This window comes from Achromobacter deleyi, assembly GCF_016127315.1.
GTDB lineage: Bacteria > Pseudomonadota > Gammaproteobacteria > Burkholderiales > Burkholderiaceae_B > Achromobacter > Achromobacter insuavis_A.
Window position 1 is genome coordinate 57,672 of the sequence record NZ_CP065997.1, and the last position, 56,379, is coordinate 114,050.

At 68.3% G+C, this 56,379-nt stretch carries 47 protein-coding genes (2 of these 47 running past the window's edge); 16 read left to right on the plus strand and 31 right to left on the minus strand.

The annotated features are described in order from the left end of the window. The 9 genes from nuoH to I6I07_RS00270 all read right to left on the minus strand — a co-directional run. Positions 1-467, minus strand: partial view of an NADH-quinone oxidoreductase subunit NuoH gene (nuoH, locus tag I6I07_RS00230; RefSeq protein WP_198485247.1) — the beginning only. The gene continues 607 nt to the left of window position 1, outside the view; only the first 467 of its 1,074 coding nucleotides appear in the window; the start codon lies at positions 465-467; its stop codon lies beyond the left edge, outside the window. Next, the gene (gene nuoG, locus I6I07_RS00235; RefSeq protein WP_198485249.1) at positions 467-2,794 is read right to left on the minus strand and encodes an NADH-quinone oxidoreductase subunit NuoG; all 2,328 of its coding nucleotides are present in this window, start codon (positions 2,792-2,794) and stop codon (positions 467-469) included. Before nuoG ends, nuoH begins: the two co-directional genes overlap by 1 nt. A gap of 15 nt (positions 2,795-2,809) precedes the next feature. Continuing rightward, positions 2,810-4,177 (minus strand): NADH-quinone oxidoreductase subunit NuoF, encoded by a 1,368-nt coding sequence (gene nuoF, locus I6I07_RS00240; RefSeq protein ID WP_054429652.1) that lies wholly within the window; start codon positions 4,175-4,177, stop codon positions 2,810-2,812. Beyond that, positions 4,174-4,668 carry an NADH-quinone oxidoreductase subunit NuoE gene (nuoE, locus tag I6I07_RS00245; RefSeq protein WP_006393404.1) on the minus strand — a complete coding sequence of 165 codons (495 nt, stop codon included), beginning with the start codon at positions 4,666-4,668 and terminating at the stop codon, positions 4,174-4,176. The genes nuoF and nuoE overlap by 4 nt, the downstream gene beginning before the upstream one ends. Positions 4,669-4,717: 49 nt before the next feature. Further along, the gene (locus I6I07_RS00250) at positions 4,718-5,974 is read right to left on the minus strand and encodes an NADH-quinone oxidoreductase subunit D (protein WP_006393403.1); all 1,257 of its coding nucleotides are present in this window, start codon (positions 5,972-5,974) and stop codon (positions 4,718-4,720) included. A gap of 3 nt (positions 5,975-5,977) precedes the next feature. Continuing rightward, on the minus strand, positions 5,978-6,604 hold the full coding sequence (locus tag I6I07_RS00255; RefSeq protein ID WP_198485251.1) for an NADH-quinone oxidoreductase subunit C: 627 nt from the start codon (positions 6,602-6,604) through the stop codon (positions 5,978-5,980). An 82-nt stretch (positions 6,605-6,686) separates the two neighbouring features. Continuing rightward, positions 6,687-7,163, minus strand: a complete 477-nt coding sequence (locus I6I07_RS00260) for a NuoB/complex I 20 kDa subunit family protein (RefSeq protein ID WP_006217960.1) — start codon at positions 7,161-7,163, stop codon at positions 6,687-6,689. Between the two features lie 42 nt (positions 7,164-7,205). After that, positions 7,206-7,565 carry an NADH-quinone oxidoreductase subunit A gene (locus tag I6I07_RS00265; RefSeq protein WP_006217959.1) on the minus strand — a complete coding sequence of 120 codons (360 nt, stop codon included), beginning with the start codon at positions 7,563-7,565 and terminating at the stop codon, positions 7,206-7,208. Positions 7,566-7,962: 397 nt separating this feature from the next. Then, positions 7,963-9,111, minus strand: coding sequence for a porin (locus I6I07_RS00270; protein ID WP_198485253.1), 1,149 nt, complete (start codon positions 9,109-9,111; stop codon positions 7,963-7,965). Positions 9,112-9,556: 445 nt separating this feature from the next. Between I6I07_RS00270 and I6I07_RS00275 the strand changes: the two genes are divergently transcribed. The 3 genes from I6I07_RS00275 to I6I07_RS00285 are packed head-to-tail and all read left to right on the plus strand — an operon-like array spanning position 9,557 to position 11,045. Beyond that, positions 9,557-10,171 carry a TetR/AcrR family transcriptional regulator gene (locus I6I07_RS00275; RefSeq protein WP_198485255.1) on the plus strand — a complete coding sequence of 205 codons (615 nt, stop codon included), beginning with the start codon at positions 9,557-9,559 and terminating at the stop codon, positions 10,169-10,171. Continuing rightward, on the plus strand, positions 10,168-10,614 hold the full coding sequence (locus tag I6I07_RS00280) for a PaaI family thioesterase (protein ID WP_006393399.1): 447 nt from the start codon (positions 10,168-10,170) through the stop codon (positions 10,612-10,614). Before I6I07_RS00275 ends, I6I07_RS00280 begins: the two co-directional genes overlap by 4 nt. Further along, positions 10,611-11,045, plus strand: coding sequence for an NAD(P)-binding domain-containing protein (locus I6I07_RS00285; RefSeq protein WP_006393398.1), 435 nt, complete (start codon positions 10,611-10,613; stop codon positions 11,043-11,045). Before I6I07_RS00280 ends, I6I07_RS00285 begins: the two co-directional genes overlap by 4 nt. On the opposite strand, the gene I6I07_RS00290 is transcribed toward I6I07_RS00285, so the two are convergent. The 7 genes from I6I07_RS00290 to axyZ all read right to left on the minus strand — a co-directional run bounded on the left by I6I07_RS00290 (position 11,016) and on the right by axyZ (position 18,874). After that, positions 11,016-11,783, minus strand: coding sequence for a phosphatase PAP2 family protein (locus I6I07_RS00290; protein WP_198485257.1), 768 nt, complete (start codon positions 11,781-11,783; stop codon positions 11,016-11,018). The two genes, I6I07_RS00285 and I6I07_RS00290, sit on opposite strands and share 30 nt — an antisense overlap. 31 nt (positions 11,784-11,814) lie before the next feature. Then, a complete protein-coding gene (locus I6I07_RS00295) occupies positions 11,815-12,609 on the minus strand; it encodes a metallophosphoesterase family protein (RefSeq protein WP_198485259.1) in 795 nt (264 codons plus the stop codon). Beyond that, entirely contained in the window at positions 12,606-13,580 is a 975-nt protein-coding gene (locus I6I07_RS00300; protein WP_232625842.1) for a diacylglycerol/lipid kinase family protein, read from the minus strand. Before I6I07_RS00300 ends, I6I07_RS00295 begins: the two co-directional genes overlap by 4 nt. Positions 13,581-13,656: 76 nt before the next feature. After that, positions 13,657-15,456 carry a gamma-glutamyltransferase family protein gene (locus tag I6I07_RS00305; protein ID WP_006393393.1) on the minus strand — a complete coding sequence of 600 codons (1,800 nt, stop codon included), beginning with the start codon at positions 15,454-15,456 and terminating at the stop codon, positions 13,657-13,659. A 91-nt stretch (positions 15,457-15,547) separates the two neighbouring features. Further along, entirely contained in the window at positions 15,548-17,050 is a 1,503-nt protein-coding gene (locus tag I6I07_RS00310; protein ID WP_198485263.1) for an ABC transporter substrate-binding protein, read from the minus strand. A 258-nt stretch (positions 17,051-17,308) separates the two neighbouring features. Next, on the minus strand, positions 17,309-18,205 hold the full coding sequence (locus I6I07_RS00315; protein ID WP_198485265.1) for a LysR family transcriptional regulator: 897 nt from the start codon (positions 18,203-18,205) through the stop codon (positions 17,309-17,311). A 15-nt stretch (positions 18,206-18,220) separates the two neighbouring features. Continuing rightward, positions 18,221-18,874 carry a multidrug efflux transcriptional repressor AxyZ gene (axyZ, locus tag I6I07_RS00320; protein WP_198485267.1) on the minus strand — a complete coding sequence of 218 codons (654 nt, stop codon included), beginning with the start codon at positions 18,872-18,874 and terminating at the stop codon, positions 18,221-18,223. A gap of 241 nt (positions 18,875-19,115) precedes the next feature. Here axyZ and axyX point away from each other — a divergent pair, with 241 nt between their 5' ends. From axyX to oprZ, 3 genes are read left to right on the plus strand one after another with little or no spacing between them, the layout of a single operon-like run. Beyond that, positions 19,116-20,291 (plus strand): multidrug efflux RND transporter periplasmic adaptor subunit AxyX, encoded by a 1,176-nt coding sequence (gene axyX, locus I6I07_RS00325; RefSeq protein ID WP_198485269.1) that lies wholly within the window; start codon positions 19,116-19,118, stop codon positions 20,289-20,291. A 6-nt stretch (positions 20,292-20,297) separates the two neighbouring features. Further along, on the plus strand, positions 20,298-23,435 hold the full coding sequence (gene axyY / locus I6I07_RS00330; protein ID WP_198485271.1) for a multidrug efflux RND transporter permease subunit AxyY: 3,138 nt from the start codon (positions 20,298-20,300) through the stop codon (positions 23,433-23,435). Beyond that, positions 23,432-24,823: a multidrug efflux RND transporter outer membrane subunit OprZ gene (oprZ, locus tag I6I07_RS00335; RefSeq protein ID WP_198485273.1), complete on the plus strand. Its 1,392-nt coding sequence runs from the start codon at positions 23,432-23,434 to the stop codon at positions 24,821-24,823. The genes axyY and oprZ overlap by 4 nt, the downstream gene beginning before the upstream one ends. A gap of 45 nt (positions 24,824-24,868) precedes the next feature. Here oprZ and I6I07_RS00340 read toward each other — a convergent pair whose 3' ends face one another. The 6 genes from I6I07_RS00340 to I6I07_RS00365 all read right to left on the minus strand — a co-directional run bounded on the left by I6I07_RS00340 (position 24,869) and on the right by I6I07_RS00365 (position 34,352). After that, positions 24,869-25,531: a helix-turn-helix transcriptional regulator gene (locus I6I07_RS00340; RefSeq protein WP_198485275.1), complete on the minus strand. Its 663-nt coding sequence runs from the start codon at positions 25,529-25,531 to the stop codon at positions 24,869-24,871. A 53-nt stretch (positions 25,532-25,584) separates the two neighbouring features. Further along, positions 25,585-27,054, minus strand: a complete 1,470-nt coding sequence (locus I6I07_RS00345) for an efflux transporter outer membrane subunit (RefSeq protein WP_198485277.1) — start codon at positions 27,052-27,054, stop codon at positions 25,585-25,587. A gap of 10 nt (positions 27,055-27,064) precedes the next feature. Next, positions 27,065-30,184 (minus strand): MexW/MexI family multidrug efflux RND transporter permease subunit, encoded by a 3,120-nt coding sequence (locus tag I6I07_RS00350; protein ID WP_198485279.1) that lies wholly within the window; start codon positions 30,182-30,184, stop codon positions 27,065-27,067. Positions 30,185-30,200: 16 nt separating this feature from the next. Further along, a complete protein-coding gene (locus I6I07_RS00355) occupies positions 30,201-31,331 on the minus strand; it encodes an efflux RND transporter periplasmic adaptor subunit (RefSeq protein ID WP_198485281.1) in 1,131 nt (376 codons plus the stop codon). Positions 31,332-31,579: 248 nt separating this feature from the next. Beyond that, complete coding sequence (locus I6I07_RS00360; protein WP_198485282.1) at positions 31,580-33,550, minus strand: BCCT family transporter; 1,971 nt, start codon at positions 33,548-33,550, stop codon at positions 31,580-31,582. A gap of 178 nt (positions 33,551-33,728) precedes the next feature. Beyond that, a complete protein-coding gene (locus tag I6I07_RS00365; RefSeq protein WP_006393381.1) occupies positions 33,729-34,352 on the minus strand; it encodes a TetR/AcrR family transcriptional regulator in 624 nt (207 codons plus the stop codon). A 166-nt stretch (positions 34,353-34,518) separates the two neighbouring features. Between I6I07_RS00365 and I6I07_RS00370 the strand changes: the two genes are divergently transcribed. Genes I6I07_RS00370 through I6I07_RS00380 form a run of 3 tightly spaced genes read left to right on the plus strand, consistent with a single transcriptional unit; the run spans position 34,519 to position 40,387 of the window. Then, positions 34,519-35,694, plus strand: coding sequence for an efflux RND transporter periplasmic adaptor subunit (locus tag I6I07_RS00370; protein ID WP_420094536.1), 1,176 nt, complete (start codon positions 34,519-34,521; stop codon positions 35,692-35,694). After that, a complete protein-coding gene (locus I6I07_RS00375) occupies positions 35,691-38,864 on the plus strand; it encodes an efflux RND transporter permease subunit (RefSeq protein ID WP_198485284.1) in 3,174 nt (1,057 codons plus the stop codon). Before I6I07_RS00370 ends, I6I07_RS00375 begins: the two co-directional genes overlap by 4 nt. A 2-nt stretch (positions 38,865-38,866) precedes the next feature. Beyond that, positions 38,867-40,387 (plus strand): efflux transporter outer membrane subunit, encoded by a 1,521-nt coding sequence (locus I6I07_RS00380; protein WP_198485286.1) that lies wholly within the window; start codon positions 38,867-38,869, stop codon positions 40,385-40,387. Positions 40,388-40,428: 41 nt separating this feature from the next. On the opposite strand, the gene I6I07_RS00385 is transcribed toward I6I07_RS00380, so the two are convergent. Continuing rightward, positions 40,429-41,199, minus strand: a complete 771-nt coding sequence (locus I6I07_RS00385; protein ID WP_006393377.1) for an IclR family transcriptional regulator — start codon at positions 41,197-41,199, stop codon at positions 40,429-40,431. A 14-nt stretch (positions 41,200-41,213) separates the two neighbouring features. Between I6I07_RS00385 and I6I07_RS00390 the strand changes: the two genes are divergently transcribed. The 6 genes from I6I07_RS00390 to I6I07_RS00415 all read left to right on the plus strand — a co-directional run bounded on the left by I6I07_RS00390 (position 41,214) and on the right by I6I07_RS00415 (position 47,124). After that, on the plus strand, positions 41,214-41,468 hold the full coding sequence (locus tag I6I07_RS00390) for a hypothetical protein (protein WP_198485288.1): 255 nt from the start codon (positions 41,214-41,216) through the stop codon (positions 41,466-41,468). Further along, positions 41,465-42,478, plus strand: coding sequence for a Bug family tripartite tricarboxylate transporter substrate binding protein (locus tag I6I07_RS00395; protein WP_198485289.1), 1,014 nt, complete (start codon positions 41,465-41,467; stop codon positions 42,476-42,478). Before I6I07_RS00390 ends, I6I07_RS00395 begins: the two co-directional genes overlap by 4 nt. After that, positions 42,478-43,368 (plus strand): polysaccharide deacetylase family protein, encoded by an 891-nt coding sequence (locus I6I07_RS00400; protein WP_198485291.1) that lies wholly within the window; start codon positions 42,478-42,480, stop codon positions 43,366-43,368. The genes I6I07_RS00395 and I6I07_RS00400 overlap by 1 nt, the downstream gene beginning before the upstream one ends. Continuing rightward, the gene (locus tag I6I07_RS00405; protein ID WP_198485293.1) at positions 43,365-44,135 is read left to right on the plus strand and encodes a polysaccharide deacetylase family protein; all 771 of its coding nucleotides are present in this window, start codon (positions 43,365-43,367) and stop codon (positions 44,133-44,135) included. The genes I6I07_RS00400 and I6I07_RS00405 overlap by 4 nt, the downstream gene beginning before the upstream one ends. A gap of 216 nt (positions 44,136-44,351) precedes the next feature. Continuing rightward, entirely contained in the window at positions 44,352-45,488 is a 1,137-nt protein-coding gene (locus I6I07_RS00410) for a C45 family autoproteolytic acyltransferase/hydolase (RefSeq protein ID WP_198485295.1), read from the plus strand. 73 nt (positions 45,489-45,561) lie between these two features. Continuing rightward, complete coding sequence (locus tag I6I07_RS00415) at positions 45,562-47,124, plus strand: ABC transporter substrate-binding protein (protein WP_198485297.1); 1,563 nt, start codon at positions 45,562-45,564, stop codon at positions 47,122-47,124. A gap of 311 nt (positions 47,125-47,435) precedes the next feature. Here the strand turns inward: I6I07_RS00415 and I6I07_RS00420 are convergent, their stop codons facing one another. The 7 genes from I6I07_RS00420 to I6I07_RS00450 form a co-directional block, all read right to left on the minus strand. Further along, positions 47,436-48,995, minus strand: a complete 1,560-nt coding sequence (locus tag I6I07_RS00420) for an ABC transporter substrate-binding protein (protein ID WP_198485299.1) — start codon at positions 48,993-48,995, stop codon at positions 47,436-47,438. Between the two features lie 191 nt (positions 48,996-49,186). Next, positions 49,187-49,807: a GntR family transcriptional regulator gene (locus tag I6I07_RS00425; protein WP_006393370.1), complete on the minus strand. Its 621-nt coding sequence runs from the start codon at positions 49,805-49,807 to the stop codon at positions 49,187-49,189. A 90-nt stretch (positions 49,808-49,897) separates the two neighbouring features. After that, entirely contained in the window at positions 49,898-51,553 is a 1,656-nt protein-coding gene (locus I6I07_RS00430; protein WP_198485301.1) for an ABC transporter ATP-binding protein, read from the minus strand. Continuing rightward, the gene (locus I6I07_RS00435) at positions 51,550-52,371 is read right to left on the minus strand and encodes an ABC transporter permease (protein WP_035360057.1); all 822 of its coding nucleotides are present in this window, start codon (positions 52,369-52,371) and stop codon (positions 51,550-51,552) included. The genes I6I07_RS00430 and I6I07_RS00435 overlap by 4 nt, the downstream gene beginning before the upstream one ends. Next, positions 52,368-53,312 (minus strand): ABC transporter permease, encoded by a 945-nt coding sequence (locus I6I07_RS00440; protein WP_198485303.1) that lies wholly within the window; start codon positions 53,310-53,312, stop codon positions 52,368-52,370. The genes I6I07_RS00435 and I6I07_RS00440 overlap by 4 nt, the downstream gene beginning before the upstream one ends. A gap of 61 nt (positions 53,313-53,373) precedes the next feature. Further along, the gene (locus tag I6I07_RS00445) at positions 53,374-54,237 is read right to left on the minus strand and encodes an alpha/beta hydrolase (RefSeq protein WP_198485305.1); all 864 of its coding nucleotides are present in this window, start codon (positions 54,235-54,237) and stop codon (positions 53,374-53,376) included. 650 nt (positions 54,238-54,887) lie between these two features. Beyond that, on the minus strand, positions 54,888-55,313 hold the full coding sequence (locus tag I6I07_RS00450; protein ID WP_198485307.1) for an Lrp/AsnC family transcriptional regulator: 426 nt from the start codon (positions 55,311-55,313) through the stop codon (positions 54,888-54,890). Between the two features lie 297 nt (positions 55,314-55,610). On the opposite strand from I6I07_RS00450, the gene I6I07_RS00455 reads away from it, so the two are divergent. After that, positions 55,611-55,919, plus strand: a complete 309-nt coding sequence (locus I6I07_RS00455; protein ID WP_006393363.1) for a DUF1272 domain-containing protein — start codon at positions 55,611-55,613, stop codon at positions 55,917-55,919. Here the strand turns inward: I6I07_RS00455 and ytfE are convergent. Continuing rightward, positions 55,916-56,379, minus strand: the 3' portion of a protein-coding gene (gene ytfE, locus I6I07_RS00460; RefSeq protein WP_198485309.1) for an iron-sulfur cluster repair protein YtfE. The gene runs 217 nt beyond the window's last position; the window shows 464 of its 681 coding nt (coding positions 218-681); its start codon lies off the right edge, out of view; the stop codon is at positions 55,916-55,918. The genes I6I07_RS00455 and ytfE overlap by 4 nt on opposite strands.

Sequence of the window (56,379 nt, forward strand, 5' to 3'; positions counted from 1 at the left end):
CCCAGGAACGCGTACTTCGAGTTCGAGGCCCAGCCGGCGACGATCACGCCGTACACGCCGACCGACGTGATGGCCATGATGTACAGCAGGCCGGCGTTGACGTTGGCCAGGACCACGTCCGGGCCGAACGGCACCACCGCCCAGGCGGCCAGGGCCGGCATCAGCGTGACCACGGGGGCCACGATGAACAGCACCTTGTTGGCCTGGCTGGGAACCACGACTTCCTTGGTCAGCAGCTTGAACACGTCGGCGAACGGCTGCAACAGCCCCTTGAAACCGACGCGGTTCGGGCCCATGCGCACGTGCATGGCGCCGATCATCTTGCGCTCCCAGTACGTCAGGTAGGCGACGCACAGGATGATGGGCACGGCGATGACCACGATCTTGATGAGGGTCCACAGGACCATCCAGACCGTCGGGCCCAGCAATGCCGTGCCGTGGCTTTCAAGAACATTGAGCCATTCCATCAGGCACGCTCCACGCTGAGTTGACCAAATGCGCCACCCAGGGCTGCGGTATTTTCAAAGGCTGCGGCGATGCGCACGGCGCGATCGGCCACGGCGTCGTCCTGCACGGTTTCAAGCTCGACAGCGCCCTGCCCGCCCGTCACGCGCACCTTGACGCCGGCGGTCAGGCCGAGGCTGGTCAGCGTGTTGCCGTTCATGCGCGCGGCGGGCTGCTTCGAAGCCGGCGCGGCCTGCAGCGGCTCCGAGCGGCGCACCATGGCGTCGGTACGGTAGATCGGCACGTCGGCGACGCGTTCCAGGCCGGTCAGGGCCTGGCCCAGGCCCAGCGGCGCCTTGATGTCGTTGGACAGGCGGCCTTCGATGCCACCGGCCAGCGCGGTGTCGCGCACGGACTCGGAGGTTTCGTCATCGAAGCCGGCCAGGTGCAGGACGTTGCCCAGCACGCGCAGGACCTTCCAGGCCGGACGGGTCTGGCCGAACGGCGCGACCGTGCCCTTGAAGCTCTGGGCCAGGCCCTGGGCGTTGACGAACGTGCCCGAGGTTTCGGTGAACGGCGCGACCGGCAGCATGACGTCGGCCCATTCGGCCGCGGCCGAACGGTAAGGCGTCAGGGCCACGGCGAATTGCGCGCCGCGCAGCGCGGCGATCGCCTGCTGGCCGTTGTCGGCATCCAGCAGCGGCTCGGCGTGCAGCACCACGTAGGCCTTGAGCGGCTCGGCCAGCATGGCGGCGGCGTTCTTGCCGCCCTTGCCCGGGGTGGCGCCGGCCAGGTAACCGCCGACGGTGTTGCCGCCGGAGGTCAGGAAGCCGAACTTGCCACCGGCCAGGTCGGCCACGGCGCGACCGTTGGCGGCCAGGGTCGAGGCCTGGGCACTGGCCACGGCCAGGTTGCCCATCAGCACGGCGGTGTTGGAACCCGACGCCAGGCTGGCGGCGATGATCTTGGCGTTCTCGCCCGGGGTAACCGAGGCGAATTCGGCCGGCACCGCGGCGTCCTTGGCTTGCGCCAGGGCCACGGCCACTTCGGCCAGGGCGCGCGGCAGCTCGGACGGGGCCACGGTCAGGCGGCCGGCGACCGGCATCAGGGGATCATCGGCGGCGCTGTCGACCATCAGGATCTGCGTGCCGCGCTTGGCGGCCTGGCGCAGGCGCTGGGCCATCAGCGGGTGATCCTTGCGCAGGAACGAGCCGACCACCAGGACGCGGTCCAGGTTGTCGAGTTCGGCGATGGGCATGCCCAGCCACGGCGCGCCGGTCAGCGCGGCGTCGAACGCCGGGTCGGTCTGGCGCAGGCGGAAGTCGATGTTCTCGGAACCCAGCGAACGGACCAGGCGGCCCAGCAGCGCGTATTCCTCGGTGGTGGCGTATTCGGACGCCAGGGCGCCGATCTGGCCGGCGCCGAAGCTGTCACGCACGCGCGACAGGCCTTGGGCCACGGCGGCCAGGGCGTCGGCCCAGGAGGCTTCCTGCCACTTGCCGTCGGCGCCCTTGATCATCGGGGCGGACAGGCGGTCTTCGCTGTTCAGGCCTTCGTACGAGAAGCGGTCGCGGTCGCTGATCCAGCATTCGTTGACGGCTTCGTCTTCGAACGGAACCACGCGCATGACGCGGTCGCCCTTGACCTGGACGACCAGGTTGGCGCCCAGGCTGTCGTGCGGGCTGACCGAACGGCGACGGGCCAGTTCCCAGGTGCGGGCGCTGTAGCGGAAGGGCTTGGAGGTCAGCGCGCCCACCGGACAGATGTCGATCATGTTGCCCGAGAGCTCGGACTCGATCGAGCGGCCCACGAACGACGTGATTTCGGAGTGCTCGCCACGGCCCAGCATGCCCAGTTCCATGACGCCGGCGATTTCCTGGCCGAAGCGCACGCAGCGGGTGCAGTGGATGCAGCGGCTCATTTCCTCGGCGGAAACCAGCGGGCCCAGGTCCTTGTGGAACACCACGCGCTTTTCTTCCTGGTAACGCGAGGAAGAACCGCCGTAGCCCACGGCCAGGTCCTGCAGCTGGCATTCGCCGCCCTGATCGCAGATCGGGCAGTCGAGCGGGTGATTGATGAGCAAGAATTCCATCACCGACTTCTGAGCGGCGCGAGCCTTCTCGGAGCAGGTGTGCACGACCATGCCGTTCGTCACGGGGGTGGCGCAGGCGGGCAGCGCCTTGGGCGCCTTTTCCACTTCGACCAGGCACATGCGGCAGTTGGCCGCGATGGACAGTTTCTTGTGGTAGCAGAAATGCGGCACGTAAAGCCCGACTTTCTGGGCCGCATGCATCACCATGCTGCCCTCGGGCACTTCTACCGTATTGCCGTCGACGGTTAGTTCAACCATTGCTGTTCCTGAGACCTACAGATATTGCGGAACCACACACGACTTGTGCTCGATGTGGTGCGCGAATTCGTCGCGAAAATGCTTGAGGAAGCCACGCACGGGCATGGCGGCGGCGTCACCCAGGGCGCAGATGGTGCGGCCCATGATGTTGCCGGCCACGTTGTCCAGCATGTCCAGATCTTCCGGACGGCCGTGGCCGTTTTCGATGCGGTGCACCATGCGGTACAGCCAGCCGGTGCCTTCGCGGCACGGCGTGCACTGACCGCAGCTTTCCTCGAAATAGAAATACGACAGGCGCAGCAGCGACTTGACCATGCAGCGCGTCTCGTCCATCACGATCACGGCGCCCGAACCCAGCATGGAACCCGCCTTGGCGATGGCGTCGTAGTCCATCGTGGTTTCCATCATGATGTCGGCCGGCAGCACCGGGGCGCTCGAGCCGCCGGGGATCACGGCCTTGAGCTTCTTGCCGCCGCGCATGCCGCCCGCCAGTTCCAGCAGGGTCGAGAACGGGGTGCCCAGCGGGATCTCGTAGTTGCCGGGACGCTCGACGTCGCCGGTGATCGAGAACAGCTTGGTGCCGCCGTTGTTGGGCTTGCCGACTTCGAGGTAGGCCTGGCCGCTGTTGCGGATGATCCAGGGCACCGCCGCGAAGGTTTCGGTGTTGTTGATGGTGGTGGGCTTGCCGTACAGGCCGAAGCTGGCCGGGAACGGCGGCTTGAAGCGCGGCTGGCCCTTCTTGCCTTCCAGCGATTCCAGCAGCGCGGTTTCCTCGCCACAGATGTAGGCGCCGTAGCCGTGGAACGCGTGCAACTGGAAGTTGTATTCCGAACCCAGGATCTTGTCGCCCAGGAAGCCGGCGGCGCGCGCCTCTTCCAGGGCTTCTTCGAAGCGCTCGTAGACTTCGAAGATTTCACCGTGGATGTAGTTGTAGCCGACGCTGATGCCCATCGCGTAGGCGGCGATGGCCATGCCTTCGATCACGATGTGCGGATTGAAGCGCAGGATGTCGCGATCCTTGAACGTACCCGGTTCGCCTTCGTCCGAGTTGCAGACGAGGTACTTCTGGCCGGGGAAGGCGCGCGGCATGAAGCTCCACTTCAGGCCGGTCGGGAAGCCCGCGCCGCCACGGCCGCGCAGGCCCGACGCCTTGACTTCGGCGATCACGTCTTCCGGCTTCATGCCGGTGGTCAGAATCTTGCGCAGGGCTTCGTAGCCGCCGCGCTTGACGTAGTCGGCCAGGCGCCAGTTGGCGCCGTCGACGTCGGCCATGATCTGCGGCTTGATGTGGCGGCCGTGCAGGCACATCGAATTGGACAGGTCGTTCAGCGGGTTGGGCTCCAGGCCCTGCGCGAACTGCTTGTAGATGTCCGGCGCGTTCATGCCGACTCTCCTTGCGCCTTGAGGGTCGCGACCAGCGCGTCCAGCTTCTCTTCGGTCATGCGCACGCACATATGCTTGTTGTTCACGATCAGCACGGGGGAATCGCCGCAGGCGCCCATGCACTCGCCCTCGACCAGGGTGAACTGGCCGTCAGCGGTGGTCTCGCGATAGTCCACGCCCAGCTTGCGCTTGAGGTAGTCGCCGGCACGTTCGCCGTCGCGCAAGGCACAGGGCAGGTTGGTGCAGACCGCGATCTTGGTCTTGCCGACGGGCTTGACGTCGAACATGTTGTAGAAGGTGGCGACTTCCTGCACCGCGATGGGCGGGACGCCGATGTAGTTGGCCACATCTTCGATGATGTCGGTAGCCAACCAGCCCTTCTCTTCTTGCGCGATCGCAAGAGAGGCCATGATGGCGGACTGCCGCTGGTCGGCCGGGAACTTGGCGAGTTCTCGGTCGATTTTCTGGTAGGCCTGTTCGGAAAGCAGCATAGTTTGAATCCGGGTTAAGCGGGCGTGCTCGTGACTGTCTCTGGGCGGATCAGCGATCGATCTCGCCGAAAACGATGTCCTGCGTACCAATGATGGTGACGGCGTCGGCGATCATGTGACCGCGCGACATTTCGTCCAGCGATTGCAGGTGGACGAAGCCGGGCGCCCGAATCTTCAGGCGGTACGGCTTGTTGGCGCCGTCCGACACCAGATAGATGCCGAACTCGCCCTTCGGGTGTTCCACCGAGGCGAACGCTTCGCCCGGAGGCACGTGGAAACCTTCGGTGAAGAGCTTGAAGTGGTGGATCAGCTCTTCCATGTTGGTCTTCATGGCGGTGCGCTTGGGCGGGGCGATCTTGTGGTTCTCGATCATGACCGGGCCCGGGTTGTTGCGCAGCCATTCCACGCACTGGCGGATGATGCGGTTGCTCTCGCGCATCTCGGCGATACGGACCAGATAGCGGTCGTAGCAGTCGCCGTTGACGCCGACGGGGATGTCGAAATCGAGCAGGTCGTAGACTTCGTAGGGCTGCATCTTGCGCAGGTCCCAGGCCACGCCCGAGCCACGCAGCATCGGGCCGGTGAAGCCCAGCGCCTTGGCACGGTCGGGATCGACCACGCCGATGCCGACCAGACGCTGCTTCCAGATGCGGTTGTCGGTGAGCAGGGTTTCGTACTCGTCGACGCAGGCGGGGAAGCGGTTGGTGAAGTCTTCGATGAAGTCCAGCAGCGAGCCCGAACGCGCGTCGTTCATGACGCGCATTTCCTTCTCGCCGCGGTATTTGCTGGTGTCGCCGTACTGCGGCATGGTGTCCGGCAGGTCGCGGTAGACGCCGCCCGGACGGTAGTAGGCCGCGTGCATGCGCGCGCCCGAGACCGCTTCGTAGCAGTCCATCAGGTCTTCGCGTTCACGGAAGGCGTACAGGAACACCGCCATGGCGCCCACGTCCAGCGCGTGCGAACCCAGCGACATCAGGTGGTTCAAGAGGCGCGTGATTTCATCGAACATCACGCGGATGTACTGCGCGCGCAGCGGGGCTTCGACGCCCAGCAGCTTCTCGATGGCCATGACGTAGGCGTGCTCGTTGCACATCATGGACACGTAGTCCAGGCGATCCATGTAGGGCAGCGCCTGGATGTAGGTCTTGTGCTCGGCCAGCTTTTCAGTGGCGCGGTGCAGCAGGCCGATGTGCGGGTCGGCGCGCTGGATGACTTCGCCGTCCAGCTCGAGCACCAGGCGCAGCACGCCGTGGGCGGCCGGGTGCTGCGGGCCGAAGTTGAGCGTGTAGTTCTTGATTTCTGCCATGATTCAACGTCCCAAGCCGTAGGTGTCTTCGCGCACCACGCGCGGCGTGATCTCGCGCGGGTCGATCGTGACGGGCTGGTAAATGACGCGCTTCTGTTCCGGGTCGTAGCGCATTTCGACGGTGCCCGACAGCGGGAAATCCTTGCGGAACGGGTGGCCGATGAAGCCGTAGTCGGTCAGGATGCGGCGCAGGTCGGGGTGGCCTTCGAAGACGATGCCGTACAGGTCGAAGGCCTCGCGCTCGAACCAGCCCACCGTGGGCCAGCACTCCATCAGCGACGCGACGATCGGGAACTCGTCGTCGGCGGCCCAGGTACGCACGCGCAGGCGGCAGTTGTTCTCGACCGACAGCAGGTGCGCGACCACGGCGAAGCGCGCGCGGTGCACCTTGGCGCTGGTTTCCTCGGGCAGCTGGCGCGTGCCGTTGCCCCAGGTCAGGTAATCGACGCCACAGAGGTCGATACAGATTTCAAAGCGCAGGCCGGCTTCGGTGCGCAGCTTGTTGCAGACGGAGAACCACTGCTCCGGGGGCACTTCGAGCGTCAGCTCGCCCAGCGCCTCGGTCAGCGCGATTTCCGCGCCGAGGGTGGTCTGCAAATTGTTTTTCAGGGTTTCGAGCCTGGTCATCATCTTGTACGCTTAGGTGAACCGATACGCTGTTTCGCGGGGTCCTGCGGCGGCATTTGCGGCGGCCGCGGACCGGAGCGCAAACTCAGCGCGCAATCGTGTTGGTCAGGCGGATCTTGTTCTGCATCTGCAGCAAGCCGTAGACCAGCGCCTCGGCCGTGGGCGGGCAGCCCGGCACGTAGACGTCTACCGGTACGATGCGATCGCAGCCGCGCACCACGGAATACGAGTAGTGGTAGTAACCGCCACCATTGGCACAGGAGCCCATGGAGACCACCCAACGCGGCTCGGGCATCTGGTCATAGACCTTGCGCAGCGCCGGCGCCATCTTGTTGCACAGCGTGCCGGCCACGATCATCAGATCGGACTGACGCGGGCTGGGGCGGAAGATGATGCCGAACTGGTCCAGGTCGTAGCGGGCCGCGCCCGCGTGCATCATCTCGACCGCGCAACAGGCCAGGCCGAAGGTCATGGGCCACATGGAGCCGGTTTTCGCCCAGTTAAGGAACTTGTCGGCGCTGGTTGTGATGAACCCTTGCTTGAGAATGCCGTCTATAGCCATATTCGTCTCTGATAGCGTGCGGTGATGAAATAACCCGGCGGGTTATTCCCAGTCCAGCGCGCCCTTTTTCCATTCGTAGATGAAGCCGACGGTCAACACGGCGAGGAAAACCATGACCGTCCAGAAGCCGACGAGCCCGACCGTACCTTGGGCGATCGCCCACGGGAACAGGAACGCGATTTCCAGGTCGAAAAGAATGAACAGGATCGCCACCAGGTAGTAGCGCACGTCAAACTTCATGCGCGCGTCTTCGAACGCTTCGAAGCCGCACTCATAGGGGGATAGCTTCTCGGCGTAGGGACGCCGCGGGCCAAGGAGGGAGCCGGCCGTCAGAAGCGCGAACCCGATAAGGGTGGCCACTACGATAAACAGCAGGACGGGGAAATACTGTTGCAGGTTCATTCAGGCGTCCGTCAAATGCGCAAACCTTAGGATTGTAGCATTCGCGCGGTTACTTCCGGCTGAACTCTGTAGCGTGAACAGCGGGTGAAAGACTGCATTTCTCCAGTGGAACAATCGCAGTTTTCAAGAGGGCGGCGCAAGCTTACCGCCACATGCGCCGATATGCCGCGCCGGCACGGCAAAACGCCCGCACAGCGGTCGCGGATACGTCAAAAAACGCGCGCCATCACATGCCACCGCGCGACCCATCACGACACAGGAAAACGCGACCCACTCAAATCAAAAAGCAGACACTTCCGAAATAAAAAAAAGCCACCCCGAAAGGTGGCTTCATATGAGCGGGCCGAAGCCCGCTCATGCACTGCGAATCCAGGCAGGACTTGCGCCCTGCTTTGGATTAGAAGCGGTGACGCAGGCCGACGCCGACGGCGGTCGACTTGACACCGTCCAGGAACGCGTAGTTCTTGGCGTACGAACCGTAGGCGTACAGGTTGGTACGCTTGGACAGGTCGTAGGTGTAGCCCAGGTTGAACACGTTCATCGTGGCGTCGTCGCCGGTCAGCTGCGTGCCGCTGGCCGAAACGCGCTGCCACGAACCGAACAGGCTCGAAGCGCCGCCGATCGGGGCCGACAGACCCAGCAGGTACGAGTTGGCCTTGAAGCCATCAGCGAAGGCGTTGGTGCCGAAGCCGATCGTGCTGGCAGCGGTCTTGACGTCTTGGCTACCGAACCAGCCGTCGGTCGTGCGAGCATAGGCCAGAGCCAGCTTCACGACTTCGAAGTCGTACGAACCGCCGATGGTGTACTGACGCGGGGTGGCGTCGATGGTGGCTTGCGACAGCTTGTTCGAGGCGTTCAGTTGGTCGAACGACAGCGCGACGTTCAGCGGGCCGTTGACGTAACGCAGGCCGGTCGTGATGGCGCGGGTGTTGTCAGCGGTGCGGAAGCCGGTTTGGCTGGTGGTCGGCACGCCGGTCGTTTGGTTGATACGACCATCCTTGGTGTCATCAGCGCTGAACGAGTAGCCGATGCCGAACTGGAAGCCGCTGAACGACGGGGTTTGGTACAGGACCATGTTGTCGTAGCGGACGGTGTTCGTGGCGCTCAGGCCAACACCGATGTTAGCTTGGCCGAAACCAGCGCCGAACGGATCGATCGAACCGAAGTACTTCGAAGCGATGTTGGTTTGGCGACCGAAGTCCAGTTGACCCCAGCTGTCGCTGGCCAGACCGACGGTGGCTTGACGACCGAACAGACGGCCACCTTGAGCCGACGAACCGTTGCCCGAATCAAAGCCCGATTCCAGTTGGAAAACAGCGCGCAGACCGTCACCCAGATCTTCCGAACCACGCAGACCCCAGCGCGAACCGTTCTGGACGCCGTTGATCATGCCGATCTTGCTACCGTTCTGAGCATCGGTACCACCGCTGATCTTGTTGTAGCCGAGGCCCGTGTCGATGATGCCGTACAGGGTGACAGACGTTTCTGCCTGGGCGACACCGGCAAAACCGGCGAGCAGGGCGGCAGCGAGCAGAGTCTTTTTCATTTAAGAAATCTCCGTTGATTTGAGTGACAAGAGCAGCAATCCAGCAAACCAGCCTGCCGCCCCCCTAACTCCGCGAAGGGAAGTTGACGCTATTGCATCAAAAATCGGGGGGACTGGCTATGGTCGACACCAGAAAAGTGCAGGTTTGCGACAGCCTTGTTGGGATATTGCAACATCAGACCAATCTCACTAGGGCTAACCCTGCATTTTTCAAATGACCACGTATTCATGCGACTTGCAGCCCTGGCCCCAATAAACAACGAAACGCTCCGGCCTTTCTTTCAGACTCCTTCCGCATTCCCGGCGGGCCGATTGCGGGCAATTCCACGGTCATTCCAGGGGAGCTTCGCAAGCCGCTGTCCGTCAGCTTCAATAACGTTGTTATTTAAATAAACCGTCGATATTATTTCGGAACAACGCAACATTCCTGCCCCCCCCCTCGCCCATGCCCACCCCTACCCAGCGCGCCGACCGCAACGAACGCCTGAGCGCCCTGCGCCGCCAGTTGATCCTGGACGCGGCCCAGCGGGTGTTCGAGCGCGATGGCCTGGAAAAAACCACGCTGCGCGCCATCGCCAAGGAAGCAGGCTGCACCACCGGCGCGATCTACCCCTGGTTCGCGGGCAAGGAAGTCCTGTACGGCGCCCTGCTGGACGAATCGCTGCAGCGCCTGCATGCCCACCTGTTGAGCGCCACCTCGGGCGGCAACCCCGAGGCGGCGGCCCGCCAGGCGATCCAGGCGTTCTTTGGCTATTACGCCGAGCGCCCGACCGATTTCTCGCTGGGGCTATATCTGTTCCAGGGGCTGGGGCCGCGCGGCCTGGGCCGCGACATGGACGAGCAACTGAACCAGCGCCTGCGGCGGTGCGTCGACGTGCTGGGCCAGGCCCTGGCCCGCACCAAGGCCTGGAACCCCGACACGGTGCGGGTCGAGCAGATGAACGTCTTCACCTACCTGATCGGGCTGTTGCTGCTGCTGCACACCCGCCGCCTGAAATCCCTGGGCCAGCAGGCCGATGTCCTGCTGGATCACTATTGCCTCGCGCTGGAACAACGATGACGCCCTCCCCCCTGCCCCGCGACGACGCCGATGCGTCGCTGATCAGCCTGGCCGACTTCCGGCTGCTGCTGGCCGAACAGCATCCGTTTTCCCTGTTGCTGGGAATCGAAGTGGAACGGATCGGCCGCGGCACCGCCCTGGCCGTCCTGCCCGCGCGCGACAGCCACCAGCGGCTCGGCGGCATCGTCGCCGGGCCGATGCTGATGGGGCTGGCCGACCTGGCGATGTACGCCGCGGTGGTCGGCGCGACCGGCCAGGCCCACGCGGTGACCGCCAGCCTGACCATCAATTTCCTGCGCAAGAGCCCGGCCGGCGCGATCCACGCCGACGCCCGGCTGCTGAAGGTGGGCCGCCTGTCCGCCGGCGAGGTCATCCTGACCGCCGCCGGCGCCGCTGAACCGCTGGCGCACATCGTCAGCACCTGGTCGGTGCCCAGATCATGAGCCTGCGCATCAGCATCGTCGGGATGGGCCACACCGGCACCCAGGCGGCCCGGCGGCTGCTGGCGGCCGAACCCGACATCGCCCTGACCGTCTACGACATCGATCCGGACCGCTGCGAGGATTTCCGCGGCAGCGCCACGCTGGCGACCTCGGCGCGCGAGGCGCTGGCGGAGTCCGACACCATCGTGCTGGCCCTGCCGCGCGAGCGCGAGATCGACCGCACGCTGGAACGGTTCAGCGACGGCGAGGTCAGCGCTCCGGTGGCCGGCAAGCTGATCGTGGACCTGGAACCGCCGCCGCCGGAGCGCGCGCGGCGCCTGGACCAGGCCATCGCCAGCGCCGGCGGCCGCTATGCCTGCGCGCCACTGCGGCTGGCGAGCGCCGGCGAGCCGGGCGCGCGGCTATTGAACGCCTTGATCGCGCCGCGCTGAAGCCGCCAGCCCTTCCGTGGCCGCCACGCACAGCGCCAGCCAGACGAAGGTGATGGCGAAGCCGGCCGCGACATCGCTGGCGAAGTGCACCTGCAGCAGCACGCGGCTCAGGCCGATCGCCATCACCAGCCCCGCCGCCAGCGCCACGCCGGGCAGCCGCCAGGCAACCGGCGCCAGGCGCCAGGCCAGATAGCAGGCGCCGCCGTACACCGCCATGGCGGCCGAGGCATGGCCGCTCGGGAAACTCCAGCCCAGCGCGGTGGCGAAACCATGGTCATGCTCGGGCCGCACGCGCTCGAAGCCCAGCTTGAGCAGCCGGTTGAGCAGGCCGCCACCGGCGGTGGCCACCGCGTAGAACGCCGCCAGCCGCCAATGCCGCCGCCACAACAGCGCGGCGGTCACCAGGACGGCGAGGACCGTGAGGAACATCCGGTCGCCGAGCGTGGTGAACCACGACAGCAGCCACAGCACGGAATCCCCCAGCGACATGCTGAGGGCGCCCGCCAGGGCGCTGTCGAACTCGACCACCACGCCGGCCCGGCTCACGGCCGCGGCCAGCGCCAGGAACGCCGCGGCCGACAACGCCACCGCCCCGGTCCAGCCGGCCATGCGCAGGGCCGGCGCGGCCCGGACATGGGCGCGTGCCAGCGCCACCGCCATGGCGGCGGCGGCGAGCGGCAAGAGCGTGAACAGGAGCAACGCATGGGAGGCCACCCAGGCCGCATCGGCATCGATCATTGCGCCCCCCTTCATGATGGCCCCGCCACCGCTAGCCGGCGACCAGGGTCTTGTCGACCGGCGCGAAGGCGTGGGTGGCGGCGGCATAGTCCCAGCGCTCGACATGGCAGACCTGCGCGTCGCCGTCCGCTTCGCAGGTGATCACGTTGACCGAATTGGGGATGTTGCCGCGCACCCGCCGCGAGCAGGTGGTGCCGGCCTGCACCACCCAGCCCGCCGCCACGGCCGGATTGGCGCTGGCGGGCAGGACATAGGGCAGGTGGATGTGGCCGCCCAGGATCAGGTCGACGCCGGCCTGGCCCCAGGCCGACAGCGCCCGTTCGCGGCCGATCAGCAGGTTGAAGCGGTCGGATTCGACCTTGGCGCGCACCGGATGGTGCGCCACCACCACCCGCAGCTGGCCCGGCCTGGCCTGGCGCAGGCGCTGCGCCACCCGCGCGATCTGGGCGTCGGAGATCTCGCCGTCCTTGCGCCGCCGGGGCCGCGTGGTGTTGACGCCGATGGCCAGCAGGCCCGGCGTCTCGTAGATCGGTTCCAGCACGGCGCCGAGCGCGCGCTTGTAGTTGCCGTAGGGATTGAGCGCGCGCGCGAAGAGGTTGAACAGGGGGATGTCATGGTTGCCCGGCACCGCCAGCACCGGCAGCGACAGGCGTTCGATGAACTTGCGGGCGGCGGCGAACTGGCCGCGCCGGGCGCGCTGGGTGATGTCGCCGCTGATCACCACCAGGTCGGGCGCCAGCGCGCGGGCCAGGTCCAGGGCGGCCTCGACCACCGGCTTGCGCTCGGTGCCGAAATGGGTGTCCGAGAATTGCAGGATACGCGTCATGGGCGCTCCCCTGCCTGAGCGTCGACCGGCACGACCAGCGGCAGCGGCGTTTCGGACACCTTGAATTCCAGCGGGGCATCCATCCAGGAAATCTCTCCATCCATGGCGACCTTGACCCGGCGGCGTCCGCGGATGGACACCGCCAGGCGGTCGAAAGCGAAATTGACGACGTGTTCGGCGTCGCCCAGGCGGCTGAACAGCCCGCGCAGCAGCAGGCCGTACAGCGCCAGCGTGCCGACCGGCCGGGTCGCCATGGCCACCAGGCGGTTGCGGTCCAGTTCGGTGGGGTCGATGCCGATGTGTTCCAGCTGCAGGCGGTTGTTGCCCACCACCAGCGTCGGCGCGCGCAGGTCGCGCACGCGGCCTTCGTATTCCAGGCGCAGGCTGAGCTGGCGCGGCGCGCGCAGCAGGGTCACCAGTCCGGACCAGAGCGCCACCAGGCGGCTGCGGCCGAAGCGCTGCTTGTAGGCTTCGCGGTCTTCCAGCAATTGGGGATACAGGCCGAGGCTGGCGTTCACCAGGAACAGGCGGCCATTGAGCAGGCCGACCTGCACCGGCCGCAGCTCGCCGCCGAGCAGGCCGCGCAGGGCCGGCTCGGTGTCCTGCGAGATGCCATAGCGGCGGCCGAAGTAATTGAAGGTGCCTTGCGGCAGGATGCCGAACGGCACGCCCTGCCCCAGCACCTGGCTGGCGACGGCGTTGAGCGTACCGTCGCCGCCCGCGGCGACCACGATGCCCTCGGCCTGGCGCGCCTGCGCGACGGCGTCGCGCGCGGTCGCCACCAGGCGCGACGGGTCGTCGACCGGCATCAGCTGGTAGCGGCGGCCGGCCTCGTCGAGCACGCGGCGGATGGTGTCCTGCAGCGCTTGCGCGTCGCCGCGCCCGGAGCCGGTGTTCAGGACGATGAAGAGCGGTTCGTGTCCCGTCAGGGGACGAGCCCCTGTCGCCGGGCTCTGCTGGATAGGCGTCATGGGCAAAAGATAGCCCATGCCGGCAAATCGTCGCAACCGTGCCGGCGCGCGCGTCGCGTGCGCGCCGGCAGGCGGCTCAACGGCCGACCGCGTAGGCCTGCATCAGGCGCGGCGTGGCGGCCGCGTGCAGCAGGCCGTCGGCGTCGCGCGAGGCGGCGGTCAGGCGGCCGACCGACCACTGCGGCACTTCCTCGATCTGGTGGCCGCGGGCGCGCAGGGCGGCGATGGTCTCGGCGCCGAAGCCGCTTTCCACCGCCAGGTGGCCCGGCTTGCGGTCGCGCGGATAGAACGACGAGGGGAAGTGCATGGTGTGCGACATCGGCAGGTCGATGGCTTCCTGCAGGTTCAGGCCGTGGTGCACGTGGCGCAGGAAGAACAGCAGTTGCCATTGTTCCTGCTGGTCGCCGCCCGGCGTGCCGAACGCCAGGTACGGCCGGCCTTCGCGCAGCGCCAGCGACGGCGTCAGCGTGGTGCGCGGACGCTTGCCCGGCGCCAGCGTGCCCGGCAGGCCCTCTTCCAGCCAGAACATCTGGGCGCGGGTGTTCAGGCCGAAGCCCAGTTCCGGGATCACCGGCGAGGACTGGAACCAGCCGCCCGACGGCGTGGCCGAGATCATGTTGCCCCAGCGGTCGATGACGTCGACGTGGGTGGTGTCGCCGCGCTTGACCGAGGCGCGCATGTCGGCCATGGTCGGCTCGTTGGTCGCGCTGCCGGGGGCCGAGACCTTGGACAGGCGCTGCAGGGTGTCCATCACCCGCGCCACCTGCGCCTCGAAACCGGGGATCTGGCCGGGCCGCAGGTCCTGCGAGGCCTGTTCGCCGATGAGGGCGCGGCGCGCGTCGTTGTACTCGTCGGACAGCAGCTGGGCCAGCGGCACGTCGACGAAGGCGGGATCGCCGTAGTAGGCCTCGCGGTCGGCGAAGGCCAGCTTCATGGCCTCGGTGACGCGGTGCACGAACTCGGCGCTGGTCGCGCTGACGCCGGCCAGGTCCATGTCCTTGAGCAGCGCCAGGGTCTGCAGGAACACCGGCCCCTGGCTCCAGGCGCCCGCCTTGGCCACGGTGTAGCCGTGGTAGTCATAGGTGGCCGGCTGGTCGTAGCTGGCCGACCAGCCCGCCAGGTCGTCGGCGGTGATCACGCCGCGATGGCGTTCGCCGCTTTCGTCCATGACCTCGTTGCCGCGCGCGAACTTGTCGATGGCCTCGGCCACGAAGCCGCGGTAGAAGGCGTCGCGGGCCGCCTCGATCTGGCGCTCGCGGTCGCCGCCGGCCTGCTCGGCGGCCTGCAGCACGCGGGTCCAGGTGGCGGCCAGCGCCGGGTTGCGGAACAGCTTGCGGGCCTCGGGCACGTTGCCGCCGGGCAGGTAGACCTGCGCCGTGGTGGGCCAGTGGGCCTGGAAGAAGTCCTTCAGGCCGGCGATGGTGTTGGAGATGCGCGGCATCAGCGCGTGGCCGTGCTCGGCGTAATAGATGGCCGGTTCCAGCACATCGCGCACGCGCATCGTGCCGTGGTCGCGCAGCAATTGCATCCAGGCGTCGAAGGCGCCGGGAATGACGGTGGCCAGCAGGCCGTTGCCGGGGATCAGCTTGAGGCCTTCGGCGCGGTAGCGCTCGAGCGTGGCGGCGGCCGGGGTGGTGCCCTGGCCGCACAGCACTTCGACGCGGCCGGTGCGGGCCGAGTAGAACACCGCCGGCACTTCGCCGGCCGGGCCGACCAGGTGGGGCTCGACCACCTGCAGCACGAAGGCCGAGGCGACACAGGCGTCGAATGCGTTGCCGCCGCGCTCCAGCAGCGACATGCCGGCCGAGCTGGCCAGCCAATGGGTGGAGGTCACGACACCGAAGGTGCCGAGGATTTCCGGGCGAGTCGTAAACATGGTGCGATCCTGTCGCGGACGGCGCGGGGCCGGTGGCCGCAAGAACATGTAAAACGGGACCCGCAACCGGGTCCCGCGTCTGGCTTGATGCCTACTTCCTGGCGAGGCTGACGCCCTTCAGGCGGATCAGGCCATCGGGATACGGCACGAAGCCTTCCAGCTTCTTCTGCGTGCCGAAGGTCCACGGCAGGTAGAACAGGTAGACGATGGGACGCTGGTCCTGCATCACCGACAGCACCTTGTCGTACATGGCGCGGCGCTTGGCGGTGTCCGGCTCGGCGCGGGCGTCGTTGAGCAGCTTGTCGGCCTCGGGGTCGCAGAACTTGCCGTCGTTCAGGTTGCCCTTGCAGCTGAGGTACTGGTGGATGTTGCCGCTGGGATCGACCCGGCCCGACCAGCCGCTCTGGCCCACTTCGAAGTCACCGCGCGCCAGCGACGATTGCAGCGAGGCGAACTCGACGGGACGCAGGGTGATGTCGAAACCGGCCTCGGCGCCCATGGCCTGCACCAGCTCGAAGACCTGCTGCATGGTGGTGTTGTTGCCGAAGGTGATCTCGAACTTGACGCGGTCGAAGCCCGCTTCCTTCAACAGGGCCTGGGCCTTCTTGGGATCGCGGCCGGCGTGCTCGAACGACTTGTTGTAGGCGAAGCTGGCCGGCGGGAACGGCTGGTAGGCCGGCTGGTACTGGCCTTCGCCGATGACCTGGTTGAGCACGTCGCGGTCGATGGCGAGGTCGAGCGCCTGGCGCACGCGCTTGTCCTTGGCCAGCGGGTTGTTGGCGCGCGCGCCGTTGCCCAGGTTGACCGAGATCGACTGGAAGCCCAGGCCGGTGACCGGGGCCAGGCGCAGGTTGGCGTCGTCCTTGACCGCCTTGACGTCGCTGGGCGCCACGCGCTCGATGATGTCGAGGTCGCCGGCGCGCAGGTTGTTCAGGCGCACGGTGTTGTCGGGGATCGGCGTGAAGACCACGCGGTCGAAGTGATAGTTGGCGGCGTCCCAATACTTGGGAAATTTCTCGAGCACGATGCGGTCGTTCTGCACCCGCTCCTTGAACTGGTACGGGCCCGAGCACACCGGCTTGCCGCCGGGGTCCTTGTCGAACGAGGCGGGCGAGATCATCATGCCGGCCCGGTCGGACAGCTGCGACAGCAGCGAGGCGTCGGGTTCGGCCAGGTGCAGCACCACGGTGCTGGCGTCCGGCGCTTCGACGCTGGCCACGGTGGCCAGTTCGCTCTTGCGGTTGCTGTCGGGCAGCGTGCGGGCGCGGTCCAGGTTGGCCTTGACCGCGGCGGCGTCGATCGGCGTGCCGTCATGGAACACGGCGTCGGTGCGCAGCTTGAAGGTCAGCGTCTTGTTGTCCGGGCTGGTGCTCCAGGACTGGGCCAGCTGCGGCACGAACTTCAGGTCCGGGGTGATGTCGACCAGCTTGTCGCACAGCGAGGCGAACACGATGCGGCCGACGAAGGTCCGGGCGCGGGTCGGATCGAGCACGTCCGGGTCGTCCTGCAGGCCGACCCGCAGGGTCGATTGGGCCTGGGCCAGCCCGCTGGCCAGCATTCCCGCCATGGCCATGGCGAGGCAAAGTTTACGCATGAATGATCTCCGTCGATTCAGGGGGTCGGCTTCCCCGCGCGCCAGGCGGCGCGCCGCCTGGCAGTGAGGGAACAGACCCCGAGCCGTGCTGCATCGCCGGGCCCATCCCCCCGTTGCGCACGTTCTTGTTTGGATTCTGCGCCAGGCGCGGCACGATTGTATAGAGCGGCGGCTGTCAGCCAGCCAAACGCGCCCGCGGCGACCGCCTTGCGGACAGGTCGCCCGCGCGCCGCTGCCCGCCGGGCCCGAGGCGCGGTCTCAAGGCAGGCGGCAAGGCGCCGAGAAATCGACCGCCGCCAGCACGGATTCCCGCAGCTTGCCGACCAGCGGCCGGGTGTCGTCGCGGCGGTGCTGGAAGGAATAGGGCAACGCCGCCGGCGCCGGATCGCAATCGAGCACCCGCAGGCTGCCCTCGTCCTGCAGCGCCCGCGCCCAGTGGCTGGGCAGCAGCCCCACCCCGGTGCCTTCGATCAGCAGCCCGGCGATGGCGCCCCAGTTGTTGCAGCAGAGCCGCTCGCCGGCCACGTCGCGCCCGGCCAGCCAGTCGTCGACGATGCGGGTGGTGCCCGCGCCCGCAGGCAGGGTCACCAGCGGCAACCGCGCCAGCAGGTCGGGCGACATGCGGGTCGCGCCCGCCAGCGCGGTGGGCGCCGCGGCCCAGGCGAACGCGGCTTCGCCGATCGGCGCGGAAGCGATATTGGGACGCGAGGAACGCCCGGCGATGACGGCGAAATCCAGTTCGCCGTCGGCCACCCGCTGCTCCAGCACCTGGCCGATATCCACATACGGCTCCAGCACCAGGTCGGGATAGGCGGCGCGCACCACGCCGATCAGGCGCGGCAGCCAGGTCAGCGCGGTCAGTTCGCCCACGCCGAAACGGCAGCGGCCGCGCAGGCCCGGGGTTTCAGCCAGCGAGGCGCGGATCGCGTCGGCCGCGGCCAGCAGTTCGCGCGCCTGCGGCAGCAGCCGCTGGCCGGCGTCGGTCAGAACCGCCTTGTGGCCGCCGCGGTCGAACAGCGGCCGGCCCAGCGCGTCCTCGAGTTCGACGATGCGCTTGGACAGCGACGACACCGACAGGTGCAGCCGCTCGGCCGCCACGGCGAAACTGGCGCAGGTGGCGGCCCAATAGAAGGCTTCGAGTTGCTTGAGGGTCATGCCCGGATTGTAGGATCAGGCGGCCTGCGGGCAGGCGGCCTGCGGCAACCGCAGTTGCGGCGACAGGCGCAGCGTGTCGATGGCGGCGCGGAGCATGCGCTCGACGCGCGGCCAGATATCGCCCTTGAGGCGATCCGACCAGCAGATGGTGCCGAACACGCCCTCGACCAGGGAGTGCAGGTAGACATTGGACAGGCGCACGTCGAGCGCGGGCGGCAGGTCCTCGCGGCTGACGGCGGCGCGCAGCAGTTTTTCGGAAGTGCGCAGGGCGTGCCGCTCCCACAGGTCGCGGCGGCGCAGGAGCGGCGCGTTCTCGTCGCTGCGCTCACATTTCAGGTAGAGGATTTCCAGCACGCGCTGCACCGAGCCTTCCTCGGCGTAGATCTGCACGTACTGGCGCATCGACGCATAGAGCGCTTCCAGCGCCTCGCCGTCGGTCGACACGCGGGTCAGCGACACCGCCTCCCCCAGGGCCCGGTCGCACATGGCGATGCAGACATCGATCTTGTTCTTGTAATGGCCGTAGACGGCGCCCCGGGACACGCCCGCGAAATCAGCGATATCGCTCATGGTGGTGCTGGCCACGCCCTTGGACAGGAACACGTGTTCGGCGGCATCCAGGATGCGATCGCGGGTGCGTTGGGATTCTTCTTTCGTCTTGCGGGCCATACGGAAATCTCCTTGAGAAAAAGGGGTTGAAGAAACGGGAACAGGCGACATGAAAACGGCGGCCCGTCTTGCGGGGGCCGCCGGCTGCGCACTGTAAAGAAGTATGCAGACGCCAGCATACTTTTGAACAAAACAATTAATCAAGCATGACGGATTAAATGATAGACTGCCGACCCCACAGGGAAAACCCGCGACTTTCCCTCTCTCGCCCGCAACGGGCGCCTCACAATAATTTTTAAAAATGACCCACCGAGTTCCCTTCAGAACGCTCGCATTCGCATCCGTACTGGTTCTCGTTTCCGCATGCTCGAAGCAGGAAGCCCCCGAAGCCGCCAAGGCCCCCGCCGAGGTCGGCGTCATCGTGGCCAAGGCCACGCCCACCGCCGTCGCCAGCGAGCTGCCCGGCAGGCTGGAGCCCTATCGCGAGGCCGAGGTCCGCGCCCGCGTGGCCGGTATCGTCACCCGCCGCCTGTATGAAGAAGGCCAGGAAGTGACGCGCGGCACGCCGCTGTTCCAGATCGACCCTGCGCCGCTGCAGGCTGCGTACGATTCCGAGGCCGCCGCGCTGGCGCGCGCCCAGGCCAACCTGTCGGCCGCCGCCGACAAGCTGCGCCGCTATGCCGACCTGGTGTCGGACCGCGCCATCAGCGAACGCGACCACGCCGAGAGCGTGGCCCAGGAACGCCAGGCCCGCGCCGAGGTGGCGCTGGCCAAGGCCAACCTGCAAAGCGCCAGGCTGCGGCTGGAATACGCCCGCGTCACCTCGCCGATCGACGGCCGCGCGCGCCGCGCGCTGGTCACCGAGGGCGCGCTGGTGGGCGAAGGCCAGGCCACGCCGCTGACGGTGGTGCAGCAGCTCGACCCGATCTACGTCAACTTCTCGCAACCCGCGGCCGAGGTCATGCAGTTGCAGAAGCAGATCCGCGCCGGCGCCCTGCAAGGCGTCGCGCCCGACAAGATGCGGGTGCGCCTGCTGCTGCCGGACGGCTCCGAGTATGGCCAGGGCGGCACGCTGTCGTTCGCCGACCTGGCGGTCGATCCCGGCACCGACAACGTGACCATGCGCGCGCTGTTCGACAACCCGGGCCGCGAACTGCTGCCGGGCATGTACGTGCGGGTGCGGCTGGAGCAGGCGGTCAACCGCGACACCTTCCTGGTGCCGCGCAACGCCCTGCTGCGCAACGCCGACGGCGCGCACGTGCTGGTCGCCGGCGACGACGGCGAACTGCGCAGCGCGCCGGTGGTCGCCTACCGGCTGCTGGGCCCGAACTGGGTCGTCACCGAGGGCCTGGCGGGCGGCGAACGCGTGGTGGTGGAAAACGCCGCGCAGCTGGCCCCCGGCCAGAAAATCAAACCGGTCGAGCGGGCCGCGCCGAGCGCGCCCGGGGCGACCGCGGGAAATAACGAAAAAAGGTAAACCGCCATGGCGCGTTTCTTTATCGATCGCCCCGTTTTCGCGTGGGTGATCTCGCTGCTCATCGCGCTGGTCGGCCTGTTGTCGATCCGCGCGCTGCCGGTGGCGCAATATCCGGACATCGCTCCGCCGGTCGTCAACATCGGCGCCAGCTATCCCGGCGCCTCGGCCAAGGTGGTCGAGGAAGCCGTCACCGCCATCATCGAACGCGAGATGAACGGCGCCCCGGGCCTGATGTACACCTCGTCCAGCAGCGATTCGACCGGCTGGGCCAGCATCAACCTGACCTTCAAGCAGGGCACCAACCCCGACATCGCGGCGGTGGAAGTGCAGAACCGCCTGAAGGCGGTCGAGCCGCGCCTGCCCGAATCGGTGCGGCGCGACGGCGTGCGCGTGGAAAAGGCGGCCGACAACATCCAGCTGGTGGTGTCGCTGAAGTCGGACGGCAGCCTGGACGACATGCAGCTGGGCGAACTGGCCGCCTCCAACGTGCTACAGGCGCTGCGGCGGGTCGAAGGCGTGGGCAAGGTGCAGTCGTTCGGCGCGGAAGCGGCGATGCGCATCTGGCCGGACCCGGCCAAGCTGACCGCCCTGTCGCTGACGCCGGGCGACATCGTCTCGGCCCTGCGCAGCCACAACGCGCGCGTCACCATCGGCGAACTGGGCAACCAGGCCGTGCCGAAGGACGCGCCGCTGAACGCCAGCATCGTGGCGGGCGAATCGCTGCACACGCCGGAGCAGTTCGCCAACATTCCGCTGCGGGCGCTGCCGGGCGGCGCCACGCTGCGCCTGAAGGACGTGGCGCGGGTGGAGCTGGGCGGCACCGACTACATGTACCTGTCGCGCGTCAACGGCCTGACCGGCACCGGCCTGGGCATCAAGCTGGCGCCGGGCTCGAACGCGGTCGAGACCACCCGCCGCATCCGCGAGACCATGCGCGAGCTGGCGCAGTACTTCCCGCCGGGCGTGACCTGGGACATTCCGTACGAAACCTCCACCTTCGTCGAGATCTCGATCAAGAAGGTCCTGATGACGCTGCTGGAGGCGGTCGCGCTGGTGTTCTGCGTGATGTACCTGTTCATGCAGAACCTGCGCGCCACGCTGATCCCGACACTGGTGGTGCCCGTGGCGCTGCTGGGCACGCTGGGGGTGATGCTGGGGCTGGGCTATTCGATCAACGTGCTGACGATGTTCGGCATGGTGCTGGCCATCGGCATCCTGGTGGACGACGCCATCGTGGTGGTCGAGAACGTCGAGCGCATCATGGCCGAGGAAGGCCTGTCGCCGCATGACGCCACGGTCAAGGCCATGGGCCAGATCAGCGGCGCCATCGTCGGCATCACGGTGGTGCTGGTGTCGGTGTTCGTGCCGATGGCGTTCTTCGATGGCGCGGTCGGCAACATCTACCGCCAGTTCGCCGTGACGCTGGCGGTGTCGATCGCCTTCTCGGCCTTCCTGGCGCTGTCGCTGACGCCGGCGCTGTGCGCCAGCCTGCTCAAGCCGATCCCGGCGGGCCACCACGAGAAGCGCGGCTTCTTCGGCTGGTTCAACCGCGCCTTCGCGCGCCTGACCACGCGCTATACGGCGCGGGTGGCCGGCGTGCTGGCGCGGCCGGTGCGCTTCGGACTGGCCTACGCGCTGGTGATCGGCGTGGCGGCGCTGCTGTTCGCGCGGCTGCCATCGTCGTTCCTGCCGGACGAGGACCAGGGCAGCTTCATGGCCATGGTGATCCTGCCGCAGGGCTCGCCGCAGGCCGAGACCATGGCGGTGGTCAAGGACGTCGAGCGCTACATGATGGAGCACGAGCCGGTGCAGTACGTGTACTCGGTCAACGGCTTCAGCCAGTACGGCAGCGGCCCGAACTCCGCCATGTTCTTCGTCACGCTGAAGGACTGGAAGGAACGCCGCGACGCCTCGCAACACGTGGACGCGGTGGTCAAGCGCATCAACAAGGCGTTCGCGGATCGCAAGAACCTGATGGTGTTCGCGCTCAACTCGCCGCCGCTGCCGGACCTGGGCTCGACCTCGGGCTTCGACTTCCGGCTGCAGGATCGCGGCGGCCTCGGCTATGAAGCGCTGACGCAGGCGCGCCAGAAGCTGCTGGCCAAGGCGGCCGAGCATCCCGCGCTGACGGACGTGGTGTTCGCCGGCCAGGAAGAGGCGCCGCAGCTGCAACTGCGCGTCGACCGCGACAAGGCGCAGGCCATGGGCGTGCCGATCGACGAGATCAACACCGCGCTGGCGGTGATGTACGGCTCGGACTACATCGGCGACTTCATGCTGAACGGCCAGGTGCGGCGCGTGATGGTGCAGGCCGACGGCAAACGCCGCGTGGACGTGGACGACATCTCGCGCCTGCACGTGCGCAACCTGCAGGGCCAGATGGTGCCGCTGTCGGCGTTCGCCACGCTGACGTGGTCGATGGGGCCGCCGCAGCTGAACCGCTACAACGGCTTCCCGTCGTTCACCATCAACGGCTCGGCGGCGCGCGGCCACAGCAGCGGCGAGGCCATGCGCGCCATGGAGGCGCTGGCGGCCGAGCTGCCGCGCGGCATCGGCTTCGACTGGTCGGGCCAGTCGTACGAAGAGCGGCTGTCCGGCAACCAGGCGCCGGTGCTGTTCGCGCTGTCGGTGCTGATCGTGTTCCTGGCGCTGGCGGCGCTGTACGAAAGCTGGTCGATTCCGCTGGCGGTGATCCTGGTGGTGCCGCTGGGCGTGATCGGCGCGCTGCTGGGCGTGACCGTGCGCGGCATGCCTAACGACATCTACTTCAAGGTCGGCCTGATCGCCACCATCGGCCTGTCCGCCAAGAACGCGATCCTGATCGTGGAAGTGGCCAAGGACCTGGTGCGCGACGGCCAGGGCGTCCTGTCGGCCACGCTGGAAGCGGCGCGGCTGCGGCTGCGGCCGATCGTGATGACCTCGCTGGCCTTCGGCGTGGGCGTGCTGCCGCTGGCGCTGGCCACTGGCGCCGCCTCGGGCGCGCAGGCCGCCATCGGCACCGGCGTGCTGGGCGGGATCATCACGGCGACCGTGCTGGCGGTGTTCCTGGTGCCGCTGTTCTTTCTCATCGTGGGGCGCATGGTCGGCATGCGCGCCCGCCCCGCGCGCCCCGAGGGCCGCGAATCGCTGGAGACGACGCCATGAAGCCCGTGGCAATGACCCTGCTGGCGCTGGCGCTGTCCGGCTGCTCGCTGGCGCCCACCCATGAGCGCCCCGCGGCGCCGGTGCCGGCGCAGTACGACACGCCGGCGCAGCCCGGCCAGGCCGCCGCGCCGCAGGACTGGCGCGCCTATTTCAACGATCCGGCGCTGCAGGCCTGGATCGCGGCCGCGCTGGCCAACAACCGCGACCTGCGCGTGGCGGCGCTGCGCATCGAGGAAGCGCGCGCGCTGTACGGCGTGCAGCAATCCGAACGCCTGCCGGCCATCGACGCCAGCGGCGAATTCAGCCGCGGCCGCGCGACCGAGCCGGGCCAGCCGCGCACGCCGGTGTCCAACCGCTACCGCGCGGCCGTCGGCATCACCGCCTTCGAGCTGGACTTCTTCGGCCGGGTGCGGAGCCTGTCGGACGCCGCGCTGGCGCGCTACCTGGCCAGCGAGGAAGCGCACCGCGCCGCCACGCTGGCGCTGGTGGCGGAAACGGCCACCGCCTACTTCAACCAGCGTTCGCTGGCCGAGCAACTGCGCCTGACCGACGACACGCTGGCGCTGCGCGAGACCACGCTCAAGCTGACCCAGCGCCGCTACGACGCCGGGCTGGAAACCGCCATCGGGCTGCGCACCGCGCAGATGCTGGTGGAAAGCTCGCGCGCCACGCGCGCCGAGCTGACCCGCGAGGCCAGCCTGGCGCGGCACGCGCTGGGCCTGCTGGCCGGCGATTTCGCGCTGCCGCTCGGCGTCGACCCGACGCCGCTGGAAAGCCAGGGCCTGACGCCGCTGGCGGCGGGGCTGCCGTCCGAGCTGCTGACGCGCCGCCCCGACCTGCGCCAGGCGGAGCAGGCGCTGCGCGCGGCCAACGCCGACATCGGCGCGGCGCGCGCGGCGTTCTTTCCGTCGGTGCAGCTGACCACGGACATCGGCACCACCGCCGACCGCTTCTCGGATCTGTTCAGCGGCGGCACCGGCGGCTGGAGCTTCGCGCCGCGCCTGACGCTGCCGATCTTCAACGCCGGCCGCAACCGCGCCAACCTGTCGCTGGCCGAGACCCGCAAGCACATCGCGGTGGCCCAGTACGAAGGCAGCATCCAGGCGGCGTTCCGCGACGTGGCCGACGCGCTGTCGGCGCGCGACGCGCTGCGCGACCAGATCGAGGCCCAGCGCAAGGTGCGCGACGCCGACCGCGAACGCCAGCGGCTGGCCGAGCGGCGTTATGCGCGCGGCGTGGCGAACTACCTGGAGATGCTGGAGGCCCAGCGCAGCCTGTTCGAGTCGGAACAGGAATTCATCCGGCTGCAGCAGCGCCGGCTGGTCAATGCGGTGGATCTGTACAAGGCGCTGGGCGGCTGGGACGACGACGCATCGCCGGCGTCCTGACGCAAGGCCTGTGCGGGGCGATGCGGGACGCGCCGCCCCGGCAGCTCAGGCGCGCGCGCTGACGCGGTAGGCGCAGCGGCGCGCGCCCAGCAGGATGTGCTCTTCGCGCTCGACCCGCACCTGCGGACCCAGCACCTGCCGGAACAGTTCCAGCTCGCTGCGGCAAAAGCCCATACAGGCCTGGGCCGCCGCGCAGATGGGACAGTGGTTCTCGACGAACAGGAAGTCGTCGCCGTCGCGGCGCATCTCGGCCATGTAGCCTTCGGCCGAACGCACCCGCGCCAGGCTTTCGAGCCGTTGCGGCAGATCGCCGGCGTCCGCCAGCGCCTGCTGGTAGGTGGCCAGCATGGCGGCCTCGCGCACCGCAATCAGCTTGTCCACCCCGTCGTCGCCGAACACCTGGCGCACGGCGTTGATCATCTGCACCGTCATGTCGGCATGCGTGTCGGGGAAACGACGCTGCCCGGCGGCGGTCAGGAACCAGATCTGCGTGGGCCGGCCGCGCCCGGCGCTGCGGCTTTCCGAATCGACCAGGCCGTCCGCGTGCAGGCGCGCCATCTGCTGGCGCACCGCCTCGGCCGTGACGTCGAGCGCCTTGGCGATGACCGCGACCGACTGCGGGCCGCGCGTCTTGAGCGTCATGAGCACGCGGTCCGCCGGCTGGTGCGGTTGCCAGGAAATGGGATGGGACAGGCTGTCGTCGGACATGGAAGGTCGGAAAGGCGCTAAGCCCTTATGGTGCCACGAACCGCGTGCATTGGTCAGCCGGCCGGCGCGGACGCGGGCGACTCCGCTCGCGGGGTATCCGTTGCCGAAGGCGCCTCCCAGCCGCCGCCCAGCGCCTTGTAGAGCGCGACCAGGCTGGTGTAGGAAGCCGTTTCGGCCTGCGCCACCGCGTCCTGCGCCCGCAGCTGCGTGCGCTGCGCGTCCAGCACCGTCAGGTACGGCGCGCTGCCTTCGCGGTAGCGCAGGCGCGCCAGTTCCGCCGCGCGGCCGCTGTGGGCGGCCGCCTGCGCCAGGTTGCCGAGCCGTTGCTGGGTCTGGCCATACTGCGTCAGCGCGCCTTCCAGTTCCTCGACCGCCTGCAGCACGGTCTGCTCGTAGCGCGCCACCTCGCCCTGCGAACGCGCCTGCGCCGCGCGCTTGCGCGCCAGCGCGGTCGGCAGGTGGAAAGCCGGCCAGTTGACGCCGGGCGCCACGCTGAAGGCGCGGCTCGACGCGCTGCCGAAATCGGCGCCGCGCAGGGCCACGAAGCCGAGGAAGCCGCCCAGGTCGATGCGCGGATACAGTTCGGCGGTGGCCACGCCCACGTCGGCATTGGCCGCCGCCATGTTGCGCTCGGCCGCCCGGATATCGGGACGGCGCGACAGCAAGGCGCCAACGTCGCCGATCGGCAGGCGCGCCGCCAGCGGCGGCTGCGGCGTGGCCGCGTCCAGTTCGCCCAGTTCCACCGGCCGCAGGCCGGCCAGCACCGCCAGGCGGTACAGCGCCAGGCGCCGCGCGGTTTCCTGCAAGGGCACGCTGGCCTGCACGGTTTCGAGCTCGGCGCGGGCGCTGGCGAGGTCGCCCTCGTCGCCACGGCCCGCCGACACCATGGCCTGGATCACGCGCAGGCTGTCGCGTTGGCTGTCCAGGTTGGCGCGCGCCACCGCCAGGCGTTGCTCGGCGCCGCGCAACTCGAAGTAGTTGCGCGCCACTTCGGCCACCACCACGATGCGGGCCTGCGCCAGGTCGGCCTCCTGGGCCTCGCTGCGCGCCGCCGCGCCCTCGGCCGCGCGGCGCAGGCGGCCGAACAGGTCGATCTCCCAGGTGGCGTCAAAACCGGCGCGATAGCTCTTGGCCAGGTTGCGCTCGCCCGTCACGCCGGGATTGGCCTGCGACAGGCTGCGCTCGAAGCGCCCGCCCAGCGTCATGGTGGGGAACTGGTCGAGTTCCTTCTCATCCAGTACCGCGCGCGATTCGGCCAGGCGGGCCTGCGCGATGCGGATGTCGTGGTTGCGTTGCAGCGCCAGGGTCACCAGGCGGTCCAGCTGCGCGTCCTGCAACTGCTTCCACCAGTCCTGCTGCAGCCGGTCGGTGGAGAACAGGGTCTGTTCAGGGCTGGCCAGCGCCACCGGCGCGGCCAGGGGTTTCTGGTAGTCGGGGCCCACGGCGCAGCCGGCGGTGGCCAGCGCGGCCAGCAGCACCGTGGCGCCGCGGCGCAGGCGTTTGGACAGGTCGGGATGTTTCATGATGGGTTCCTCAATGCGATGCGGCGGGGCGCGGCGCGGCTGGCGGCGGCGCGTCCTCGGCCTGCGCCTGCGCCAGTTCGCGGGCACGCGGCGTGTCGTTGGCGGCGCGGTGGTCGCGCGCCAGCACGGTGTAGACGGTGGGCAGCACGAACAGCGTGAAGAGCGTGCCGACCAGCATGCCGACCACGATCACCAGGCCCAGGCTGTAGCGGCTGTGGGCGCCGGCGCCGCTGGCGAACAGCAGCGGGATCAGGCCCACCACCATGGCCGCGGTGGTCATCAGGATCGGGCGCAGGCGGATGCGGGCGGCGTGTTCCATCGCGCTGCGCCGGTCCAGGCCGTGGCTGACCTGCATCTCGTTGGCGAACTCCACCATCAGGATGCCGTGCTTGCTGATCAGCCCGATCAGCGTCACCAGCCCGATCTGCGTGTAGATGTTGATGGTCGCCATGCCCAGCGCCAGCGGGATCAGCGCGCCACAGATCGACAGCGGCACGCTCACCAGGATGATGAACGGGTCGCGCAGGCTTTCGTACTGCGCCGCCAGCACCAGGTAGATGACGATGATGGCGAAGATGAAGGTGATCATCAGCGCCGAGCCTTCCTGGCTGAACTGGCGCGCGTCCGACTGCCAGTCATAGCTGAAGCCGGCCGGCAGCTGCTGCGCCTGGCGCGTCAGGAACTGCACGGCGTCGCCCATGGTCACGCCCGGCATCGGGATGGCCTGGAAAGTGGCGGCGTTGAGCTGGTTGAACTGGGTCAGCTTGTTGGGCTCGACGCCCATCGACACCGACACGATGTTCGACAGCGGCACCTGCGCGCCGCTGGCGCTCTTGACGTAGTACCGCGCCAGCGATTCGGGCGAGATGCGCTGCTCGCGCAGGCTCTGCGGGATCACGTCGTACGAGCGGCCGTCCATGCCGAAGCGGTTGATGTAGTTCTCGCCCACCAGCACCGCCAGCGTGTCGCCCACCGCCTTCATGGTGACGCCCAGGCTGTTGGCCTTGGCGCGGTCCACCTTCAGCTGCACCACCGGGTTGTTGTAGTCCAGGTCGCTGTCGACCACCATGAAGAGGCCGCTGGTTCTGGCCGCCTTTTTCAGGTTCTCCATGGCCTCGTACACCACCGGATAGTCGGCCGCGCTCATGATGACCATCTGCACCGGCAGGCCGCCGGTCGAGCCGGGCAACGGCGGCAGCTGGAAGGCGAAGATGTTGCTGCCCTCGATCTGGTTGACCATCGACTGCATGTCGGCCTGGATCTGGTTGGCCGAGCGCTTGCGCTCGTGCCAGTCGACGAAGTCGACGCCGCCGATGCTGTTGGACACGCCGTCCGAGCCGTTGATGAGCCAGCGGCCTCTTTGCTCGGGCAGCGTCGCCATGACGTCGTCCCACTTCTTGCCGAACTTCTCGACGTAGTCGATGTTGGCGTGCTGCGGCGACTTGATCGCGGTCAGCACGGTGGATTGGTCCTCGACCGGCGCCAGCTCGCGCTGGGCGGCGTTGTACAGGAACGGCAGGCTGGCCATCACCGCCACCGCCACCAGGCCGGTGACCCAGCGATGGTGCAGCGACACATCCAGCAGCCGGCCATAGGCCTCGCCCAGGCGGCTGAAGAAATGCTCGGCGCGGCGCGCCATGCGGCCTTCGGACACCTGGCTATTGAGCAGGAACGAGCTCATCACCGGCGACAGCGTCAGCGCGATCACGCCCGACACCACCACCGCCCCCGCCAGCGTGAAGGCGAACTCCTTGAACAGCGAACCGGTCAGGCCGCCCATCAGGCCGATCGGCGCGTACACCGCCGCCAGCGTGATGGTCATGGCGATGACCGGGCCGGCCACCTCGCGCGCGCCGATCAGGGCCGCGCGCACCGGCGACTTGCCTTCCTCGATATGGCGGTGCACGTTCTCGACCACCACGATGGCGTCGTCCACCACCAGGCCGATGGCCAGCACCATGGCCAACAGCGTCAGCAGGTTCACGCTGAAGCCGAACAGCGCCATGATGGCCGCGCCGCCCAGCATCGACAGCGGGATGGTGACCACCGGGATCAGCACCGCGCGCAGCGAGCCCAGGCACAGGAAGATCACCGCCACCACGATGACGATGGCTTCCATCAGCGTATGCACCACGCCGTCGATCGAGGCGCTGATGAAGCGCGCCAGCTCGAACGGCACCTGCACGCTGGTGCCGGGCGGCAGGTTCTGCTTGATGTTGGGCAGCAGTTCGTTCAGGCGCTTGACGATCACCAGCGGGTTGCCCACCGGCGTGGCGTTCAGGCCGAAGTACACCGCCGGCTCGCCATCCATCAGGCCGCTGGAGTCGGTCGAGGCCGCGCCCAGTTCCACCGTGGCCACGTCGCCCAGGCGCACGATGGCGTCGCCCTCGCGCTTGACCACCATGTCGCGGAACTCGGCCACATTGACCAGGTCGGTGTTGACCTTGATGTTGGAGACCACGTACAGGCCCTTGGCCTGGCCGGGCGCCGCCTGCACGTTGTTCTGGCGCAGGGCCTCGGCCAGTTCGCCGGCCGAGATGCCGCGCGCGGCCAGCCGGTCGGGGTCGAGCCAGACGCGCATCGCCAGCTTCTGGCCGCCATACAGTTCCACGCTGGCCACGCCGTCGATCGACGAGAGCTGCGGCTGCACCACGCGCGACAGGTAGTCGGTCAGCGCCGGCAGCGACATGGTCGAGCTGGAGAACCCCACGTAGGCCACGGCCGTCGCCTCGCCGGCGGACTTGACCAGCACCGGGTCGTAGGCGTCCTGCGGCAGGCGGTATTTGACTTCGTTGACCTTGGCCATGACCTCGGTCATGGCCTTGTTGGAATCGGCGTTGAGCTTCATGCGCACGGTGATCACGCTGCGGCCCTGGGTCGAGGACGACGACAGGTAGTCGATGCCCTCGACGGTGGCGACGGATTGCGCGATCGGCTGGGTGACGAAGCCCTGCATCAGGTCGGGCGAGGCGCCCGGGTACTGCGTGGTGATGGTGATGGTGGTGCTTTCGGTCAGCGGGTATTGGCGGATCGGCAGGCCGCTCAGGGCGCGCAGCCCGAGCAGCAGCAACAGCGTGCTGACCACCAGCGCCAGCACTGGCCGGCGCACGAACAGATCGGTGAACTTCATGATCGACTCCGCGGGCTCAGCGGGCTTGCGCCACGGATTGCGGCGCGGCGTCCAGCGCCACGGTGTCCTGGGCGCTGATCTCGACGGCCGCGCCGTTGTGCAGGCGCAGCTGGCCCGAGGTCACCACGCGGTCACCGGGTTTCAAGCCCTTGGTCACTACCACCCGGCCGCGCACGCGCTCGGCGGTCTGCACGTAGGCCTGGGTCACGGTCGGCGGGGCCGACGCGTCGCCGGCCTTGGGCGGCGTCACCACGTAGACCGAGTCGCCGTAGGCGCTGTAGCTGATGGCCGTCTCCGGCACGGTCAGCACGCCGGGCCGCGGCGGCAGCAACACCTGGCCGTGGGCGAACATGCCCGCCGCCAGCGCGCCGTCGGCGTTGGCCAGCGTGGCCTGCACCCGCACGGTGCGCGAACCCGGGTCGACCTGCGGCTCGATGGTGGTGACCGCGCCGTCAAAGACCCGGCCGGCATGGGCATCGACCGTCACGGTCACGGGCTGGCCAGCGCGCAACGCGCCCAGCGCCTGTTCCGGCAAGGTGATGTTGGCGTAGACGCTGGCCGCGTCGGTCAGCGACACCAGCGGATCGCCGGCGCGGGCGAACTGGCCCAGGTTGACCCGACGCACGCCCAGCACGCCGTCGAACGGGGCCTTGATGCGCTTCTGCTCGATCAGGGCCTGGATGCGCCTGATCTCGCCGGCGGCCTGATCGTAGTCGGCCTGGGCCTGGTCCAGCTGTTCGCGGGTCGCGGCCTGCTGCGGCAACAGGCGGCGGGTGCGCTCCAGCAGCGTGCGGGCGTTCCTGGCCTGGGCCTGCAGGCGCGCCAGCTCGCCCTGCTCGGGCGCGTCGTTCAGTTGCACCAGCAGTTGCCCGGCGCGCACCCGCTCGCCAGGGGTGAACAGGATCTGCGCCACCCGGCCGTCGACTTCGGCCGGCACCAGCACCTGCCGCGTCGCCTCGAGCGAGGCGATGCCCGACAGCGCAGCCGGGAAATCCGCCTGCAGCACCGGCGCCACCGCCACCTTGGCTGGCGCCATGGCCCAGCCCCCTTTGTGCTGCGCCCCGCCGAATTTCCAGTACAGCCCGCCCCCCGCCACTACCGCCAGGACCAGCACCCCGGCGGCCCATGCACCCGATTTCGCCTTCATGATTCTCTCGCTATTTATCAAAGGAATGGCTTGGATAATCCTCGAAAAATCAGACGAAGTCAAAAAACCTAAAGTAATGTTGAGGATTGAGAAAACCTATCGGCGGGAAATGGGCAAAAAAAGCCGCCGGCGAAGGCCGGCGGTTTGCGGGGAAAGCTCGCGGGGAAAGGGACGTGCGCCCAGGGTGCGTGGCGTCGGGCGCCTCCCGGCGCCAGGAACGAGCGCCGCGAGACAAGCGGGCGCTATGGCTAGGTACGCACCATGTGCAGGTAGTGGCGGTGGCGTTCGTACTGGTCGAGGATGTCGCCGATGACGGCGTCGCGGCTCCAGCCCATGATGTCGTAGTCCTGCCCGCCTTCGCGCAGGTGGACCTCGGCGCGGAAGTACTTGCGTTCCTCTTCGTCGGCGGCCTCTTCGGGCGTCAGGCTGGGCCGCACGAAGGCCTGCGGCTGCACCGAATAGAAGAAGTCCAGGTGCTCGCCGTGGTTCACCTCCAGCACCACCCCGCCCTCGCCGTCGCCTTCCTTGACGGCAACCGCGTAGCCCTGCTTGCGCAGTTCATCGGCCACGTCTTCCAGCGCCGGGGTCACCACGTCCGCAATGAAGCGCAGCACGTGGGCGCGGCGCGGCATCATGACCATGTTGCGCAGCCGCCGCTCCCAGGACTGGCCGCCGCGCGTCGGGCGCGACAGCGTCAGCGACTGGTAGCGGATGCCGCGCTTGGTGGCGTCGAGCCTGAGCGCCTTGAACAGGCCCCACAGTGACAGCAGCAGGATGACCGAGAACGGCAGCGCGCTGGCGATGGTGGCCGTCTGCAGCGCTGTCAGGCCGTCGGCCAGTAGCAGTGCAATGGCCACCGCCCCCATGGACAACGACCAGAAGATGCGCTGCCACACCGGCGTGCGGTCGGCGCCGCCCGAGGCCAGCAGGTCGACCACCAGCGCGCCGGAGTCGGCCGAGGTGACGAAGAACACCGCCACCATCGCGATCGCGAAGATCGATATCACGCCGCTCCAGGGCAATAGTTCGAAGAACGCGAACAGCGCCAGGGAGTTGTCGCCCTTGACGGTGTCGGCGAAACCCGTGATGCCGTCGACCAGGATGAAGTGGATGGCGGTGTCGCCGAACACCGTCATCCAGAACAGCGTGAACCCGGCCGGCACCAGCAGCACGCCGCTGACGAATTCGCGGATGGTGCGGCCGCGCGAGATGCGGGCGATGAACAGGCCCACGAACGGCGACCAGGCGATCCACCAGCCCCAGTAGAACAGGGTCCAGCCGCCGATCCAGTCGGTCGGCTCGTAGGCGTACAGGTTGAAGGTCTTGTTGACGATGTCCGACAGGTAGGCGCCGGTGTTCTGCACGAAGGTCTGCAGCAGGAACACCGTGGGGCCGGCCACCAGCACGAACAGCAGCAGGATCACCGCCAGCACCATGTTGGCCTCGGACAGGATGCGGATGCCCTTGTCCAGGCCGCTGGCCACCGACAGCGTGGCCAGGCCGCAGGTGATCACGATCAGGATGATCTGCGGCATCACGCCGACCGGAATGCCGAACAGGTGGTTCAGGCCGCTGTTCATCTGCGCCACGCCCAGCCCCAGCGAGGTGGCCACGCCCAACACGGTGCCGATGATGGCGAAGATGTCGACGGCATGGCCGATGGGGCCGTGGATGCGGTTGCCGATCAGCGGATACAGCGCCGACCGCAGCGTCAGCGGCAGGCCGTGTCGGAAGCTGAAGAACGCCAGCGTCAGCGCCACCACCGCGTAGATGGCCCAGGCGTGCAGGCCCCAATGGAAGAAGGTGATCTTCATGGACTCGCGCGCGGCGGCCGCCGTGGCGCCCTCGCCCACCGGCGGCGACATGAAGTGCATGACCGGCTCGGCCACGCCGAAGAACATCAGGCCGATGCCCATGCCCGCCGAGAACAGCATGGCGAACCAGGTGAAGTTGCGGTAATCCGGCTCGCTGTGGTCCGGGCCCAGCTTGATATCGCCGTAGCGGCTGATGGCCAGGAATGCCACCGACAGCAGGATGATGGCGACCACCAGGATGTAGAACCAGCTGGCGTTGCCCAGGATCCAGCCCTGGATCGATTCGAACAGATTCTGCGCGGTCCTGGGCGCCGCGATGGCGAAGCCCACCAGCAGCAGCGTGAATAATGCCGCCGTGTAGAAGACCGGGCGATTGATAGTGGATGGTCGGGTTTCTGAAGACATGCTGCCGCTCCTTTCGCCCGAGGGATGCCTGAGGCTGCGGCGCTGGCCCCCTCAGTCCAGCCGGCGCGCCGCCGTTATTACTATCATGCCGCCGCAGCCCGTGACAATGCCCGCGTGCCCATGGCGCGCCCGGCGGCCCGGCAACGGCCGCCCGCGCCGGTCGTCTTCAGGACAGGGCCTAGCCGGGGTCGCGTTCGCCGAACACCACGCGGCGGAAGAATCCGGCCAGCACCGATTCGGTGGTCTCGGCGCTGACGTTCTGCGGATCGAAGGCGAAACTGAACTGCATGCCGTCGGATAGCGCCAGCAGGCCGATGGCCAATTCGCGCGCGGGCAGCGGCAGGGGCGTGCCGACGCGCTCGGAGAACTGGCGGATGTACTCGGTGGTGGCTTCGCGCAGCTCGCCCATGCAGGCGATGAAGCCGACCCGGAATTCCGGGTCGCGGGCGGCCTGCAGCTTGGCTTCCATCCACAGCAGGAAGCACTCGTTGTCGCGGAAATGCGTGCTGTAGTAGTGCAGCACGCTGTCTTCCATCTGCTGGCGGGTCTCGCCGGCCTCGAAGATGGCGCGCATGTCGCCCATGACGTTTTCATGGTCGCGCTTGAGCAACTGCAGGAACAACTCGGACTTGCTGGCGAAATTGGAATAGAAGGCGCCGCGGGAGTAGCCGGCCAGCTCGGCGATGTCCTCGACGCTGGCGGCCACGAAACCCTTGGTCAGGAAGATCGATTGCGCGGCATCGAGCAGACGCTGGCGCGTCTGGTCACGGCTTTGCTCTCGGGTAAGGCGGACTTTTGACATGCGGCGATTCTATCATCTGGAACGATTTCAGATTCACACTTGTATTTGAATACACACCCGCATTAGAATCCATCCCGTATCGGATTGCCAGGGTGTCGCGCCGGCCTGCAAGGGCCTGCCGCCTCGCGTCCCGTTCCCCCCTCTTGCCCGCGTCGCGAGGTGTTTCGTGAATTCTTCAGGTTCTTGCGCGTCCGTCGCCGCGCGCAATCCCGCCGCCACCGCGGCGTTTTTCCGCTCACCGCTGCGCCGCCCCTGGCCCGCGCTCGCCCTGGCGCTGACGCTGGCGCTGGCCGGCTGCGGCAGCAAGGAAGCCGAGCCGCCGCCGCCGCGGCCGGTGGTGGCCATGCCCGCCAAGGCCGACGCGGCCCTGCCGGCCTGGACCCTGCCGGGTGAAGTGCAGGCGCGCTACAGCACGCCGCTGTCGTTCCGGGTGGGCGGCAAGATCATCGAGCGCAAGGTGCGCCTGGGCGACACGGTCAAGCCCGGCCAGGTGGTGGCCAAGCTCGACCCCGCCGACGCCACCAAGAACGCCGCCGCCGCCCGCGCCCAGCTTTCGGCCGCCCAGCACCAGCTGGACTACGCCAAGCAGCAACTGGACCGCGACCGCGCCCAGGCCAAGGAAAACCTGATCGCCGCCAACCAGCTCGAGCAGACCCGCAACGCCTACGCCTCGGCGCTGGCGCAGCGCGACCAGGCGGCGCAGCAGGCCGCCCTGTCGGCCGACCAGCTCAACTACACCACCCTGGCCGCCGACCACGCCGGCGTCATCACCGCCGAGCAGGCCGACACCGGCCAGAACGTGGCGGCGGGCCAGGCGGTCTACAACCTGGCCTGGGCCGGCGACGTCGACGCCCTGTGCGACGTGCCTGAAAGCGTGCTGGCGGGCCTGGCCATCGGCCAGCGCGCCACCGTCACGCTGGCGCCGCTGCCCGGCAAGACCTTCACCGCCGTGCTGCGCGAGATCGCGCCGGCGGCCGATCCGCAGAGCCGCACCTACCGCGCCAAGCTGACGCTGGAAGCGCCCTCGCCCGAGGTGCGGCTGGGCATGACGGCCAACATCAGTTTCGACAACCGCCAGGCCAACGGCGCCACCACCTTCACGGTGCCGGCGACCGCGCTGTTCCATGACGGCACCGAACCCGCCGTCTGGATCGTCAAGCCGCAGGAAGACACGCTGGAACTGCGCCGCGTGCAGGTGCTGCGCTACGACGCCCGCAGCGTCACCCTGACGCAAGGCGTGCAGGCCGGCGAGCGCGTGGTCTGGCAGGGCGTGCACGCCGTGTCGGCCGGCGAGAAGGTCCGCGCGGTGCCGCCGCTGCACCCCGAGGACTTCGCATCATGAGCGCGCCGGTTCCCGAAAACCCGAACGCCGCGCACCGCCACGAGGAAGGCAAGTTCAACCTGTCGGCCTGGGCCCTGCGGCACCAGCCCCTGGTGATCTTCCTGATCACGCTGGTGACGCTGTTCGGCGTGCTGTCGTATTCGCGCCTGGCGCAGTCGGAAGACCCGCCCTTCACCTTCCGCGTGATGGTCATCAAGACCCTGTGGCCCGGCGCCACCTCGCAGCAGGTGCAGGAACAGGTCACCGACCGCATCGCCAAGAAGCTGCAGGAAACGCCGTCCACGGACTTCCTGCGCAGCTACTCGCGCCCCGGCGAATCGCTGATCTTCTTCACCATGAAGGACTCGGCGCCGGCCAGCGAGGTCGCCAACGAGTGGTACCAGGTGCGCAAGAAGGTCGGCGACATCGGCGCGACCTTGCCGCAGGGCGTGCAGGGGCCGTTCTTCAATGACGAGTTCGGCGACGTCTACACCAACATCTACACGCTGGCGGGCGACGGCTTCTCGCCGGCGCAGCTGCGCGACTACGCCGACAACCTGCGCACCGTGCTGCTGCGCGTGCCGGGCGTGGCCAAGGTCGACTACTTCGGCGAGCAGCCCGAGCACGTCTACATCGAGATCAGCAACACCCAGCTGACGCGCCTGGGCGTGTCGCCGCAGCAGATCGCCGAGGCCATCAACAGCCAGAACGCGGTGGCCAGCGCCGGCACCCTGACCACGGCCGACGACCGCGTCTTCGTGCGTCCCAGCGGCCAGTTCCAGGACACCCGGGCGCTGGCCGAGACGCTGATCCGCGTCAACGGCAAGTCGATCCGGCTGGGCGACATCGCCACCATCCACCGCGGCTACGACGATCCCCCGGCCGAGCAGATGCGCACGCGCGGCGAGCCGGTGCTGGGCATCGGCATCACCATGCAGCCAGGCCAGGACGTGGTGCACCTTGGGAAGGCGCTGGACGCCAAGTTCGGCGAACTCAAGGCGCGCCTGCCGGCCGGCCTGACGCTGACCGAAGTGTCGAGCATGCCCAAGGCGGTGTCGTTCTCGGTGGACGAGTTCCTGCGATCGGTGGCCGAGGCCGTGGCCATCGTGCTGATCGTGAGCCTGGTGTCGCTGGGCCTGCGCACCGGCATGGTGGTGGTGATCTCGATTCCGGTGGTGCTGGCCGTGACCGCGCTGTTCATGGACATGTTCGGCATCGGCCTGCACAAGGTCTCGCTGGGCACGCTGGTGCTGGCGCTGGGCCTGCTGGTGGACGACGCCATCATCGCGGTCGAGATGATGGCGGTGAAGCTGGAACAGGGCTGGAGCCGCGCGCGCGCCGCCGCCTTCGCCTACACCAGCACCGCCTTCCCGATGCTGACCGGCACGCTGGTGACGGTGGCCGGCTTCCTGCCGATCGCGCTGGCCAAGTCCAGCACCGGCGAATACACCCGCTCGATCTTCCAGGTGTCGGCGATCGCGCTGATCACCTCGTGGTTCGCCGCGGTGGTGCTGATCCCGCTGCTGGGCTACCGCATGCTGCCCGAGCGCAAGCGCGAGGCGCACCTGCCCGACGACCACGAGCACGACATCTACAACACCCGCTTCTACCAGCGCCTGCGCGGCTGGGTGGCGTGGTGCGTGGACCGCCGCTGGCGCGTGCTGCTGGCGACCGTGACGCTGTTCGTGGTGTCGATGGTCGGCTTCGGCCTGGTGCCGCAGCAGTTCTTCCCCAGCTCGGACCGCACCGAACTGCTGGTGGACGTGCGGCTGCAGGAAGGCGCCTCGTTCGCCGCCACGCTGCGCCAGGTCGAACGGCTGGAGAAGGTGCTGGACGGCCGGCCCGAGATCGCCCATTCGGTGAGCTTCGTCGGCACCGGCGCGCCGCGCTTCTACCTGCCGCTGGACCAGCAGCTGGCCACGCCCAACTTCGCCCAGATCGTCATCACCGCCCACTCGGTGGAAGACCGCGAGAAGCTGGCGCACTGGCTCGAACCGGTGTTGCACGAGCAGTTTCCGGCGATCCGCAGCCGCCTGTCGCGGCTGGAGAACGGCCCGCCGGTGGGCTTCCAGGTGCAGTTCCGCGTCAGCGGCGACAAGATCCCCGAGGTGCGCCAGGTGGCCGAGAAGGTGGCCGCCGAAGTGCGCGCCGACAGCCGCTCGGTCAACGTGCAGTTCGACTGGGACGAGCCGTCCGAGCGCTCGGTGCGCTTCGACATCGACCAGCAGAAGGCGCGCGAAGTGGGCGTAAGCTCCAACGACATCTCCAGCTTCCTGGCGATGACGCTGTCGGGCTACACCGTGACGCAGTACCGCGAGCGCGACAAGCTGATCAACGTCAGCCTGCGCGCCCCCGACAGCGAACGGGTCGATCCGGGCCGCCTGGCCACGCTCGCCATGCCCACGCCCAACGGCCCGGTGCCGCTGGGCAGCCTGGGCCACGTGCGCTATGGCCTGGAATACGGCGTCATCTGGGAACGCGATCGCCAGCCCACCATCACCGTGCAGGCCGACGTCAAGGCCGGCGCGCAGGGCATCGACGTCACCCATGCGATCGACCGGAAGCTGGACGCGCTGCGCGCCGAACTGCCGGTGGGCTACCGCATCGAGGTCGGCGGCCCGGTCGAGGAAAGCGCCAAGGGCCAATCATCCATCAACGCGCAGATGCCCATCATGGTCGTGGCGGTGCTGACGCTGCTGATGGTGCAGCTGCAGAGCTTCGCCCGCGTGCTGATGGTGGTGCTGACGGCGCCGCTCGGCCTGATCGGCGTGGTGGCCGCGCTGCTGCTGTTCGGCAAGCCGTTCGGCTTCGTCGCCATGCTGGGCGTGATCGCGATGTTCGGCATCATCATGCGCAACTCGGTGATCCTGGTCGACCAGATCGAGCAGGACATCAGCGCCGGGCACAAGCGCGTCGACGCCATCGTCGGCGCCACCGTGCGGCGCTTCCGTCCCATCACCCTGACGGCCGCGGCCGCGGTGCTGGCGCTGATCCCGCTGCTGCGCAGCAACTTCTTCGGCCCCATGGCCACCGCGCTGATGGGCGGCATCACCAGCGCCACGGTGCTGACGCTGTTCTTCCTGCCCGCGCTGTACGCGGCCTGGTTCCGCGTGCGCCACGACGAGCGCGAGGAACCCGAAGGCGTGCCGCCCGGCGCCCACGCCGGCGACAACGTAGAACGAGGAGCCTGACGATGCCTATCCGTCTCCCGACCCCGGCCTGGCGCCTGGCCACCCTGCCGCTGCTGCTGGCGCTGGGCGCCTGCGCCTTCGCCCCCGACAGCAAGCCGCCGGCCATGGCGCAGCCCGCGCAATACGGCGTCGAGGCGCTGCCCGCCGCCGGCGCGCCGGCGCAGGGCGTGGCGCAGCGTTATGCGCGCGACGCCGGCCCCGTGCCCGAATGGTGGAAACGCTTCGGCTCCGAGGCGCTCAATGCCATGGTGGAGGAAGGCCTGGCCAACAGCCCCGACCTGGCCGCGGCCGAACGCAACCTGGCCGGCGCCCGCGAGCAATTGCGCGGGCAGGTCAATTCGTCGCTGCTGCCGTCTATCGATGCCGGCGCCGACGTCACGCGCAAGCGCGCGCTGACCATGCCCAACCTGCCGGAACCGACCGCGCTCTACAACGTGTTCACCGGCCAGGTGCAGGCCAAGTACGACCTGGACCTGTTCGGCGCGGCGCGCTTCGAGAACGTGTCGCGCGCGGCCCATGTGGAACAGCAGGCGTTCCAGCTGGAATCGGCGCGCCGTTCGCTGGCCGGCAACATCGTCACCGGCGCCATCACCTCGGCCTCGCTGGCCGAGCGCGTGGCGCTGACCGAAAAGCAGGTGGTGCTGGCGCGCCAGGTGGCGCGCGACACGCAGCGCCGCTATGAGCTGGGCTCGGCCTCGCAGAACGACGCGCTGCAGGCCGACCAGGACGCCGCCACGCTGGAGGCCTCGCTGCCGGGCCTGCGCGCGCAGTGGCAGACCACCCGCCACGCGCTGGCGGTGCTGATGGGCCGCAGCCCCGACCAGGCGCCGCCGGACCTGGCCTTCGCCATGCTGGCCGTGCCCGCGGAAGTGCCGGTGCTGGTGCCGTCCGAACTGCTGGCGGCGCGGCCCGACATCCATATCGCCGAGGCCGTGCTGCGCGCGGCGGCGGCCGACGTCGGCGTGGCCACGGCGCAACTGTTCCCCAGCCTGTCTCTGTCCGCCTCGATGGGCAAGGGCGGCTTCAGCTGGCCGACGGCGCTGTCGGGCGCGGGTTCGATCTGGGCGGTGGGCGCGTCGCTGACGCAGCCGATCTTCCATGGCGGCGCGCTGCTGGCCGAGCGCAGCGCCGCCAAGGAGCGCTATGAAGCGGCGGTGCTGCAATACAAGCAGACCGTGCTGACCGCGTTCCGCGACGTGGCCGACACGCTGGCGCAGCTGGATGCGGATGGGCAGGCGCTGGCGTCGGCCGAGGCCTCGCGCCGGTCCGCCGAGCAGTCACACCGCAACACCGCCAACCGCGTGCGCCTGGGCGCGCTGGCGCCGTACACCGCGTATGCCAGCGAACAGCATTACGTCGCGGCGCGGGTGCGGGAAGTGGAATACGCCAATGCCCGCCTGACCGAAACGGCGGCGCTGTTCCAGGCGATGGGTTCGCCGGTGCGCGCGCCGCAGCCGGCCGCGGGTGGCGACGCGGCCGAATCGCAAGCGCCTCGGCAGCAGCAGCAGCAGCAGCAGCAGTAACCCGCGCCGCTCGATCCGAGCGGCCCACAGGCCCCCGACGCCTACGGCGCGGGGGCCTGTTCCTTGATACGGGAAGCGAGCGCCATGGACTCGATGCGCCGCGCCGCCGCCTGCAGCAGCGCCGTGGTCTTGTCCTGCGCGATGGTGTTGAGCCGGGTCGCCAGGAAGGTCACGGTCAGCGCGCCGAAGATGCGCCGGTCTTCCTGGAACACCGGCACCGCGATGCCGGCGCGTTCCGGCGAGATCTCCCCCACCCCCAGATAGGCGCCGCGCACCCGGATCTCGTCCAGGCGGCGGATGAAGTCGGCCTGCGTCGGCCCCAGGCCCGCGGCCTCGATCTCGGCGGCGTGTCCGTCGTACAGCTTGCGCTGGTCCTTGCGCGGCAGGAACGCGATGATGGTCTTGGCGGTGGCGCCGCGAAACAACGGGTGGGCGCGGCCGCGGCCGTGCGGGATGCCGAGCGCGTCGGGCCCGCGTTCGTGGTGGATGTTGAGGATCCGCAGGCCGTGGATGACGCTGAGCAGCACGTCGCCGCCGACCTGGTCCACCACCTCGCGCATGATCGGCCGGGCCACGCCCAGCACCGGATCGCCGTCGATGATGAGATGGTCCAGCTCGATGATGCGCGGCCCCAGCTTGTAGCCGCCGCCCGTCATGCGCAGCAGGTAACCCAGGTCCGACAGGTCGCGGATGTAGCGGTAGCCGGTCGGCGCCGAATAGGACAGCTTGGAGATGATCTCTTCCGCCGTCAGCACCGGCGTGGCCAGGCTGAAGAGGTCGAGGATCGCGAGGGCGCGCTTCAGGGTGGACATGGAATCGGCGGGCAGTGGGCGAGGCGGAACCGGCGCAGCGTATCACAGCGATCCCGGCGCGCCCCGGCGCCATAACCCGCCGCTATCGCTTCTCACCCAACGCCCTGTTTCTTGCTATCGTCTTCGCTGTTTTTATCATTTATAGAGAAAAACCAATTGGTAAAGATTGTTTTTTATCGAATAATGATACTGAAGCAGTAGACCAGCGGACAGCGAAAAGTCCGCGTCCCGCCTTGCCCGGCATGCACATCCAAGGGGAAATCGCATGAAGCAGTCCAGCAGCAGGCCCGGCGGCATCAGCCGCCGGCAATTCATGGCGGCGTCGGCCGCCTCGTTGGCGGGCGCCGCGCTCGCCCGTCCCGGCCTGGCCCGCGCGGCCGGCTATCCGTCGGAACGCCCGATCCAGTTCATCGTGCCGTTCCCGGCGGGCGGCGGCACCGACCTGGTGGCGCGGCCGCTGGCCCAGGGCATCGGCGAAGCGCTCAAGCAGAGCGTGGTGGTGATCAACAAGGGCGGCGCGGCCGGCATCATCGGCACCCAGCAGGCGGCGCGTTCGGCGCCCGACGGCTACACCGTCGCGCTCGGCTCCACCGGCACCCACACCGTGAACCAGAGCCTGTACGAGAACATCGCGTACGACCCCATCAAGGACTTCGAGCCGGTCTCGATGGTCTGCTACTACAACAACGTGCTGGTGGTGCACCCGTCGTTTCCGGCCAGGACCCTGCAGGAGTTCGTCGCCCTCATCAAGGCCAACCCCGGCAAGTACTTCTACGGCATCACGCAGAACGGCAGCTCGGCGCACCTGGCGATGGAGCTGCTGAAAGCCACCGCCGGCCTCGACCTGCCCGGCGTGCCCTACAAGGGCGCGGCGGCGGCGGTCAACGACTTCCTGGGCGGCCAGTTCCCGGTGCTGATGGACGTGGTGATCAACCAGCAGCAATTCATCCAGGGCGGCAAGTCGCGGCCGCTGGCGGTGACGTCCAGCGCGCGCTCGCCCGCCCTGCCCGACGTGCCGACGGTGGCCGAGTCCGGCTATCCGGGCTATCAGGCGATCGGCTGGAACGGCGTGTTCGTGCCCGCCGGCACGCCGCCCGCCATCGTCCAGACGCTCAACGGCGCGGTGCAAAGCGCGCTCAAGCAGCCCGCCCTGGCGCAACTGACCCAGAACGGGCTGGAACTGCACGGCGGCACGCCCGACGAGCTGCGCCGTTTCGTCGCCACCGAAAGCGAGAAATGGCGCGCCCTGATCAAGAACGCCAACATCAAGGCCACCTGATGCAAGCCATTCCTTATGGCGTCCCGCTGGACGCCGCCGCCAACCCCTGGCTGGCGCTCGACCATGAACTGCGCGCCCAGGGCCGGCGCGCGCCCTCGGCCCCGCCGGTGCGGGCCGTGGTGTGCGTGACCGTGCACGTCGACGGCCCCGCCGTCGAGGTCGGCCGCAAGCAATTCCCCGGCGCCGGCATCCATACCGCCGGCCGCTACGCCATCCGCCGCGGCGTGCCGCGCCACCTGGAGATCCTGGCGCGCCACGCCCTGCCGGCGACCTTCTTCGCCTGCGGCTACGACGTCGAGCACTACCCCGAGACCTTCCGCGCCATCCTGGCCGCCGGCCACGAGATCGCCGCCCACGGCTACCTGCATGAGGCCTGGGACCTGGGCGAGGACGAACCCGCGCTGCTGGAAAAGACCCACACCCTGATCCAACGGCAACTGGGCGTGACGCCGGCGGGCTGGTGTTCGCCGTCGGGCCGCAAGAGCCACCGCACCCTGCCCACGCTGCGCCGGCTCGGCTACTGCTATGACGCCAGCGAAAAGGACCGCGACCGCCCCTATCTGCCGGCCGGCGGCGACGATGGCTTCGTCATGCTGCCGAACAACACGGTGTCGCTGGACGACTATCCGTTCTATTTCACCGGCCACAGCCTGGCCGCCGAGGCCTGCGACAACTGGATCGAGGAATTCGAGGCGCTGCGCCAGGCCGAGGGCTACATCCATTTCACCGTGCACCCCAAGGCCGCCGGCGGTTCCGGCACGCCGGCGCGCGCCGCCGCCATGGACCGCTTCCTGGCCCACGTCGCCGCCCAGCCGGACGTGCACTGCATGACGCTGGAAGCCCTGGCCCGCCATTGCCTGGCCCACCCCGCCGCCTGGAGAATCGCATGACGGGCCCCAAGACCGTACTGGTCACCCTCAACGTACAGGGCATCGGCCCCGAAGCCGCCACCCGCCCGGAACACGAACTGCACGGCCGCGACGGCCATGGCCGCTATACCTATGGCGGCGGCCTGGCGCGGGTGCTGGACATGCTGCGGCGCCAGGAGATCCGCGCCACGCTGTTCTGGCCGGCCTTCGAGGCCGAGCGCTGCCGCGACCTGCTGGAACAGAGCCTGCGCGACGGCCACGAAGCCGCCTCGCAGGGCAACGCCTTCGAGGACCTGGCCGCGCTCGGCGAGCGCGAGGCCGAAGTCCTGCAACGCGGCCGCGACCGTCTGGCGGCGCTGACCGGCCAGGCGCCGCGGGGCTTTCGCTGGACCGGCGGCGGCTTCAGCCCGCGCACCCTGCCGCTGCTGCGCGAGCTGGGCTACCGCTACGACAGCAGCGCCATCGACGACGACGCGCCCTACGCGCTGGACGCGGACGGCGCCCCCGGCATGGTCGAACTGCCCTGGAGCGAAGGCCTGTGCGACGCCAGCCATTTTGGCCGCCGCGTCACCCAGGACCGCGCCTATGCGCACCTGGCCGAACAGGGCGACGCCCTGCTGGCGGCCGAGGGCTACGCCTGCCTGACGCTGCACCCGCGCGCCGACAACGGCGTCGGACGCGCCGCCCGGTTGCAGATGATCGAACGGCTGCTCGACCGGCTGCGCGCCGCCGGCGCCGGCTTTGCCCGCTGCGACGACCTGGCGCGCGAACACGCGGCCGGCGCCTGACCGATGCGCCGCCGCCCTGCCGGCGCGGCCTGTCCCCGGCCTGGCGGCGGCATCCGGCGGACGCAGCGGCGGTCTCCCCGGGCAACTGCCGCGGGTCCTGGCGGACCGTTATCCCCGGGCAAACCCTGGGTAATATTGGCGCCAAAATAAGCTAATATTTTTGCAACATTCCCTCCTCTCCCCCGACCTCACGGCGCCTGGCGCCGCTATCCGTCCATGACCCAGATCACCCAATTCCCGTTCGTATCGGTCTCCGGTACTCCCGACGCCCGCGGCCGCGCCTATGGCCAGCAAGCCGCCGATCGCGTGCGCAAGAGCGCCGCCATGTACGGCCAGACGCTGGTCGACCTGGGTTACGACGCCATGGCGCGCACCCGCCTGATCGAGAGCTTCGCCCGCGAAATCGAGAACTTCGCGCCGCACTACCTCGAGGAAATGCGCGGCATCGCCGCCGGCGCCAACGTGCCGTTCGAAGACATCGTGATGGTCAACGCCCGCACCGAAGTCATCGCCAAGGCCCGCGCCGAAAAGAAGAAGGCCGCCGAGCTCGAACCCGGCGACGGCTGCACCGGCGCCCTGATCCTGCCGACCCGCTCGGCCAATGGCCGCCTGATCCACGGCCAGAACTGGGACTGGCGCGCCGAGTGCGCCGAGACCGCCATCGTGCTGCGCGTGCGCAACGACAACGGCCCGGACATCCTGACCTTCGTCGAGGCCGGCGGCCTGGCCCGCAGCGGCCTGAACAGCGCCGGCGTGTCGATCACCGCCAACTACCTGGAATCCGACCGCGACTTCCGCCAGCTCGGCGTGCCGCTGTCGCTGATCCGCCGCAAGGTGCTGGAACAGGAACACTTCGCGCTGGCGATCAAGGCGGTCAGCACCACCCAGAAGTCCTGCTCCAACAACATCATGATCGGCATGGCCGCGGGCTTCGGCGTCGATTACGAATGCACCACCGATGAAGCCTTCCCGATCTACCCGGGCGCCGACGACCTGATCGTGCACGCCAACCACTGGGTCAGCGAAGTCGCCCTGGGCAAACTGCGCGACACCGGCCGCGCCAGCACCCCGGAAAGCGCCTACCGCGACTGGCGCGTGCGCCGCCTGCTGAACGAAAAGGACAAGCTGACCCGCGAAGACCTCAAGCGCGCGCTGTTCGACGACTTCGGCACGCCCTACTCGGTCTGCCGCCCGCCGCGTCCCGGCAGCCACGACAACCTGTCGGCCACCGTCGCCATGGTCGTCATGGAACCGGCCGCAGGCCTGATGGAAGTGGCGCCGCTGCCGGCGCTGAACCGCACCTTCACCCGTTACAGCCTGGACGCCGAGCCCGAGCTGCTGGCCGCGGCCTGAGCTTTCCCGGTCCCTTGACCGCCGGCGGCGGCCGGATCCCCCGGCCGCCCGCGCAACCCCTGGAAACGCATCCATGAAAACAAAACTCCTGACTACCGCGGTTGCCCTGGCGCTGGGCGCGCTGGCCGGCTCCGCCCTGGCCCAGGCGCCGGCGCCGCTGCGCATCTCGTTCACCGCCGACATCCGCTCGACCGAGCCCGGCGTCAACCGCGACAGCAACAGCGACGCGGTCGTGCTGCACATCGTCGAAGGCCTGGTGGCCTACGGCGAGGACGCCGAAGTCCGCCCGCTGCTGGCCGAATCCATCGACATCAGCCCCGACGGCAAGACCTACACCTTCAAGCTGCGCCAGGGCGTCAAGTTCCACAACGGCGCGCCGCTGACCTCGGCCGACGTGCTCTGGACCTGGCAGCATTACACCGCCGCCAACTCCGGCTGGCGCTGCGCCAGCGAATTCGATGGCCGCGGCACCGTCAAGGTCACCAGCGTCGAGGCGCCCGACGCCCAGACCGTGGTCTATCACCTGGAAAAACCCAGCAGCCTGTTCCTGGCCTCGCTGGCGCGCGCCGACTGTGGCGGCACGGGCATCCTGCAGAAGGCCTCGGTCAAGGCCGACGGCAGCTGGGACAAGCCCATCGGCACCGGCCCCTTCGCCTTCGCCGAATGGAAGCGCGGCGAGTACGTGCGCCTGACCAAGTTCGCCGACTACGCCAACCGCGACGGCAAGCGCGACGGCTACGCCGGCTCCAAGCGCCCCTTGGTGGACGAAGTGCGCTTCGTCATCGTGCCCGACGACTCCACCGCCAAGGCCGCCCTGCAACGCGGCAACATCGACATCATCGAGGACGTCTCCAACAACGACGTGCCGGTGCTGCAAGGCACCCCCAACGTCAAGGTCGCCTACGCGCCCGTCATGAGCATGACCGCGCTGCTGCTGCAGACCAAGGACCCGCTGCTGTCCAATCCCAAGATCCGCCAGGCCCTGGCCCACGCCATCGACTACGACCAGCTCGCCGCCGCCGTCACCGAAGGCCTGGCCAAGCCCAACAACTCCATCGTCCCGCTGGTCTCGCCGTACAACGACGCCGCCCAGAAGGAAGGCTGGAAATACGACCCCGCGCTGTCCCAGAAGCTGCTCAAGGAAGCCGGCTACAAGGGCCAGGAACTGGAACTGATCACGACCAAGCGCTACCCGCAGTCGTACAACTCCGCCGTCATCATCCAGGCCATGCTGCAGGCCGTCGGCATCAACGCCAAGCTGTCCGTGTCCGAATGGGCCACCCAGCTCGACCGCTACAACGCCGGCACCTACCAGATGATGACCTTCCCGTACTCCGCCCGCCTGGACGCGGCGCTGAACTACGAAATGGTCACCGGCGACAAGGCCAAGCAGCCGCGCAAGGTCTGGGACAACCCCGAAGCCCAGAAACTCCTGGACGCCGCCTCGGTCGACACCGACCACGCCAAGCGCCAGGCCTCCTTCGACCAGCTGCACAAGCTGTTCCTGGCCGACGTCCCCAGCATCCCGCTCTACAACGGCCTGGACATCGGCGCCTTCCGCACCGACATCAAGGGCTACACCCCCTGGGCCGTGAAAAAGCCGCGCGCCTGGGAAGTGGAACGCGTGGCGAAGTAAATCCAGCGCACCGCACCAAACGAAGAGGCCGCGAAAGCGGCCTCTTTGCATTGCGACACCCGAAAAAATAAAACCGCCCCGGCAACCGTCAAGCTTCAACGGTCGAGTCCGGGGCGGCGTTGGCCTGGCGTGCGCGGGGCGTGTAGATGCGCCCGAGGGAATCCGTAGGTAGCCGAAGGCGGACGAGGATGACAAAGGGGAAGTCCGGAGCGAACGCTCCGGACCGCAATCGTAGCCCCGCGCACGGCAGGCCAACGCCGCCCCGGACGGCCCCCAAAAAAACAACCGTCCGCCAAAAACCTACTAACTACTTACTTGCCAACGATCTTAGTCTCCCAAGCCCGCGGCTTCCCCTCCCAAACCGAAAACCCCTCGACCCGCTTATTCGTCGCCCAAGCATCCGCCCCGTTATAAAGCACCAGCAACGGCGTCTGCTCCAACATCAACGCATGCAGCTGGTCAAACAGCTTCTGCCGCTTGGCCGGATCCGACTCCAGGAAGCTCTCGTCGATCAGCTTCTGCGCCTCGGGATCATCCCAGACCTTGCGCGGCTGCTTGGTCTTGTCGCCCGCGAACTGCTCGAAGCTCAGCGCCGGATCGATCCGCGACGAGAACGTGAACGAACTGATCTGGTACTTGCCCGTGTTGTAGCGGTCCAGCTGCGTGGCCCATTCCAGCACCTCGATCTTGGCATTGATGCCCACCGCCTGCATCATCGCCTGCGCGATCACCGCCACCTGGTAGCTCGGCACGTGCGCGCGCTTGTTGGCGTAGATCACGATCGGCTCGCCCTTGTAGCCCGCTTCCTTGAGCAGCTGCTGCGCGCGCGCCGGATCGTACTTGTAGGTGCGCTTCTCGGTCTCCTGGTAATAGGCCGACCCGGCGTACACCGCCGAGTTGTTCAACTGGCCCAGGCCTTCGGAGGCCGCCGCCACCACCTGAGGGATGTCCAGCGCCGCCGCGATCGCCTGGCGCAGCTTGACGTTCTTGAGCACCGGATCCTGCGTCTGGAACAGCAGCGTGTGCTTGGTGGCGTCGTGCGGGCTCATCACCGACACGGTCGCGCTCTTCTTCAGTTCGGCCACATCCGTGATGGTGATCTGGCTGGCGTCGATCGCGCCCGACACCAGGCCGGCCTTGGCGGTCGAGGGGTCCGGCACCACCAGGAACTTGACCTCGTCGGCCAGCGGGCGCTTGGCGCCGACGTAGCCGTCCGGCTTGTCGCCAGCGCTGGGCGAGACATAGTCCTTGAACGCGGTCAGCAGCACGTATTCGCCGCGCTTCCATTCCTTGAACTGGTACGGACCGGTGCCGACCGGCGCCTTCCAGGAGCCATCGGCGTTGACCGAGTCCTTGCTCAGGATCGCGGTCATGCCGCAGTCGGTGCGGGCCAGCGAGTCGAGGAACACGGCCGACTTGCGGTCGATCTTCATGATGACGGTCTGCGCGTCGGGCGCGGACACGTCCGTGACCTTCAGGCCGTTGCGGCCGTCGAAGTCGCTGCGGCAGCGCCAGTCCGTCTTCGCGTCCATGTAGCGCTGCCAGCTCCAGATCACGTCGGCCGACGTCAGCGTGGCGCCGTTGTGGAACTTGACGCCGTCGCGCAGCTTGAAGGTATAGGTCAGGCCGTCTTCCGACAGGTCGACCGATTTGGCCAGCAGCGGCGCCACCGTGCCGTTCTCCCGGTAGCCGACCAGGCCTTCCACCATATTCAGCACCACGCCGTCGGTGGTGTTGTCGCGGTTGACGCCCGGATTGGTCGAGCGGATGTCGGCCGGCTGGGCGATGGTCAGGGTGGCGGCCTGGGCCGCGCCTGCGCCGGCCAGGGCCAGGCTGAGCGCGAGCGCTCGGGAAACAGGAAGGTGGTGCATTGTAAAAACTCCCCCGGGGGCATGCGACGCCGGATTCATAACTATATTGGCGCCAAAAATAGCTGCCCATTATGAAGACTAATGGCCGATGCGGTATCCGGGGTATCCCTGAAAGCGGCCCCAAAATGACCGCGGCGGCCTCCTTTTTCAGGAAGGCCGCCGCGAATGAGGCAGCGATCAGGCGGCGCGGATCAGGAAATGTCCTGGCCGACGTGCTGGGCGATGATCTTCTGCAGGCGCTTGACGTCGCGCGCCTCGAGCGCCTCGACCATGTCGAAGTGTTCGCGCGCCGAGATCTCGATGCGCGAGCGCGTGACCCATTCCTTGGCGGGGGCCGCCGGCCCGCGCGCGCGGGTTTCCTGGATCAGGGCCGCCAGCTCGCGGTTGGCGCACATGTCGTACATCCCGGCGTGGAACGCCAGGTTGACCTCGTACTGCTCCAGCAGCGTGCCATCCTGCAGCAGCTTGGAGAAACGCTCGGCCAGCGTGCGCAGGGCGCGCACCTTGGCCGCCGTGACGTTGGGCATCAGGTCGGCCGCGGCGCCGGTTTCCAGCAGCACGCGGATATCGCGGATCTGCACGTGCTGGTCCGGATCCATCGTGTAGACGTGGTACCCGCGGTTGGGGATATGCGCGATCAACCGCTTGGCGGTCAATTGGTCGAGCGCCCGCCGCACGTCCAGGCGCTTGGCGCCGTAACGTTCCTGCAGGTCGATCTGTTTCAGCCACGCGCCGGGGCCGTATACCCCCGACTGAATATCCAGGGCAATACGGTCAACCAGGCCCGGCTGTGTCGCCGCCGCTTTCGGCATGGACCACTCCCGTGAATCAAATCCAAACCGCGTATTTTATGCATAAGTCCGCGCCGGGACGGCAAGCCCGGCCGGCGCGGCCCCGTCCCCTCAGGCCGTGGCCCGCGACGGCTCCTGCTGGTCCAGGCGCCAGCGCAGGCGCACGCCGCCGGTTTCGGTCGATTCCAGGGCCGGAATTGCCGACAGCAGGCTGCGGGTGTATTCCTCGCGCGGCTGGTCGAACACCGCGTCGCGCGAACCCTGTTCGACGATGCCGCCGTCGCGCATCACCACCACCCGGTCGGCCACCTGCTCCACCACGCCCAGGTCGTGGCTGATGAACAGGCAGGAGAAGCCGTGGCGTTCCTGCAGGTCGGCGAACAGGTCCAGCACCTGCGCCCGCACCGTCACGTCCAGCGCCGACACCGGTTCATCGGCGATGACGAAGGACGGCCGGCGCACCACCGCGCGGGCGATGGCCACGCGCTGGCGCTGGCCGCCCGACAGTTCGTGCGGAAAGCGCTTGGCGTATTCCGAGCCCAGGCCGACTTCGGCCAGCACTTCGTCGACGCGGCGACGCTTGTCGGCGGCGGGCATGTCGACCAGCATGCGCAAGCCTTCGCCCACCAGCTCGCCGATCGTCATGCGCGGGTCGAGCGACGAATACGGGTCCTGGAACACCATCTGGCAGTTCAGGCGGTAGTCGCGCCAGGCCGGCGAACGGCGGTTGACCTGCTGGTTGCGGAACAGGATCTGGCCGGATGTCGGCGACAGCAGGCCGGCGATGGCGCGGCCCAGCGTGGTCTTGCCCGACCCCGAGCCGCCCACCACCGCCACCACTTCGCGCGGCTTGACGTGCAGGTCGATGCCGTTGAGCGCGCGCTTGGCGCTGGTGCGCGAGAACAGGCGCTGGTGGCCGGCGTAATCGACCACCAGGTTCCTGACCTCGACGATCGGCGCTTCCTGGATCGGCGCGCGCGCCGGCAGGCGGCGCGGCATGGCGTCCAGCAGCTTGCGGGTGTAGGGATGCTGCGGGCGTTCCAGAATGCCGGCGGTGGTGCCGGTTTCCAGCACCTTGCCATGCTGCATCACCACCATGCGCTCGGTATAGCGCGCGACCATCGGCAGGTCGTGGCTGATCATCAGCACGGCCGTGTTGTGCTCGCGCGTCAGGTCGACCATCAATTCCAGCACGTCGCGCTGCACCACCGCGTCGAGCGCGGTGGTGGGCTCGTCGGCGATCAGCAGCGCCGGCTCCAGCAGCATCACCGAGGCCAGCATCATGCGCTGGCGCATGCCGCCCGAGAACTCGTGCGGCCAGGCCTCGATCGCAGCCTTGGGGTCGCGGATGCCGACCCGGCGCAGCATCTCCAGGATGCGTTCGCGGCGCCGTGCCGTCGACAGGTCGCGGCGATGCAGCTTGAGCCCTTCGTCCAGCTGGCGTCCGATGGACATGGACGGGTTGAGCGAGGTCATGGGTTCCTGGAACACCATGCCGATGCGCGCGCCGCGCAGCTTGCGCAGCGCGGCCGGGCTGGCCTGCGTGACTTCCACGCCCTCGAAGCGGATCGAGCCGCCGGCCACCACCAGCGGCGGCGGCGTCAGGCCCATGATGGCGCGCGCCGCCTGGGTCTTGCCGCTGCCGGACTCGCCGACGATGCCGACCATTTCGCCCGGCGCCACCTCGAAGGACACGCCGCCGACGATTTCGCGGCCGCCGCGGCCGACGGTCAGGGACAGATTCGATACGGTTACCAGTGCGCTCATTGCACGCCCCTCATGCGGGGATCGAAGCGGTCTCGCACCGCGTCGCCCAGCAGGTTGATCCCGAGCAGCGCGAGCGCGATGGCCAGGCCGGGAAGAATGGAAAGATAGGACGCCTGCGCCATGAACGGACGCGCGGCGGCCAGCATGTTGCCCCAGGTCGGCGCGGGCGGCGGCACGCCCAGGCCCAGGAAGGACAGCGCGCTTTCCGCCAGGATGACCCAGCCGAACATCGAGGTCGCCAGCACCGTCAACGGCGCGACGCAGTTGGGCAGCACGTGGCGCACCATGGTGTAGAGCTCGGAGTTGCCCAGCACGCGCGAGGATTCGATGAACTCCTTCTCGCGCAGCGACAGCACCGTGCCGCGCACGATGCGGGTCACCGACGGCGTGTAGGCCAGGCCCAGCGCCAGGATGATGCCGTACTTGTTGGCGCCGACCACGGCCAGCAGGCCCAGCGCCAGCAGCAGGCCGGGAAAGGCCAGCAGGGCGTTGTTGAAGGCCATGATGATGCGGTCGGTCCAGCCGCGCACGAAGCCGGTCAGGGTGCCGATGATGGTGCCCGCCACGATGGAGAAGCCCACCGTCAGCAGGCTGATCCAGACGCTGCTGGAGGCGCCGGCCAGCAGGCGCGACAGCTCGTCGCGGCCAAACTCGTCGGTGCCCAGCAGGAATTCGCCGCCGGGCGGCTTCAGGCGCGCCACGAAGTTGATCTTGAGCGGGTCGTGCGGCGTCCAGAAGGCGCCCATGATCGCCGCGACGATCATCGCCGCCACGATCACGCCGCCTATCAGCGCGTTAGCTGCAATTCGCTTTTTCATTCGGCGGTCACTCTCGGGTCAAAGATGGGATAGCAGAGGTCGATCAGCAGGTTCACGATCACGTAGATCACGCCGACGAACAGCAGGCAGCCCTGGATCACGGGATAGTCGCGGGCGAAGATCGAATCCACCAGCAGCCGGCCCAGGCCGGGAATGGTGAACACGGTTTCGACCACGGCGATGCCGCCGAGCAAATTGCCCAGCACCAGGCCGATCAGGGTCCAGGTGGGACCGAAGGCGTTGCGGAAGGCGTGGCGCATCAGCACCGCGGATTCCGACAGGCCCTTGGCGCGGGCGTGGGTGATGTAGTCCAGCCGCAGCACTTCCAGGGTGCTGGCGCGCGCCATGCGCATCAGCACGCCGATCTCGTGCAGGAACAGCGTCAGGATCGGCATGGCCAGGTACAGCAGGCCGGCCTTCCAGTCTTCGCCGATGGACACGTAACCCACCACCGGCAGCCATTGCAGCTTCAGGCCGAAGAAGATCAGCAGCAGCAGGCCGAGCCAGAACGTGGGGATGGACACCAGCAGCGTGGCGGTGCCAACCAGGATCAGGTCGGGCGCCTTGTTCTGCTTCCAGGCGGCGATCATGCCGGCGGGCACGGCCACCAGCGCGGCGAACAGCACGGCCACCAGCACCACGCGGCCGCTGATCAGGAAGCGGTCCCACACCAGCGGCAGCACGGGCTGGCCGGTGTTGATGGATGAGCCCAGGTCGCCATGCAGCATGTTGCCGAACCAGATGCCGAACTGGGCGGGCCAGGTCTGGTCCAGCCCCAGTCGCGCGCGCAGGTCGGCCAGCGCCGCCGGCGTGGCCAGGTCGCCCAGCAGCAACTGCGCGGGATCGCCCGGAATCAGGCGGATCATGACGAACACCGCCACTGCCACGATCAGCAGTGTCGGAATGGCCATGACGATACGGGATAGCGCGAAACGCAGCATGGCCCTCTCCTATCGCGGCAGACAGGCGCTCGCGCGCCCGCTGCCGATCTTGTTTTTGATGTTATTCATTTCGCAGTTTGTGCAGTTCGGCGGCCAGGAAGTCCTGCACCTGGCCGACGCACTTCAGGCCGTCGTGCGGCACGTTCTCGACCACGTCCAGCACGGCCTTGACGCCGGCCGCCTCGAACGAGCGGCGCAGCGATTGCAGGCGCTCCGGACGGGTGGCGCCGGCGGCGTTGGCGCCGGGCATGAAGAACTTGCCGCCTTCGCGGTGGGTGATTTCCCAGGTTTCCAGGTCGGCCTTGCCGACGATCATGTGCACCGCGACCTGGCGCAGGGCCTCGATGTCGACGGCCTTGCCGAAGCGGGCTTCGGCGCCGCGCACGCCGACCCACCAGTCCTGGCTGGGGTCGAGCAGCGTGACCGAGCCGGGCGCGCCGATCGAGGCGGCCCACAGGGTTTCGGGGTGCAGCAGGGTGTAGCGGTTGACGAACTGGCCGCCGCCCGAATAGCCGAACAGGGCGAAGCGGCTGAAGTCGCGGCCGAATTTCTCGCCGACTTCGGCGACCATGCCTTGCAGGATGTGGTCGTAGCGGATGTCGCCTTCGATCAGCTGCTTGAAGCCGTCGCGGTTGCCGTCGCCCAGCGGGCTGACGGGGAACAGCGGGCACAGCACGATGCAGTCGTTCCAGCGGGCGAATTCGGCGAAGGCGTCGCGGTATTCGACGAAGGCGCGGCCGGTGCCGTGCATGATCACGACCAGCTCCATGGGGTGCCTGGCCTGGTCGATGTGCGGGGGGACGTACATGCAGTACGAGAAGCGGGGGTCGATGCGCGAGGCGAAGACGGTGCTGTGGCCAAGGTCGTACATGGCGCGGGCGCGGGCGGCGTCGGGGGCCAGGGCGGGTGCTGCGGTGGACTGCATGATTTCCTCGATTCCCGGGGAGTGTGGAAGGCCGGGGGGTGTTGCTGGCGGGGGATGTTTGACTAAATTGGCGCCAATTTTAGGAACACGAGGGTTGGGGGGCAACCGGGGGGAATCCCTAACCGGTGATTGTGGCGGGGGGATGACTTGCGAGCTTTTTGGCGACTGTTGGGGTTCTTTTGACGCGTGGCGGACGGGCCGGGCGGGAGGGCGGGGCTACGATTGCGGTCCGGAGCGTTCGCTCCGGACTACCCCGTTGTCATCCTCGTACGCCTTCGGCTCCCTACGGATTCCCTCGGGCGCATCTACACGCCCCGCCCTCCCGCCCGGCCCGTCCGCCACGCTGCGTCAGCGTGAATTTGGGCGCCGCTGGGGAGTACCGGGTGCTTGGGCTTCGTGGTGGGCGGGGTCGTTGGATGGAAGGTCTTGCGGGGTTGCCCAAAGGCGGCCGCGCGGGCGGCCTGTTTGGGCGTTTGGGCGTGACAGGGGGAGCGTTGAGGGGGGGCCTTCAACGGGACTGGGGTGGCGATTGGGCGCTTTCGACGGAAAGGTGGGCTTGGCGGCTCAGGCGCGGGGGCCGGGGTCGGAACGTGTGGCGTGGGCGACATGTTCCGGGGCGGACAAGCTGACTGGTTTGGTCGCGCGGTCGGTCAATCGAGTTTGTAGCTTTTCAGGTGGATGCTGGTTTCCGTCGCGGAGATGGCCTTGATGAGGCGGACGCGGTCCAGGACGCGGGACATTTCCTCGATGTTGGAGACGCGCAGTTCGGCCAGCAGGTCCCAGCGGCCGTTGGTGTCGTGCAGGGCGACGACGGCGGGGTCGCCCAGGAGGATGCTGACGACGCGGCGGGTTTCGTTGCCGTCGACGGCGATGTTCATCCAGGCGCCGATCTGGTCGGGTTCGGATTCGGGGCGCAGCCTGACGGTATAGCCGACGATGACGCCGTCGTCTTCCATCCGCGCGATGCGGTTGTTGATGGTGCCCCGTGAGACGTCGAGCTTTTTGGCCAGGGTTGCCACGGTTGCGCGTGCGTCGGCGCGCAACAGCCCCAGCAATTGCTGATCTAGTGTGTCCATGATTGTTCCCGCGTAAAAATTGGCGCCAATTTCGCATCTTATACGGATTCGGCACGATACAGGCGCGGGATGACCGGCAGGCCGGCGTGCCCGCGCCTGGGGCGCTGTTACCACGACCCCAATTTACCGCGTTTCGCAGGGTATTGATTTTGGGCGGATTTTTGGCTGGACAGGGCCGACCGGCGCGGCCCTGCCGCCGGCGCGTGGCCGTTTCCGGCCGCGAATTGTCCGACCATGTCCTCGATCCGCCGGCGAGTGCCGGGTACGCTGGCTGACCATCCTTTTCAGGAATCCGCCATGCTTGAATTGCGCCCCAGCTGTGAGCACTGCGACGCCGACCTGCCGCCGGCCAGCGCCGACGCGCGGATCTGCAGTTTCGAATGCACCTTCTGCGTGCGTTGCGCCGACGAGGTGCTGGGCAATGTCTGCCCCAACTGCGGCGGCGGCTTCGCGCCGCGGCCGGTCAGGCCGGCCGCTGACCGGCGCAACGGCAACTTCCTGGGCAACTATCCGGCCACGACGGCGCGCAAGCACCGCCCGGCCGATCTGGCCGCGCACGCCGCCTTGCTGCGCCAGTTGCGCGACGTTCCCGCGCGGGAGCGCTAGCCGCGCGGCCGGACCGCCTCGGCCTCGGCGTTCTCGAACAGGATGTTGTTCTCCAGGTGGATGTGGGCCATCAGGTCCTGCTTGAACGTGCCAATCCCCAGGTACAGCGCGCGCCAGGTGTTGCAGGCGGCGCGCGGCAGCGTCAGGTCGTGCGTCAGCGCCATCAGGCGCTCGAGCGCCACGCCGTGGTCGTCGTGTTCCATGCGCATCATGGTGATCGGCATGACCGCCATGGCGCCATGGCCGCGCGCCAGCATCGGGAACAGCACCTGTTCCTCTTTCTGCATATGGCTTTCCAGTTCCTGGCGCATGTCGCGCAGGTGGTCGGCCAGGCCAGTCGGGCAATCGGGACTGTCCGCATGCACCTGCTCGACCTTCATCGCCAGCCGGATCAGTTCGGGCAGCTGTTGGCGATGGACCTCGTGGTAGCGCGCCAGGATGTGGTCGATCAGGTCGCCCG

What these genes read in the sequence shown, in the direction of transcription:
- nuoG (WP_198485249.1), bottom strand. Translation starts at nt 2,794, where the DNA reads ATGGTTGAACTAACCGTCGACGGCAATACGGTAGAAGTGCCCGAGGGC.
- nuoF (WP_054429652.1), bottom strand. Translation starts at nt 4,177, where the DNA reads ATGAACGCGCCGGACATCTACAAGCAGTTCGCGCAGGGCCTGGAGCCC.
- nuoE (WP_006393404.1), bottom strand. Translation starts at nt 4,668, where the DNA reads ATGCTGCTTTCCGAACAGGCCTACCAGAAAATCGACCGAGAACTCGCC.
- I6I07_RS00250 (WP_006393403.1), bottom strand. Translation starts at nt 5,974, where the DNA reads ATGGCAGAAATCAAGAACTACACGCTCAACTTCGGCCCGCAGCACCCG.
- I6I07_RS00255 (WP_198485251.1), bottom strand. Translation starts at nt 6,604, where the DNA reads ATGATGACCAGGCTCGAAACCCTGAAAAACAATTTGCAGACCACCCTC.
- I6I07_RS00260 (WP_006217960.1), bottom strand. Translation starts at nt 7,163, where the DNA reads ATGGCTATAGACGGCATTCTCAAGCAAGGGTTCATCACAACCAGCGCC.
- I6I07_RS00265 (WP_006217959.1), bottom strand. Translation starts at nt 7,565, where the DNA reads ATGAACCTGCAACAGTATTTCCCCGTCCTGCTGTTTATCGTAGTGGCC.
- I6I07_RS00270 (WP_198485253.1), bottom strand. Translation starts at nt 9,111, where the DNA reads ATGAAAAAGACTCTGCTCGCTGCCGCCCTGCTCGCCGGTTTTGCCGGT.
- I6I07_RS00275 (WP_198485255.1), top strand. Translation starts at nt 9,557, where the DNA reads ATGCCCACCCCTACCCAGCGCGCCGACCGCAACGAACGCCTGAGCGCC.
- I6I07_RS00280 (WP_006393399.1), top strand. Translation starts at nt 10,168, where the DNA reads ATGACGCCCTCCCCCCTGCCCCGCGACGACGCCGATGCGTCGCTGATC.
- I6I07_RS00285 (WP_006393398.1), top strand. Translation starts at nt 10,611, where the DNA reads ATGAGCCTGCGCATCAGCATCGTCGGGATGGGCCACACCGGCACCCAG.
- I6I07_RS00290 (WP_198485257.1), bottom strand. Translation starts at nt 11,783, where the DNA reads ATGATCGATGCCGATGCGGCCTGGGTGGCCTCCCATGCGTTGCTCCTG.
- I6I07_RS00295 (WP_198485259.1), bottom strand. Translation starts at nt 12,609, where the DNA reads ATGACGCGTATCCTGCAATTCTCGGACACCCATTTCGGCACCGAGCGC.
- I6I07_RS00300 (WP_232625842.1), bottom strand. Translation starts at nt 13,580, where the DNA reads ATGACGCCTATCCAGCAGAGCCCGGCGACAGGGGCTCGTCCCCTGACG.
- I6I07_RS00305 (WP_006393393.1), bottom strand. Translation starts at nt 15,456, where the DNA reads ATGTTTACGACTCGCCCGGAAATCCTCGGCACCTTCGGTGTCGTGACC.
- I6I07_RS00310 (WP_198485263.1), bottom strand. Translation starts at nt 17,050, where the DNA reads ATGCGTAAACTTTGCCTCGCCATGGCCATGGCGGGAATGCTGGCCAGC.
- I6I07_RS00315 (WP_198485265.1), bottom strand. Translation starts at nt 18,205, where the DNA reads ATGACCCTCAAGCAACTCGAAGCCTTCTATTGGGCCGCCACCTGCGCC.
- axyZ (WP_198485267.1), bottom strand. Translation starts at nt 18,874, where the DNA reads ATGGCCCGCAAGACGAAAGAAGAATCCCAACGCACCCGCGATCGCATC.
- axyX (WP_198485269.1), top strand. Translation starts at nt 19,116, where the DNA reads ATGACCCACCGAGTTCCCTTCAGAACGCTCGCATTCGCATCCGTACTG.
- axyY (WP_198485271.1), top strand. Translation starts at nt 20,298, where the DNA reads ATGGCGCGTTTCTTTATCGATCGCCCCGTTTTCGCGTGGGTGATCTCG.
- oprZ (WP_198485273.1), top strand. Translation starts at nt 23,432, where the DNA reads ATGAAGCCCGTGGCAATGACCCTGCTGGCGCTGGCGCTGTCCGGCTGC.
- I6I07_RS00340 (WP_198485275.1), bottom strand. Translation starts at nt 25,531, where the DNA reads ATGTCCGACGACAGCCTGTCCCATCCCATTTCCTGGCAACCGCACCAG.
- I6I07_RS00345 (WP_198485277.1), bottom strand. Translation starts at nt 27,054, where the DNA reads ATGAAACATCCCGACCTGTCCAAACGCCTGCGCCGCGGCGCCACGGTG.
- I6I07_RS00350 (WP_198485279.1), bottom strand. Translation starts at nt 30,184, where the DNA reads ATGAAGTTCACCGATCTGTTCGTGCGCCGGCCAGTGCTGGCGCTGGTG.
- I6I07_RS00355 (WP_198485281.1), bottom strand. Translation starts at nt 31,331, where the DNA reads ATGAAGGCGAAATCGGGTGCATGGGCCGCCGGGGTGCTGGTCCTGGCG.
- I6I07_RS00360 (WP_198485282.1), bottom strand. Translation starts at nt 33,550, where the DNA reads ATGTCTTCAGAAACCCGACCATCCACTATCAATCGCCCGGTCTTCTAC.
- I6I07_RS00365 (WP_006393381.1), bottom strand. Translation starts at nt 34,352, where the DNA reads ATGTCAAAAGTCCGCCTTACCCGAGAGCAAAGCCGTGACCAGACGCGC.
- I6I07_RS00375 (WP_198485284.1), top strand. Translation starts at nt 35,691, where the DNA reads ATGAGCGCGCCGGTTCCCGAAAACCCGAACGCCGCGCACCGCCACGAG.
- I6I07_RS00380 (WP_198485286.1), top strand. Translation starts at nt 38,867, where the DNA reads ATGCCTATCCGTCTCCCGACCCCGGCCTGGCGCCTGGCCACCCTGCCG.
- I6I07_RS00385 (WP_006393377.1), bottom strand. Translation starts at nt 41,199, where the DNA reads ATGTCCACCCTGAAGCGCGCCCTCGCGATCCTCGACCTCTTCAGCCTG.
- I6I07_RS00395 (WP_198485289.1), top strand. Translation starts at nt 41,465, where the DNA reads ATGAAGCAGTCCAGCAGCAGGCCCGGCGGCATCAGCCGCCGGCAATTC.
- I6I07_RS00400 (WP_198485291.1), top strand. Translation starts at nt 42,478, where the DNA reads ATGCAAGCCATTCCTTATGGCGTCCCGCTGGACGCCGCCGCCAACCCC.
- I6I07_RS00405 (WP_198485293.1), top strand. Translation starts at nt 43,365, where the DNA reads ATGACGGGCCCCAAGACCGTACTGGTCACCCTCAACGTACAGGGCATC.
- I6I07_RS00410 (WP_198485295.1), top strand. Translation starts at nt 44,352, where the DNA reads ATGACCCAGATCACCCAATTCCCGTTCGTATCGGTCTCCGGTACTCCC.
- I6I07_RS00415 (WP_198485297.1), top strand. Translation starts at nt 45,562, where the DNA reads ATGAAAACAAAACTCCTGACTACCGCGGTTGCCCTGGCGCTGGGCGCG.
- I6I07_RS00420 (WP_198485299.1), bottom strand. Translation starts at nt 48,995, where the DNA reads ATGCACCACCTTCCTGTTTCCCGAGCGCTCGCGCTCAGCCTGGCCCTG.
- I6I07_RS00425 (WP_006393370.1), bottom strand. Translation starts at nt 49,807, where the DNA reads ATGCCGAAAGCGGCGGCGACACAGCCGGGCCTGGTTGACCGTATTGCC.
- I6I07_RS00430 (WP_198485301.1), bottom strand. Translation starts at nt 51,553, where the DNA reads ATGAGCGCACTGGTAACCGTATCGAATCTGTCCCTGACCGTCGGCCGC.
- I6I07_RS00435 (WP_035360057.1), bottom strand. Translation starts at nt 52,371, where the DNA reads ATGAAAAAGCGAATTGCAGCTAACGCGCTGATAGGCGGCGTGATCGTG.
- I6I07_RS00440 (WP_198485303.1), bottom strand. Translation starts at nt 53,312, where the DNA reads ATGCTGCGTTTCGCGCTATCCCGTATCGTCATGGCCATTCCGACACTG.
- I6I07_RS00445 (WP_198485305.1), bottom strand. Translation starts at nt 54,237, where the DNA reads ATGCAGTCCACCGCAGCACCCGCCCTGGCCCCCGACGCCGCCCGCGCC.
- I6I07_RS00450 (WP_198485307.1), bottom strand. Translation starts at nt 55,313, where the DNA reads ATGGACACACTAGATCAGCAATTGCTGGGGCTGTTGCGCGCCGACGCA.
- I6I07_RS00455 (WP_006393363.1), top strand. Translation starts at nt 55,611, where the DNA reads ATGCTTGAATTGCGCCCCAGCTGTGAGCACTGCGACGCCGACCTGCCG.